This window comes from Chloroflexota bacterium (genome assembly GCA_016197225.1).
Taxonomy (GTDB): Bacteria; Chloroflexota; Anaerolineae; order Anaerolineales; family VGOW01; genus VGOW01.
The window spans coordinates 1-57,671 of record JACPWC010000064.1 but is presented as its reverse complement, the minus strand read 5'-3'; the positions used below and the strand labels follow the sequence as shown (position 1 = coordinate 57,671).

The following is a 57,671-nucleotide window of genomic DNA, read 5'->3' as shown; positions in this document are numbered from 1 at the left end:
CACCTCTACTTCCGGTTGCTTTTGCTCGTAACGGATCTTTACAACAGCGCGTGTCACCTCGCGAGTTTGACCCACAATAGATGGCACAGCTACAACCGGCCAATCATTTTTCTTATCCAAACGGTAAAAAGCTATTTCAACCAACCTCAGTGTGAACTCCAGGTTGGGGGCAGTGCCCATAATTTCCGAAAGCATAACAACTTCAGGGCGAATCCGATCGCCCACTATCAGTAGCAGAAAGTTGCCCGTTGATAACGAGCGTCGTAAGCCTTCTTCAAAGGCTACGCTATCAAATTCGGACTTGGGGGATTTGGCTGATACAATCTTGAGAAGGTCCTTGGGACGGCCATCCCTAGTAGCTATCGCCTCAACTTTTGCTTTAAAGTCTGGGTAATTCATGTTGGTTAGATGTCTGGCGTAACCTAGAATTTGTGCCAGAACTGTGCGATGTGCTTCCGGGTTTCGCCAGAGTTTAGTTTCGACCAAACACAGCGCGCCACGCGAGGTGACATAGAGCACGTCTATCAAACCAACCGTGACCGGAAACTCTCGTGCCAAAGGAATCAACTTGTCAAAAGCCGGGTCAATATCTCTTGTCGGGAGAAGATCAGGCTGCACAAATAAGAGTTTCTGAAGCCAATCTTCATCGAACTGGCGCAAGTCCGACCTAACAGGATGAAGATCGGAGATGCTTTCTAAATCCTTATCACCGATGATTAAGGGCGGCGACGAGTTCATGATCTACCTCACTTTTGGTATGCACTGCATGGTCGAGTGTAGCGCCCTGAGCGAAGTGGCAGTGTAGTTCTGCCACGAAGTCGAAGGGCGCGGCCCCTTACGGCAAGGTTGTTCCTTACCAAACCCGCACCCTTCGACTTCGTTCCGCTTCGCTTCACTCCGCTCAGGGTGCTTGCCTGCTTTTAGATGAAACAGCATCCTGAGCTATTCTCCTTCGTCCAGAACCTCAAAGTTCCCCGACTGCGCCAGGTTTGAGTTGACGTATATTTCGACGGTGTACAGGCCGGGGGTGAGCACCTGGGTGTTGCTGTAGGCAAAACTCAGAGACTTGTCCGCCGAGCCAGAGAGGCCGAGCGACCACGGCTCGACAAATCGCCACGAGGGGTCTTCTTCGCCGTCCACGTAAACTTTGAATACCACCTCCTGCCCGTCCTGCATCTCTTCGTAGTCAAAGAGGATGGAAACTTCGTCAGTGCCGTAGGCGAAGGCGTCAGCCGGTTCGTAATCCACCACGTTGCCGTCGTCGTCAAACAGGGGCTGGGCAAAGATGAAGGGGCTGATGATGGCTGTCAACTCGCCCTGCGGCGGCTGGCCGGTGTATTCCAGCGCCACCGACAAACCCTTGAGCCGGCTGGACATCTCAAAGGCGGCTTCACCGATGGCGTCCGGGGCGGCCAGAGAATTGCGCGGCGGACTGCCCTCACCCAAGTCAATCGTGTCAATCAGTTCATCAAGGCCGAGGGCGGCATCTTCCAGCCCCCACCACAGGAACGAGGGCGGCTCGGCCCCGGCGGCTTTGGCCTCGGCCACTTGTTGGGCGGCCAGGTCCATCCCTACCTTGTATTCGGCGCGGGCCTCGTCAAGCCTGTTGGCGGCCATCAGGCTGAGGGCCAGATCATATTGAATCCACAATTCGCCGGGGCCGGCCTTGAGGGCCAGGCGATTCATGTCGGCGGCTTCGTTGAAGCGGCCAAGCAGGTAGTAGACCCAGGCCAGGTTTCCGGCGACGTTGGCGCTGGCGTCGCCGGCGGCGCGGGCTTTTTCGTAGTCGGCGGCGGCAATGCCGTAATTGCCCAGCGCAGTGTTGGCGTCGCCGCGTTCGACGAGAGCATTGATGTAGTTCGGCTCGCAGGCCAGCGCCTTGTCGAACGAAGCGATGGCTTGCTCGTACTCGCCCTGATAAGCCAGGCCCACGCCCTGGGCGTAAGCATCAATGGCGTTAGCGCCGTCGGCAATTTTGCACTCGCGCAGGTCTTTGACCGGCTGAAGGAAGGTCGTCGCCGCCCAGCCGGTGGCAACCACTGCCACCCCCGTGCCGACAACGGCAAAAATCCAGCGCGTGAAGTTGCCGGAAATGGTGGCCGAGAGGCCGTAGAGAAAGAGGGCCACTGCCAGCAGAGTCAGGTGAACGATGTAGGTGTTCGACTTGGAGTCCCAGGCGTCTTTGACGGCAGAGGCGGCGGCAAAGCGTTCCTGCAGGGCGGTAATTTCAACCAGATAGGTGTCGGCTTCGTATTGGGCGACATTGAGATGGCCGGTGGCCGGATCAAAGTAGGGCGCTTGCAACATCGGGCTGAGGTTGAGCATCTCGTCGCGCAAGGCTTCGTAACGGCGGGCGGCGGCTTCGTCGTCTGCCGTCAGAGCCGCGGCGGCCAGCAAGTCGAGTTCGTAGTAGGCTTGATAGGCGCTGTTGTAATCGTAGTTCACGCGGGCGTCGCCGCTCACTTGCTTGCCAAACGCTTCCAGCGAGTAGCGTTTGGTGTCGCGGTTGGCGGCGTCGTCACGCGCTCCGGCGTCACTTTGTAAATAAGTAACGACGGCGATCAGCATCGTCACGACCGCAATCAATACGGCGGTTGTTTTTTTGAACCGTTCGTCGTTTTGGGTAGAAGGAGTGGCGTTCATGTTTTTGTCTCTATCGGGCGAATTCAATGATCACGGCGACGGCTGTGCCGGCAATTGAGAACAGCAGGCCCAGGCCAATCATCAGGTATTGCAGCCGTTTTCCGGCGGCCTCGACCAGAGTGAAAAACACCAGACCCACCGCCAGCGCCGAGAGCGTTGCCAACAGGCGGTTGGTTTTGGCCCGCAGTTTGTCGGCTTCGGCGTATTGCGGATCGGGGTTGAGGTCTTTCTCTTTGGAGGCGTCGGCCCAGGCTTCGCCCAGGTCGCGCCCCACGCTGTACGCGCCATCGCGGCTCAAAAAGCGGTTGGGGAATAAATCCTGGTTGGCGTCCGCCAGATCGTAAGCTTCGGCGCGCTGGCGATCCAGCAGGAAGGCCTCTTCTTCGGTCAGGCCGTCGGCCTGCCCCAGGTCGTCGGCAATCGCGTCGCCGAGCTTGTCGTAGCGGGCGTAGTTGGTGAACGCGCCGTAATGCTCGTAGGCGTTGACGAAGTTGAGGGCGCGCGTCTCTTCGGCGTTCAAGGAGGCCTTGAGGCCGGCAAAGTCGGCGTCGCCCGCGCCGTCGGCGGCCACCGAGGCCCGCCAGGCCACGACCGCGCCAATGACGGTGACCAGCGCGATGAGCAAGGCGACCACCGTTTCCAAACGGTTATCTTCTTTTTCAGCAGTGTTTGTTGTCACGTAATAATCCTCCTATTTGTTGGTTAGGGTTGCAATCACACCTCAGCCAACCAGCGCCGATAACTCTTGCCTTTAGCCGTTACCTCAATGCGATCAAAATACTTCTGGCCGTAGCCCACGTAATCAAATTCAATCTGCGAGACGTTGCACTGCACCATCGCCCACATCGCTTCGCGCATGTCACTCATAATCTTCATCAGTTTCAAGCGGGCATGTTGGGCCTGGGTCGGCGCCCCGAAATACTCACGGAGCAAGAGGTCATCCTGCTCATCGTCAAAGCCGTGCTGGGCCGAGAAGTTGCCCAGGTCGAAAAAGCGGTCGCCCATCCCGCCATACTCCCAATCCAAAATGCGGATGCCCGCGCCGTCATCCAAAAAATTGCCGTTGAGCAAATCGTTGTGGCACGGCGTTGGCCTGAAAGGATCGCGTAGCATCGCTGTTTCGATCTCAACTGAAGTGGCAAGGAACCAGTCTATGTTGTTGGGGAGCGGGGCTTTGTATTGGCGGGAAATGGGGAGATAAGACTCGACAACGCGAAACGGGGAGAACGATCCGGGGAAGCCGTCGAGGGCGTGGTAAGTTTTGATCGCGCCCACCACCCGCCGAATGTTCTCCGCCGAGCCAATCGTCTCGGCGGGAAGGCCGACGCCGCTGACGAAACGGGTGACCAGGTAACCTTCCGGTTCAAGGAAGGCTACCGGCTCAGGGGCCACGTCCACGCGGGAGGCGGCCAGGGTACAGCCGTATTCGACGAGGCGATCAATCCCCAGCAGGCCGGTGTCGTTTCCGCCCACCCGCAGAACGTATGCATGACCGTCGGCGGTTTCAATCTTATAATTGCGGTTGGTAATGCCGCCCGACAGTTCGGTGATTTTGAGATCGGGCTGGTTGGCAAAAAGGGGAACGCGGTTGAGAATGGGAGAGAGGGAATCGGACATAGAGACGGCCTCATGTGAGGAGGGGTGGGAAACGGCTATATTATAGGCGAAAGTCGCCGGGCTGAGACTGCCAGGCCGGATTTGGAAAATTGTCCTAAATTAAATTGACTTGTCAGGCATAGGAGGCTATACTCTGCAAAGTTAGCTTTGCTTAACACCCCTTTTACTCAAGTCTTGTAATAACAACCTATCATGCAAAATCGTCCACAATGGCAAGGATGGGAGGTGAGTCTATTTCGGAACCGATAACGCCGTAATCTGAAACGTATCCACACCGCTGTTTTTCAATATTCTAAGGAGAGAAGAAATGTTCAACAATAAAAAAGCGTTGTTGTTCAAACTGAGTGCATTGACCGTCATTCTGGCGCTGGCCGTCACGGCCTGCGGCGGCGGCGGCGGCGCGGCGAAGGACTTCAGCAAGGTGGTGTCTGCCGCCGACGGGGGCGGCATGGACGCCCTGGTGACCGCGGCCAAAGCTGAAGGTCAGTTGACAACCATTGCTCTGCCCCACGACTGGTGCAATTACGGTGAAGCCCTCGATGGCTTCAAGGCCAAGTATGGCCTGACCATCAACGAACTCAACCCCGACGGTGGTTCAGGTGACGAGATCGAAGCCATCAAGGCCAACAAGGACAACAAAGGCCCGCAAGCGCCGGACGTGATTGACGTCGGCTTCGCCTTCGGGGCCTCGTCCAAGGCCGATGGGCTGGTGTCGGCTTACAAAGTCTCCACCTGGGACACCATCCCCGCCGATGCCAAGGACGCGGAAGGCTTTTGGTATGGCGACTACTACGGGGTGTTGTCGTTCATGGTCAACACCGATGTGGTTAAGAATGTGCCGCAAGACTGGGCCGACCTCCTGAAGGAAGAATACAAGTCGCAAGTTGGCGTGTCGGGCGACCCGCGCACCTCCAACCAGGCTATCCAATCGGTGTTCGCCGCTACGCTGGCTAACGGCGGCACACTGGACAACGCTCAACCTGGCCTGGATTACTTTGCCAAGTTGAACCAGGTTGGCAACCTCGTGCCGGTCATCGCCAACAACACCCTGGTCGCCAAGGGCGAGACCCCCATCCGCATCACCTGGGACTACAACGCTCTGGCTGGCCGCGACTCGATGAATGGCAACCCCAACATCGAAGTCGTCGTCCCCAAGACTGGCCGCTTTGCCGGTGTGTACGTGCAGGCCATCAGCGCCTACGCCCCACACCCTGCCGCCGCCCGGTTGTGGATGGAATACCTGTACTCGGACGAAGGCCAGGTGCTCTGGCTCAAGGGATATTGCCACCCCATCCGCGAACCAGACCTGCGCAGCCGCAACGCCATCCCGGCTGACCTGCTGGCTAAACTGCCAGACATTTCCGGCGCCGTGTTCCCCAGCGTCAAGCAGTTGGACGACGCCAAGGCCCTGATCACCGGGAATTGGGACGCGGTGGTTGGCGCCAACGTTCAGGCGGCCCCGTAACCTGTTGATTAGCCGTTGACTCAAGCGAGACCCTGCCCTGCGGTGGGGTCTCGTTCTATCTGACATTTCAAACACCGAACCGGATTGTCTATTCCGAAAGGGAAATCCAATGGATAGAAGCTCTATTTCGGCGAGCGCGCCGCTTCAAAGTCAAACGTCGTCTCAGCCCGGGAGAAAGCCGCGCGTGCGGGGAGAGCTATTGGCCTGGGCCGGCGTCCTGCCGTTCTTTCTTTTCGCTTTTGCTTTTCTCTTCCTCCCCTCCAGTTCCCTCTTCATCGGCAGTTTCCAGAACTCAGAAGGCGGGTTCACCCTTCAAAACATCCTTGATCTTTCTCAACCCAAAATTCTTGATTCATATTTGCTAAGCATCAAGGTCAGCGCCGTCACGGCCATTGGCGGCGGCATCTTTGGCTTCCTGCTGGCCTACGCCGTCACCATCGGCGGCCTGCCCCGGTGGGTTCGTTCGACGATCACGACCTTCTCGGGTGTGGCTTCCAACTTCGCCGGCGTGCCGCTGGCCTTTGCCTTCATCGCCGTGCTGGGCCGCACCGGCTTCATCACCGGCGTTCTCAAGAGCCTTTTCAACATTGACGTTTATGAGGCCGGGTTCAACCTCTACAGCTTTTGGGGCCTGACCCTGACTTACATGTACTTCCAATTTCCGCTCATGGTGCTGGTCATGGCCCCGGCCCTGGACGGACTCAAGCGCGAGTGGCGCGAAGCCTGCGAGAATCTGGGCGCAACTTCTTTTGAATACTGGCGCTATGTAGCCATGCCGATCTTGTTGCCGTCTCTGCTGGGCACCATGATTCTGCTCTTTGGCAACGCCTTCGGCGCCTATGCCACCGCCTTCGCCCTCACCGGCGGAACGTTGAACCTGGTCACCATTCAGATCGGCGCTCAAATTCGCGGCGACGTCCTGCACAACCCCGGCCTGGGCCATGCCATGGCCTTCGGCATGGTGGTCATCATGACAATTTCCATTGCCGCCTACACCTGGCTGCAACGACAAACAGAAAGGTGGTTGCGATGAAACGCTTTCCACTTTGGAGTTGGTTTTGGATCTTGCTCGGCGCGCTTTATTTCATCCTGCCGCTTTACGGCGCCCTGGACTTTTCACTGCGGATCAAGCGCGACGTGTTGAGTCTGGACGCCTACAAGAACGCGCTGACCGATCCTGAATTTGTCAAGACGTTTCTTTTCTCCAACCAGATGGCGGTGATGACGATCATCGTCAGCATCCTGCTCATTGTGCCTACCGCTTATTGGGCCCATCTACGTTTGCCCCAGGTGCGCCCGGTGCTTGATTTTATTACCCTGGTGCCATTCGCGATCCCGGCCATCATTCTGGTCTTCGGCCTGATCAAGAGCTACAGCCGTCCGCTCACCGTCTTCGGCCTGCCCATCGTGCCGCCGCTCACCAACAGCGTCTTTAGCACCAACATCCTGCTCATCGCCGGTTACATCGTCCTCTGCCTGCCTTATATGTACCGCTCGGTGGACAACGGCTTGCGGGCGATGGATGTGCGCACCCTCACCGAAGCCGCCCAGATTCTGGGAGCAGGCTGGCCCACCATCCTCTTTCGGATCATCCTGCCCAACCTGCGCACCGCCTTGCTCAGCGGCGCGCTCCTCACCTTCTCCATTGTCGTCGGCGAACTGACCCTGGCCACCTTCCTGGCCCGCCCGGCCTTCGGCCCCTATCTGGCCTTGCTGGGCAATCACAAAGCCTACGAGCCGGCCGCGCTCTCTCTCATCAGCTTCCTTCTCACCTGGGTTGCGCTGGGCATCATCCAATTTGTCACCCGCGGCTCCAGCCAGAGTCAGATTGCCGGCGGTCGCTAATTCAATCCTACGCGAGGAAACCATGGCCTACCTAGAACTGGACAAAGTCCGCAAAGAGTTCAACAACAGCGTCGCCGTCGAAAACTTCAACCTCAATATCGAGCGCGGCGAATTCGTGTCCTTCCTCGGCCCCAGCGGCTGCGGCAAAACCACCACCCTGCGCATGGTAGCCGGCTTCGAATTGCCCACCTCAGGAACCATCACCATCAACGGCGTGGAAATGACCAACACCCCGCCCAACAAACGCAACGTGGGCATGGTGTTCCAGTCGTACGCGCTCTTCCCCAACATGACGGTGGGCGACAACATCGGCTTCGGCCTCAAGATCGCCAAGAGGCCGGCGGATGAGATCAAAAAGCGCGTGAAAGAAATGCTGGACCTGATTCATCTGCCGGTCAAAGGCGACAGCTACCCTTATCAACTCTCCGGCGGCCAGCAACAACGTGTGGCCCTGGCCCGCGCCCTGGCCTTTCAGCCCCAGGTGCTTCTGCTCGACGAGCCGCTCTCGGCCCTCGACGCCAAAATCCGCGTTGAACTGCGCACCGAGATTCGCCGTATCCAACAGCAACTCGGCATCACCACCATTTACGTCACCCACGATCAGGAAGAGGCCCTGTCCATCTCCGACCGCATCGTGGTCATGAGCGCCGGAAAAATGGAGCAGGTTGGCACGCCGTTTGAAATCTACAACTTCCCGCAAACCGCTTTCACTGCCTCCTTCGTCGGACAACTCAACCTTATCCCGGTCACCGTGGCCGACGCCGCCTCAGGCCGCTGCACCTTCAACGGCCAGAGCCTCAGCGTTGGGCGGGACATCAAACTCGCCAACGGCTCGGCGGGCCGCCTCGCTCTCCGCCCCGAAGAACTCAACCTCGGCGGCGCCAACGGCGACGGCAAAAAGAATCAACTCAGCGGCAGAGTGGAGAGCGTCACCTTCCTCGGCTCAGTCGTCCGCATTCGGGTGGACGTGGGCGGAGCCATCGTCTCGCTCGACCTGTTCAACGAGAGCCAGGTGGTTTTGCCCAAAGCCAACGAACAAATAACCGTCAACTTCCCCGTCGATTCCTGCTGGGTAATGGAATAAGACAATTTACAATTCACAATTCTCAATGCCGAATGCACATTGAGAATTGTGAATTGTGCATTCCTTCCTTCATGCCGCCCGCCATCTTCATAGACTTCGACGGCACCATCGTTCCCTACGACGTTGAATTTGAACTCTTTGCCCACCTCGACGGCCCGGGCCGGGCCGGGGATGTCGTGGCCCGGTGGGAACGGGGTGAACTGGACGTGCCGGAGCGACTCACCGCCGGATTCGCCGCCCTGCGGGACTCCGGTGTCACCGTCTCCCAGTTGGAAGCCTTCCTCGACGGTGTTCCTCTCGACCCCACTTTCCCCCATTTCCTTCGTTTCCTGGAATCTCGCCAGTGGCCCGCCGCCATCCTCTCCGACGGCCTCACCTGGTACATCGAAGGCGTGCTCAAGCGGCATGGCGTGACCAACATCCCGCCCATCATCGCCAACGAGATTGATTTTGAGCATGGCTGGCAATTGCATTTCCCCAACCGCAACGGCGACTGTTCACCCTGCCGCCAGTGCGCCGCTTGCAAACGGTATCCTGTCCGCGAGGCCAAGTCCTGGGCCGACCCGGTGGTGCTGATCACCGATGGCCGCGCCGACCGCTGGGCGGCCATTGAGTGTGACATCGTCTTTGCCAAAGAACCCCTGCTCTCCATCCTGAAGCTGTGGGGGAAGCCGAAGCGGCTCTTTCCCTTTGAGAATTTTGACGACGTGCGCCACGAACTGGAAAAGATAGGGTCAGCGGATTTACCGGATTGAACGGATTATCAAACGAAATCCGCTAAATCCGTTCAATCCGTTGACCCTGATATGCTATACTCTCCCTCATTCCACCCTCGGAGCCTCAGCCATGAATTTGTTCGGTAAAAAGTCTAAAAAGAAAGCCACCCGCATCTTTTTTGCCACCGACATTCACGGCTCCGAAGTCTCCTTCCGCAAATTCGTCAACGCCGGGAAGTTCTACGAAGCCGACGTGCTCATCCTCGGCGGCGACGTGGCCGGCAAGCTCCTCATCCCCATCGTCAAAGACGGTCACACCTGCCGCGCCAGCCTGCACGGTCAAAGCCACACCCTTGAGACTGAAACCGAACTGGCCGAGTTCAAACGCAAACTTGGCATTCTGGGATTCTATTCGGTGATGCTCTCGCCGGACGAATACACGGCCATGAAGGACGACACGGCGGCGCAGGACAAAGCATTTATGGGGGCCGCCCGCCAGCGTTTGGCCGACTGGATCAACCTAGCTGAGGAGCGTTTGAAAGACTCGGCTCTGCAATGCTACATCACCGGCGGCAACGACGACCCGTGGGAAGTGCTGGCGGCGCTGGAAGAGAACGCTCAGGAGCACGTGGTGCCGTGCGAGGGCCACACGGTGCAGATTGACGAAGACCACGCCATGGTGAGCCTGGGCTACAGCAACGAAACGCCCTGGAAGACCCCGCGCGAAATTTCCGAAGACGAACTGGCGCAGAAGATTGTCGAGGCCATTCACGGCGTGGGTGATTTTGGCCGGTGCATCTTCAACTTCCATTGCCCGCCCAAAGACAGCACCCTCGACACCTGCCCCATGCTCGACACCTCCACCGACCCGCCGACGGTGATCATGGAAGCCGGCAACCCGGTGCTGTTTGGCGCGGGCAGCACCTCGGTGCGGGCCGCCATTAATAAATATCAGCCGATGCTGGCCCTGCACGGCCACATTCATGAGTCGCGCGGCATTGCCCGGCTGGGCAAAACGGTGTGCATCAACCCTGGCAGTGAATACGGCGAAGGCATTTTGCATGGAGTGATTGTGAATATCTTGGACGGGAAGATTGAGGGGTATCAGTTGACTTCGGGGTAGGGAGGGAGTTAGAGTTAGAGCGAAGCGATATATAAGTCGAGCAACTTTTTCTACGGAAGCGAGACAATATGCCTCTGTTCGCCATTTCCAATCAGCGTTTATCTGCAATGGAGCAGGCCAATTTCACAGCAGAGAAGACCTTGCAGAATCTTATTGAGCAAAACTTGCGCATCGTTTTCAACTGTCGGCTCATTGCGTCGGAATTTCCGACAGGCCCGCAACACGCTGGCAGAATCGATACTTTAGCGCTCTCAGAAGACGACAACCCTGTAATTATCGAATACAAAAAGGTCGAATCATCCGAACTTATCAATCAAAGCCTGTATTACCTTTCGTGGATAAGTGACCATAGAGGCGACTTTGAAATTGCTACTCAGAAAGCTCTCGGTAATTCCGTGAAAGTTGACTGGTCAGATGTGCGCGTGATCTGCATCGCACCCAATTACAAAAAATACGACCTCTACGCCGCTCAGGTGATGGGGGCGAATATCGAACTTTGGACTTATCGCCTCTTCAAGAATCAGTTCTTGTATCTCGAAGAGGTTTTGCAAAAGTCATATTCGCCGCCGACTACGATGCCAGCAGGTAACAAGAATCCAGTTATGGTTGCCGCTGGAAAGAAAGCGGCTATTACTAGAGCGACAGCTACCTATACATTTGAGCAACATCTTGAAGGCAAGTCTGAAAAAGTAAAAGAGCTGGCATTAGCAATTCAAGAGTTCATTATGGGCCTTGACCCAGCGATGGAAGAAGCCCCCAAGAAGTTATACGTGGCTTACAAAATCTCGCAAAACATAGCCTGCATGGAAGTTCAGAATCAAAGGGTAATTGTGCTTTTGAAGTTGGACCCGAAAGACATAGCAAATCCCCCGAAAATCACCAGGGATGTATCGAACATAGGCCATTATGGCACAGGAGATTTTGAGGTAACCCTCAAATCAATTGATGATCTTGAAATTGCAAAACCCTATATTGAAATGGCATATCGTAAAGTTGGCGGGTAAATTTTGGATATGAACCCCAACCTCAACTCTCTCCTCACCCACACCGACGCCGTCATGGCCGGTCGCGCCAACGGCCACTATCGCGGCCCGGTTCACGTGGGCGTTGACCTGGGCACGGCTTACACCGTGCTGGCCGTGCTCGACGAGCACAAACAACCGATCGCCGGCGATTATCAGTTTGCTCAAGTAACTCGCGACGGGCTGGTAGTGGATTTTGTCGGCGCGGTGGATTTACTGCGCCAGATGAAGGCGCGGGTCGAAGAACGTCTCGGCTTCCCGCTCGAGTCGGCAGCCAGCGCCTACCCGCCCGGCGTGCCGCAGGCCGAAGTGCGGGCCACAGCCAACGTCCTCCGCGCCGCCGGCCTGGAATGCACCGGCCTGGTGGACGAGCCGACGGCGGCCAATAACGTGCTGGGAATCCGAGACGGGGCGATTGTAGACGTGGGCGGCGGCACCACCGGCGTGGCCGTGTTCAAAGACGGCGAAGTCGTTTATACTGCCGACGAGCCGACGGGCGGCACGCACTTCTCGCTCGTCATCGCCGGGGCGCTCAACATTTCGTTTGAAGAGGCCGAACGCTTGAAGACGACTCCTGCCGAGCAAGCGCGGCTGTTCCCCCTCATCCGGCCTGTGATGGAGAAAGTGGGGAACATTGTTCAGCGGCACATCGCCGGGCAAAACGTGGAGACGATTTATCTGGTGGGCGGCACGTGCGCCTACCCCGGCATGGATCGGGTGGTGGCCGAATACACAGGAATCAATACAATAGTGCCTGGCAAACCATTGTTTATCACGCCGCTGGGCATCGCAATGCACAATTAGCAATTCACAATTCTCAGTTGCGCATTGAGAATTGTGAATTGAGCTTTTAGGAGATTTTATGGCCGACGGTTTTCAATTACGATGTTATTCCTATCTTGATCGAATGCAACCGCAGTATGCCGCTTTCGTAGGCACGATCACTCAAGGCGACTTGCCCACCGAGGGCATGGCTTCGCTCTACATTGAAATGGCCCCCGGCAACGAAGCCTTCCGCATGGTGGATATTGCCGTGAAAGCCACCGAGGCCAAACCGGGCGCGCAGTTGGTCGAACGCGAGTTTGGCATGTTCGAGGTTCACTCCAGATCGCAATCCGAAGTGCTGGAGGCCGGGCGCATTGTTTTGCAAAGGCTGGGCCTGCAAGTCAAAGACCGGGTGAAGCCGGAGATTGCTTCGGTGCAGGTCATCACCAATGTAGACCCGTACCAGGCGCAATTGCTCAACCGCTTCCGGCGCGGCAGTATGCTGGTGCCGGGCGAGACGATGCTGGTGCTGGAGTGCGCCCCGGCGGCCTACATCAACTATGCCTGCAACGAGGCCGAGAAAGGCGCCAACATCAAAATCCTGCACGTCTCGTCGGTGGGCCGCTTTGGCCGCATGTGGCTCTCCGGCTCCGAGGCCGAAATTCTCACTGCCCGCAACGCGGCGGTGAAGGCGATTGAAGAGTTGGAAGGAACACCGGGAAGGTAATTCTCAATTCACAATTCATAATGCGCAATTCTTCGAGCGTTGTAAATTGAGCATTGAGAATTGTGCATTGGAGGCAGTATGCCCAAAACTTTTTACACCGAACACGACATCGAAGACCTGGCCGCTCGCGGGGTGACGGCTCTGGACGTGAACGACGATGTGGTGCTCACCGACCTGGCCCGCGAGAAGGCGCTCAACCTGGGCCTCAAGCTGGTGCGAAGCGCCGTGGCCGGGGCCACCGCCTCCCGGCCCGGTTCAGCGTCCACCTCTAAAGATGAAGTCGCCGCCAAAGTCAAAGCCGCCGTCATCGCCCGGTTGGGCAATGGCGTTGACCCAACCTTGCTTGACGCCGTCATCACCCGCGTCGTCGCGCAAATCAAATAGATTTTGGATTTTAGATTTTGGATTTTAGATTGCAGCGCCAGTCCACAATCCAAAATCGGCAATCTAAAATCTAAAATCATCAATGCTTCTGGGTCGCATCCTCGGTTCCGCCGTTTGCACCATCAAATACCCTGACCTCGACGGCGTGAAACTGCTCACCGTTCAACCCCTCAACAAAAAACTCGAGCCTCTGGGCCGGGTGCAGGTGGCCGCCGACGTTGTCCACGCCGGGCCGGGCGACCTGGTGGTGATGGTCCGCGCCCGCGAGGCATCGCTGGCCATGCACGACGTCAAGTTTGTCCCTGTTGACCTGGCAGTGGTCGGCGTAATAGATGAATTAGAAGTCCGTAAGGACGGATTCGATTTTGTGGCCGAGCTTCGCACCGTCGCCGAGATGACTCCCCAGCCCGGCGGCGGCACGCGGCTCGTTTATGATGTGTGGGCGCGCCCCCGGAATCTCTTCGGCCTCATCGCCATCCCGGCTCAAGTTGGCGTGTTGAGTTATTACGGCTCCGACAAAGTATTCCGCCGGTACGACCGCGAGGCCGCCAAAGTCAAACCTTCGGCTATCGAACTCCCGGCCAGCCGCGTCGAGTTTGCGCCCGGCGGGCGCGAGCGACTCGTCAAACTGCGCGAAGCCTTAATTAACAACGGCGCTTCGCGGGACATTGTGGACTTGTTGGTGGAGTTGATCGAGCAGGCCGACGACATGGCCCTGTTCCGAATCCGCCCCTACGCCCTGGCCGACTTTTGGGAGAAGCCCCGCCGTGACGTGCTCACCACCTGCTTGCAAGCGGTGCGCGCCGGGTTGCTGGATTTTCAATGGGATTTGCTCTGCCCGCTCTGCCGGGGGCCGAAGAACAGCAGTGACTCGCTTGGCGGCATCTCGCCCCAAGTGCATTGTGACAGTTGCAACATTGACTTCACCGCCAACTTTGATCGCTCGGTGGAATTGACCTTCCGCCCCAACCCGGCAGTGCGGCCCTGCGTCCCTTTCCAGTTTTGCGTGGGCGGGCCGCAGATCACGCCGCACATCGTGGCCCAACAACTGCTCGCGCCCGGCGAGCGCCGCGAATTATCACTGCCGCTCGACGAGGGCCGTTATCGTTTGCGCGCCCTCGAACTGCGCGGCGGTCAGTCACTCGCCGCCAACGCTCAAGGCCGGCCCGACGCCGCCTTTCAAGCCGCCGACTCCGGCTGGCCAGGCGACGAAGTTCTGCTCTCGCTCACGCCAACGATGAACCTTGAAAACGCGACGGACAAAGAGCAACTGTTCATCCTGGAGCGCACCGCCTGGAACGATCAGGCCGTGACCGCCGCCGAGGTGACGACCCTGCAAGTGTTCCGCGACTTGTTTGCCAATGAGGCCTTGCGCCCCGGTGAGAAAATTTCGGTGGGCAGTCTCACTGTGCTCTTCACCGACTTGCGCGGCTCCACTCGACTCTATCGTGAAGACGGCGACGCCGTGGCTTTTGGCCGGGTGATGGATCACTTCGACATACTCAAGCAGGCCATCGCCGCCGAGGACGGGGCCATTGTCAAAACCATCGGCGATGCAGTGATGGCCGCCTTTCGCCGCCCGGTGGCCGCCCTGCGCGCCGTCCTGCGCGCCCAAAAGACATTAGCCGACCCGAGGCCCGGCAGCTTCCCCCTCCAACTCAAGGCCGGAATTCACACCGGATCGTGTGTGGCTGTCACGCTAAATGATCGCCTCGACTACTTTGGTTCAACCGTCAACATCGCCGCCCGGCTCGAAGGTTTCTCCAGCGAACGCGATGGCGTGGTGATCTCTGCCGCCGTTCACGCCGACCCGGAAGTTCAGGCCTGGCTGGCAAGCGGCGATTTACACACCGAGCCGTTTGAAGCAGAGTTAAAAGGGTTTGAGGGAGAGATGTTTGAACTGTGGACGGTGAAAGAACCATGATCATCGGCAAAGTCGTCGGCACCGTCGTCACCACCATCAGCCACCCGCACTACAAGAACCGGCGGCTGCTGGTCGTTCAGCCGCTAGCCCTGCCCGGCCAGCCGGAAGACGGTGATTTTCTGGCTCTGGACAATTCTCACGCCGGAATTGGCGACACGGTGCTGGTGAACCGCGAAGGCAACGGCGCGCGCCAGGTCCTCAACAACCCCGACGCTTGCGTGATTTCAGTCATCGTAGGCATTGTGGATTCGACGATGGTGGAGTGACAGTCCCGGCAAAACCAAGCCCGTCCCTGAATCAGCGGAGGAGGGCGGATTAAAGGGTGGCCTGCCAGAACTTCACCCCAACTGGAATGCCCCTGCCTCCTGTCCCAGTTGTCTTTTCTGCCCACTCATTCTACAATCTGCGGCAACTCAATGGAGCTATTATGACTACAGAACGCGCGCGGGTTGTCCAACAAGTCAGTGGCGACTTTTTCACCCCAACTTACCGGATCACCGGTTCGCTCGGCGTGGGAGCCTCCGGGCTGAGCGGCCTGCTCAGCGACACCAGCCGGACGTTTGCCACGATTGAAAACGCCTATCTCTCGCGCATCCAGGAGCCGGGCACCATCATGGCCCATTTCGCCGCCATCCGCATTGCCAAAGTTTCGCTCGACTTCATCGCCCTGGCCAAACGCAACGTGACGGCCTCCACCACCCGCCCCGGCCTCACCCGAGTAGCCCACCATAACGTGCTCATCATCACCCGCGCCTTCGAGATGCGCGGTGTGCTGGAGCAGGCCGGCAAGCTTGACCCCGAATCCGTCCTGCTCGACGGCAACCCGCGCTTCTTCCCGATTTTCAGCGCCACCGCCAGCCTGTGCGTCCAACCGCAAGTTCAATTCTCAAGCGAAGCCATCTTAGTCAATCGCGTTCGCGTAGACTTGTTTTGCGGAGAAAACATCTAATGGCCCGAATCCTCATTGTTGACGACGACGACGGCCTGCGTACCATGATGCAGATCATGCTCAAGCGCAGTGGACACGAAGTGACGCTGGCCTCCAACGGCGCTGCCGGGCTGGAGTTGGCCGAAAAACAACCCTTTGATATTTTCCTGCTCGACGTGATGATGCCCGACATGAACGGCTACGAAGTGGCCCGCCGCCTGCGCGCCGCCCCGGCCACTCAGAACATCCCCATCATCGTCCTCACCGCCCGCGCCCAGCCCGTCGATCAAAAATCGGCCATCGTTGCCGGCGCCGACGCCTACTTCTCCAAACCGGTTGCCATTGAAGCCCTCAACGCCAAGATAGCCGAACTGCTCATCACCGGTTCCACTGCCGCTAAAGAAGGGGAAGCCGTCACCGCCTCGTCGGCGGCCCCGGCCACCTCCGCGCCGCCCCCGCGCGCGGGTCGGCTCATCTGCGTCGCCGGCTGGCGGGGCGGCGTTGGCTCCACCACCCTCGCCGTCAACATCGCCAGCGTCCTCACCAGCGCCGGCCGCCGGGTCTGCCTGGTCGATCTTTCGCCCACCTCCAGCCACGCCGCCCTCATGTTGCGCCTGCGGCCCAAGCCCTCGTGGGCCGACTTGCCGGCCAACCCGGCCCTGCCTACCGTTGGCGCGCTTCTGCTCAAACACAAATCGGGCCTGCACCTGCTGGCCTCGCCCGAAGCCCCGCCAACCGAAATCATCCCCGCCGATGCCTTCGCCAAAACGTTCCGCCTCCTGCTCGACGTGTTCGGCGATGTGGTGGTGGACGCCGCCCCCACGCCCGACGGCGCAACCCGCGCCGCGCTGGCTCTGGCGAACGACATCATCCTGCCCATCGCGCCTGAAGTCGCTTCCATCCAAACCCTCAACACTACCCTCGCCATCATGACTAATATGCAAATCTCGCCCAACACCTGGCGCGTGGTGATCAATCATCCCACGCCAAACGACCCAATGCTCCTGCCCGACCGGATTGAAAAGGCCCTCAACCGCCCGATTGACGCCACGTTGCCATACGACCACGCTCACATGGTCTCGCTCTTCCAGGGCGCGCCGCTGGCCTTCACCCAACCCAACTCGCCGTATGTTGCCGCGCTCGGCGCGCTCTTGCAAAAGTTATGACCAAACCCCGGATTCTGATTGTCGAAGACAATGTTGAAGTGGCCGAGATGCTCAACTTCTTTTTCTCGTCGCATGGCTACGATGTGCTGGTGGCTTACGACGGGGAAACGGCCATTCGCTCCTGCCGCACCGACCTGCCCAGCCTCGTCCTGCTCGACGTCGGCCTGCCCGACATTGACGGCTTCACCGTTTGCCGCACCTTGAGGCAGACGGCGCGGGGCCGTCACCTGCCCGTCATCTTCGCCACCAAGCGCGACCGCAAAGCCGACAAAATGGAAGGCCTGAGCCTGGGCGCGGACGACTTCATCGCCAAGCCGTTCGATCTTGAAGAACTTTTCCTGCGCGTGCAAAACGCCATCAGCCGCTCGGCCCGCAACAGCCTCACCGACCCGCGCACCGGCCTGCCGGCCCTCGAGGCCGTGCGCCAGGAAATGGCGCGCGTTGCCAACTTGCCCAACCGCAAAACCATCACCTTCCATCTCCACCACCTGGATCACTTCCGCGACTTGTACAGCTCGCTGGCCGTCACCGACGTCATTCGGGCCACCGCCCTTTTGCTCAACAGTGTCCTCAACGATCTGGGTCAGGCCGACGACTTTCTCGGCCAGTCGGGCGACGACACCTTTGTGATCATCTGCGCCGCCGGCCAGGCGAATGAAATCGTCGAAACCGTCGTCAAACAGTTCGACGAGCGCGCCCACCAGCACTACTCGTTCGGCCAGCGCGAGGGCGAGGCCGTTCGCGCCCACGACGCCAACAACAACGAGCGCACGCTCCCCATCCTCAAACTCGACGCTGAACTGTCCTGAATGCCTCAAATTAGCGAAACCGAACTTCGCCACGAAATCGTCCGCGTCGGCAAGCTGATGCACCAGTTTGAATTTGTGGACGGGGCCTCCGGCAACCTCTCGGCTCGCCTGGGGCCGGATCGGATTCTGGCAACGCCCTCCGGCCTGGCCAAGGGCTTCCTCTCACCCGATCAATTGATCGTGGTGGACTCGGACGGCAAGCTCGTGCCGCCAACCCCGCCCGGCCTCAAGCCCACCTCGGAACTGTTGATGCACCTTGAGGCCTATCGCCAGCGCCCGGACGTGAACGGCGTCATCCACGCCCACCCGATCACCTCCGTTGCCCTGAGCATCGTCGGCGTCCCTCTCACTGACTGCATCATCCCGGAATCGGTTCTGCTGTTCGGCGCGATCCCCACCACGCCTTACGCCAACCCGTCCTCGGCGGAGAACCAGCAAGCGATCTCGGAACTGGTGAAGACGCACGATGCGATCCTGCTGGCCTATCACGGCTCGCTCACGGTTGGGCCGACGGTGTGGGACGCTTACTTGAAGTTGGAGTCTCTGGAGCATACGGCGAAGATCATCGCCCAGGCGCGGATGTTGGGTGAGGTAAAGCCACTGCCGCCGGAGCAGGTGCAAAAGCTTATCGAAACGCGCCAACAATGGGGCCTGGCCCGCGCCACCGACGCCGACGAGTTCTGCCGCTACTGCGGCGTGCCGCACCCCTCGGGCCGGCATGTAGATGATGAGACTCTGATCAAAGCCATCGCCGCCGAAATCCAATCTCTAATCTCTAATTCTCCAATCTCTACCCTCTAACTTCCGCTCTCCATCCCTTGACCCTTCCGCAAGCCGCGTGATACAATCTCGCCCGCGCCACCAACGCCCCCATCGTCTAGTGGACCAGGACGCGGCCCTTTCAAGGCCTAAACCGGAGTTCGAATCTCCGTGGGGGCACACAAAAAAAACAGCGGCTGAGTCTTCAGCCGCTGTTTTTTTGATCTGACTAATCTGCTGGAAGCGGAAAATTCCCCAGCCAATGTACTACATATTCTTTCCCAGCCAGCATGCGCGCCAGTTTTTCGTCGGCGGTGATCAGGGGAAGTCCCAATTGCCCGGCCAAAGCCACATAGCAGGCATCATATGCAGTAATACCGTGTTTTACGGCGATGTCGAGCGCATCCACCATTAGTTGCGAAGTGGCTGTGTCGTGAATGGCCAATTTGCCAAGTCGCTCCAAATCCTGCCGGGCAAGTTTCGCCGAGTAATGCAGCCGTTGCACATACTTCCACAGGATGTTCGCGCATTCGATATAAAACAGATCGGGGACATGAAATTCAGCCGGCGGCTCGGTCGTCAGGCGCGCAAATAAAGCGTGCGCCTCTTCAGACAGATTTTCTTCCACAAAAAGCTTGATCCCGACGCTTGCATCCACTACATAGGCCAGCGAAACCTCGGTCACCGCCGCCGATCCTCGCGCAACAGAGTCAGGCTATTGGGCGCGCCTTTGGGGGGCCGAAAGCGTCGTCGGCGAATCTTGGCCAAGGTAAGGGCCTGTTGCTGACGCATGTCTTCGGCCTGCAAGGCTTTGTAGAGCAGGGTCACAACTTCAGCGCTCAACGAACGCTGTTTAGCCTGAGCCAGTCCTTGCAAACGGGCATAGAGATCATCGGGCACGGCACGGACGTGAAGGGTGGGCATAACCAAAACTCCTTTCGCCATCAGTCTAGCACGGGTGGTTGCACAATGCAACCATCAAGTACCTGGCAACTTGGACAAGTTCTCTACTTCCTCTTTCAACTCCTCCCTCGTCACCACCGCATTCCCCCAACGCCGCACCACCAGCCCGGCCGCCAGGTTGGCCAACTGGGCCGCTTCCACCGCGTCGGCGCCGCTGGCAAGAGCCAACGTTGCCACAGCAATGACGGTGTCTCCCGCCCCAGTCACGTCATAGACTTCAGTGGCGTTGGCCGCCGGAAGGTGAACGTGTCCCCGGCCTCTCAGGCCAAGCGACATGCCGCGCGCTCCGCGCGTGATCAGCATCACGTCCACGTTCAACTTCCCGTTTAGCTCGGCGAGCGTCCGCTCAAAGTCGCGCTCGTCGGCCAGCGGCTGGCCCAGGTAAGCTTCGGCTTCGGCTCGGTTGCACTTGAGCAGGGAGAAGCCGTGATATTTGTCCAGGCTCCCCTGTGTGTCGGCGGTGAGCAGGAGGCCGCGCTCGCCGGCGATGTTCCGGGCGGCGTCCAGCAGGGCAGGCGCGATCAGCCCGGCGCGATAGTCGGAGAACAGAATGGCGGCAGGGTCGCGAGTCGCCGCCAGGCGCTCCAGTTCGGCGACGAGGCGGGCTTGCAGAGAATCGGCCAGCGGCTCGCGGCTTTGGCGGTCAATGCGGGCCAGTTGTTGCGGAAAGCGCAGTTCGCCTTCGGCCATGACGCGGAGTTTGGTGATGGTAGGCCGCGAACTGTCGGTGATCACGCCGCCGGCATCCACCCCGGCGGCGGCAAATAGCTGGCGCAGGGTTTCGCCCTCGGCGTCGTCGCCCACCATGCCAATCTGGCAGACGGCGGCCCCCAGGGCGGCCAGGTTCATGGCCGGGTTGGCCCCGCCGCCCGGAACCTGCCGCCGGGCGCGGAAGTCCAGCACCGGAACCGGGGCTTCCCGCGAGAGGCGCTCGGCCCGGCCCACCAGGTAGTCGTCCAGAAAAATGTCGCCCACGACCAGGATCGTCCGGCGTGTCAAAGTGTCTACAACGAGATTTGAGTTCATGGGAAGTTTCACGTTTTCTTCACCGGCATGCTTCGCTTCGGTAGTATACTCACATTGCTGAAAACAAAAAACTCTGACACCAAGCAAAATATTTCCTGAACAGCCATGACAACGCGGGGAGCGTTTTTCTTTGTCTTGTCGTCTTTATCGCCTCATTCTTGTTGTGGGATTATGCGTCGCCTGTAACTCGCGCCCGGTCACACCGTCGGTTATGCCCACGCCTCCACCCACCCTGAACACCAGTTTGTGGGTGGACTTTCCGGTTGCGTCAGCCACTTACCCGCAAGCCGCCAACGTTGTCGTCAACGACGTCACCGGCCAGCCAGTGGCCGGGGCGGTGGTGCAGGGCGTTTATCACACACCAGACGGTGATGTCACCGTTTACTTCCCCAACACCGATGCCGACGGACGCACGCGCGTTCCTCTTGAGTTGCCCACCATCAGCGCCACCCAAACTGTCACCCTCACCGTTTATGCCGTTGAAGGGGGCAAGTGGGGGCAGGGTGTCACATCCTTCGAAGTCAGGCCATAATTAAGGCGATGTACTTTGCCGTCGCCCGCCTGTCGTTCCAACGCCAATTGGCGTATCGCACCGCAAATATCGCCGGGCTTGTCACCAACCTGTTCTTCGGCGCGCTCCGGGCCTACGTGCTTATTGCCCTGTTCGGGGCGCGGAGCCACGTGGCCGGATATTCCATTCAGGCCGCCGTCACCTACACCGGCCTCACCCAGGCCCTGCTGGCCTCCATCGCCATCTTCGGTTGGTGGGAGTTGATTAAGACGATCCGATCCGGCGACGTAGCCTCCGACCTCTCCCGCCCGCTGGACTATTTTTGGTACTGGTGCGCTCAGGACCTCGGACGGGCAACCGGCCACCTCGTGTTTCGCGGCCTGCCACTCATGGCCCTCTACGCCCTGGTTTACCGGATCGCTCTGCCGCCCACCCTCTTTCATGCCCTGGCCTTCGCGGCTTCCGTCCTGCTCGCCCTCCTCATCAGCTTTGCCTACCGCTTCATCGTCAACCTGGCCGCCTTTTGGACTCAAGACGCCGTCGGCATCGGGCGGCTGGCCTACAACTTCAGCATCTTCCTCTCCGGGCTTCTCATGCCTGTCGCCTTCTTTCCATCCTGGGCCGTCAAACTCATCTCCCTCATGCCGTTTCCGTATCAACTCAACGCCCCGGTTGAAATTTATCTTGGCCTGGTCTCCGGCCCGGCCCTGCTCGGCGTGCTTGGAACGCAACTACTTTGGTTCGTCGGCCTCTACGCTGTGGCCCGCATTCTTCTCTCAGCAGGTGTGAGGAAATTAGTGATTCAAGGCGGGTAAGAAAAATCCCAAAACCCCAAGGCCCAAAATCCCAAAGTGGAGCGGCAAACCAGTTTGGGGTTTTGGGCTTTTGGAAGTTGGGATTTCCTTCGACATGTTGCTCTATCTCCGCCTCATCTCTGTCCGCATCCGCTCGCAGATGCAATACCGGCTGTCGTTTGTTCTCGATGCGCTGGGAAGCATGTTGGGCACGCTTGTCGAGTTCATTACCCTGGCCGCCGTGTTCACCCGATTCGGAAACATCGGCGGCTGGACGCTGGGCGAAGTGGCCTTCCTCTACGGCCTGGCCGAAATGTCCTTTGCCACCATGGACATGATCTTCAGCGGCTTCGACCCCGACTACTTCTCGCAACAGATCCAGCGCGGCGCTTTCGACCAGATGTTGCTCCGCCCGCTCGGCCTGCCCTTGCAAGTGTTCAGCTCCGAGTTTATCATCCGCCGCCTGGGCCGCATTGCCAACGGCGTCGCCATCTTTGCCCTCAGCCTGTCTTTCGTCCACGTTCACTGGACGGCAGGCAAACTGCTGTACCTGCCGGTTGTCTACCTCAGCGGTGTCGCCTTCTTTGGTGGGCTGTTTGTGGTCGGGGCGGCCATTTGCTTCTGGACAGTGCAATCCATCGAAGCCATCAACATCTTCACCTACGGCGGCGTCACCATGCTGTCCTATCCCATGCACATTTACGCCGAATGGATGCGCCGCCTCTTCACCTTCGTCATCCCGGCGGCGCTCATCATCTATTATCCGGCGCTCTACTTTTTGGACAAACCCGACCCGCTGGGCCTGCCGCCGGTGACGCCGTTTCTGGCCCCCCTGGCCGGGTTCGCCGTGTTGGCCGCCGCCTTCGCCTTCTGGCGTTTCGGCGTGCAAAAGTACACCTCCACTGGAACATAATCGTGCCTCCCATCATCTCCGTCGCCGACCTTCACAAAGACTTCAAAGTATTTCGCCATCATCAGGGCGCGCTTGGCGCAATTCGCAACCTGCTCACCCGCGAACACCGGCTGGTCAAAGCAGTGGACGGCATCACCTTCACCATCCAGCCCGGCGAGTTGGTGGGCTACCTGGGGCCGAACGGCGCCGGCAAATCCACCACCCTCAAAATACTTACCGGCATTCTGGCGCCAAGCTCGGGTGAGGTGCGCGTGAGTGGCCGGGTTCCCTGGCGCGAACGGCGGGCGCACGTGGCCCGCATCGGCGCCGTGTTCGGCCAGCGCAACACGCTGTGGTGGGATTTGCCCGTCGTCGAGTCGCTCGACCTGCTCCGGCACATCTATCGCATTCCCGCCGATCGCTACCGGCAAAATCTGTCCACGTTCTGCGACCTGCTAGGCCTCGACGAATTTCTGCTCACGCCCGTGCGGTCGCTCTCGCTGGGCCAGCTCATGCGGGCCAACCTGGCCGCCGCCCTCCTGCACGACCCGGACATTCTCTTCCTCGATGAGCCGACGATTGGGTTGGACGTGGTGGCCAAAGACCGGATCAGGCAATTCATTCAACGGGTGAACCGCCAGCGCGGCGCGACCGTAATTCTTACCACCCACGATCTCTCGGACGTGGAAAAGCTGTGCGAGCGGGTGATGATCATCGATCACGGCAAGCTGTTGTTCGACGGCCAACTGGAAACCCTGCGCCAGCGTTTCGGCGGCGATCGGGCGTTGGTGGTGGACTTTGCCGAAGATTATGAAGAGGTTCCGGTGGAGGGGTGCGCAAGTGGCCGGGCGCGAAGGGCGGCAGGTCACTTACCATTTCAGCCGGGGTGATATGACGGCGTCCACGTTGATCGGGCGGCTGTCGGCCCGCTATCGCATTCTCGATCTCTCGGTGCGCGAGCCGGAGATCGAAGCCACCGTGCGGCGAATTTACGAGGAGCGTCTGTTGGAGAGGCCGTGATCAAAAACTCCCCGAAAGCATCGGGGAGTTTTTGATGGGTGAGAAATCAGACCTCACGCCGCCGTCGGCGGATGAAGAGCCAAGCGGCCAATGGGGTCAGGGCCGCCAGGATGACCAGCCCGACCGTCGTCAACATTTCCAGCGGGCCGGGGCCAATGCCGGTGACCGGTATTTCATCGGGGACGATTGTCACCGCATCGCTGGCTTCGCCTCTGTAATGTCGATCCGGTCGGTCGGCGTCAACGATGACCACATTACGCACGGTCTCGGGCGGGCGGGCGTTGTTGTTCACCCGAGTCTGAATGGTGATGGTAACAACTTGCAACGGCGCCAACTGGCCCAAATTGCAATTCACGGCGCGAGCGGCAGAGTCAAAGGCGCACGACCCAAACGTGGCGGACACGCTGATGAAGTCCAGTTGAACCGGAATCGGGTCGTTGACCACAACGTTAGTCACCGGAACCGAATTGGGGTTAGTGACCCTGAGAGTGAATGTTACCGCATCGCCGATTCGGGCCACGTCCACGCTGGCTTCCTTCGTAATCACCGGGTCAACCAGAATTGGGCCGGGGGTCGAAGTGGGCGAAGTGCCACAGCCAGCACAACCGCCGCCCGGCGTGGAGGTTGCGCCACCGGTCGGCGTAGAGGTTGGCGCGCCGCCGGGCGGCACGTCCGTGTCGGTGCCGCAGTTGTTGCCAGGAGTCGGGTCGGTGACGCCGCCTGGGGCGGTGACACAGGCCGTGTTGGTCAGGTTGCCGGTCGCCGCCGCAGAGATGTTGGCCACAACGGTGAAGGTGGCCGAACCGCCGTTCAGCAGATCAACGGTGGTGTTGATGTTGCCCACGCCCGCCGCCGCGCCGCAGGCCGAGCCAGCCGAAGCCGCACACGTCCAGGTGGCGCTGGTGATGGCCGCCGGTAAATTATCCACGACGGTTGCCCCGGTGACGTCGCTGGGGCCGTTGTTGACGGCGGTGACAGTGTAAGTGGTGGTTCCGCCCGGCGTATAGGTGGTTGTGCCGTCGTCTTTGGTGAGAGCCAGGTCGGCTGAAATGATGATATTGAGGACAGTGAGTGTTGTATTGCTGGGGTAGAACGTCCACAGGTCGAGGCCCTTCACGTCACCAAATGAACCGGTGCATTGTGCGCCAGTGTTGCCACCCGCCGCCGCTCCGAACGCGCGCTGGCTGGGGTTGGTGGCGCTGTTAAAACCGGTGAAAGGATCGCTCCGGCTAACCGCTGGAGGGTTGTTGCCGCACAACAAGGTATTCACTGCCGTGCCGACAAGCGTGCCGCCAACCGTGAGGTAACCACGATCATCATAGAACGCGCCGCTACACCCGCCAGTGAAGGGCGGGCAAGCGCCGCCCGGCGGATTTAACAAGGTAAAAGCCGGGCCGCCATTGACGCTATTTTCAGCATCCATCAACGGGAAGTGGTATTCGCCAGCGCGGATCTCCGCCCGGACTTGATAGTTGTTGCCAACCGGAAAGGGGTTGTTGTCATTGGCCAGGCCGTTCCAGAGCACGGATTGCGCGCCAGCGGCAATGACGCCGCGCAAAACTCTGTTCAACGGGTTGGTCGGGTCAAAGTCTATGCCATCACGGCTGATCACCAGTTGGTAAACCGAAGCGACATTTGAATTGAAGGTGAACGTGCCGCCGGTGCTGAACAAGCTGTTGTTGCCGCCAGCCGTGCCAGTGAAGGCCAGGTTGCTAATCACCGGCGCTACCGGATTGAGGGTAATGCCCAGAGCAGTGATAGTGGCGGCGGCGGGCGTGTTGAAGAAGAGCGGGTAACTGGGCAGGGCAATCGTCACCCCGCCATCAACGACGTTAAGTTGATTATCATTTCCAAATGCATCTCGGAGCAGAGGCGTTGTCCCGTCGCTGTCGTAATAACCGACCTGGTTGCCATACAGCACAAAACCATTCGGGTCAACGCCGCGCAGGTCAATCTGGTACCGGTAGCCATCGGTCGTCACTGCAAACATGACCGAGTTGACGTTGCGGCCATTGCCGCCGGTGAAGGCCGTCAGGTAGTAAGTGAACAACCGGCCATCAACGTTGACAGCGGAAGCCAGGTTGGCGCGAACGGTGACGTCCCAGGCCGCAACCGCCGTGCTCTGGGTGGCGTCAAAGTTGGCCGCGCCGGCCAGTGTTACGTCACCGGTCACCGTGCCCTGAGCATTGGAGTTGTTGCCTACCGGGCCGTAGAAGACGACACTGTAAATGCCCGTGACCGGAGCAGTGTAGGTGCAAGGCGTGTAACCGCCGGGAACGCCACCAGCCGGGACGGTGTCCGGCCCGGCCAGTTCCTCGGCCCGACTATTGATCTGGCCCTGGTCGGCGATGCCACTCGCTGTCCGTTGCGCCACGCAACTGAAATCGGCGGCGCCAGGGATGGTTTCGTTGCCAACCGGCCCGGTGACCGTGCCGGGGTTGTAAACGAGAACATCGCCATTGGTGACCCCGACCGCTGTTGAACCAAGCAAAATAACTTCATTCTGGTTGGCGAACACCTTGAACAACGTGCGCCGCAACAGCAAACCGCCGCCATAGGCGCTGTTGCGCCATTCAATATTGGTGCGGTTGCCCGAAGGCGGGTCGGGGAACATATCGCGGCTGCCTTCGGCGCGGGCCGGGTGAACGGCAAAAATTAAAGCAAATGCCAATAGCAAGGCTATTGGCAAGACGCGCCGCAAAAAAGAACGAAATAAAAGTGATGTTATTAAAGTGGTCATTGACTGGATTCCCTCCGCCCCTGTGAGTTTGGCATTTCTCTCAATGCCCAATGAAAGAGTAAAAATCCGTGATAAACGGCCTATGTTCAACGCCCCCCAAGCGCATGATACTGCGAAGCGAAGTCCCGCGCAAGGCAGGTAAAACGTCCTGACTGAACAGCAGTTCAATCATGTCCCAGCCGGCCGTTCAACACCCCCACCCTTACATTTCGAAACCGGGCCGGGGAAGCGCCGTGGCCGGTATGGGCTACCTGCTGAGGCTGGCCCTTGCCACAGTTGGGCGTGCCCCACATCACCCAATGCTCTTTATTACAAACAGCATCGCACGCATTCCAGAGCTCCGGCGTGATGCCGGTGTAGGTGCAATTCTTGAGCAATCGTCCCAACTTGCCATTCTTGATCTCGTAGCCGATCTCAGTGCCAAACTGGAAATTCAATCGCTTGTCGTCAATGCTCCACGAGCGATTCGTCTCCATGTAAATCCCGTCATCGGTGTCGGCGAGCAAATCGTCCAGCGACCAGGTTCCCGGCTCCAGACTTACGTTTGTCATGCGAATGAGCGGAACCCGGTTCCAGCCCATCGCCCGCATACAACCGTTGGACGTTAGCCCCAGCCGGGGCGCGGTCTCGCGCGACATGAGGTAACCCACAAACAGGCCGTCCTGCACAATCGGCGTCGAGCCGGCGGCCACCCCTTCGTCATCCCAGCCAAACGTGCCCAGGCCGTGTTGCCTCACCGAATCGGCGGTCAGGTTCACAAATTCTGAACCATAGCGAAAAGTATTGAGCTTGTCGGTGGTAAGAAACGACGTTCCGGCATAAGCCGCCTCAGCGCCAAACACCCGATCCAGCTCTGCCGGGTGGCCGCACGACTCGTGAACCTGAAGCGCCATCTGCGAACCGTCCAGAATGACAGTCGTTTGAATATCCGCCGGGCAGTGATCTGCCGTGAGCAGGGCGGCGGCCTCTGAAGCCACCCGCTCGGCATTGCCCGACAGGTCCATCGCCAAAATGTATTCCCAGCCGGCGCAACCCTGTTGCCCGCCCGAATTGGGGTACGAGCGCCGCTGAACTTCGTCCTCATCCACAGCCGTCGCCGCAATTCCCCCGCCCGCTTCGTAAATTGTCTGTGTCGTCTGCGCGCCTTCGCTGTTGGCAAATTGCTTCTCTTCACGAATAAAGGTCAGGTGGCCCTGCCGCACGGTGGCGTCTTTGACCCGGGCCATGTTGCGGTCGGCTTCGAGGAGCAGGTTGACTTTATCGGAAGCAGGGATCGCAAACGGATCAATTTGGATGGGCGTGGTGTATTCGCCCCGGCTTGTCACTGCCGGGCCAAGATTAACGGTCTGGCCGTCAACCAGCGCCGAGGCCTCTGCGATCTTCACCGCCAGAGCGGCGACGCGATCCACTTCGGCGTTGGAAAGCTCATGCGACGAAGCAAACCCCCACGCGCCGCCCGCCAGAACCCGCACGCCCAGCCCAAGCGACTCGGCGAAACTCAGCGACTCCACTATTCCGTTTTTCACACTCAGCGATTGCTCCGCCGTCTGCACCACCCGGACATCGGCGTACTGCGCGCCTTTGCGCGTTGCCCGATCAAGCGCCCGCAACATCAAGTCGTTCAAGCCTCACTCCTGCCAGTTGATAGTCTCTTAACTTAATCGTTGTAACCCGCCAGATTCCTTCGCCCGGCATATCTCTATAAAAAAGCCCTGCTCAACGCGCAGGGCCTTGTCTGAAGCAAGCTTATCACATATCTGCCGCTTTTTCCTTGGGCGGCATCACCGCCAGAAAGTCGTGGCCGAATCGCTCGGCATAGTTGTTCAACAAAGACTCGACTCGCGCCGCGTCGGGCGACGACACGATCAGCCCGGCATGATATTTCTTGTTCAGCCGCCAGACGATCTCCGGGTCGCTGTAATCGGAAAGGTCGGGCCACTCTTGCCGGGCCAGGCAGTTGATCACGCCGGCGTAGCCGGCATGGGTTTGAGGCAACTGGTACTTCTCGCCGCGCAAGTTGGCAATCTCGATCCGCGCCCACTCGGCCCACAGGTTGACGCCGGTGGCATGTTCAACACACTCGGCGATGTTGGCCCCGCCCACGCGGGCGGCGTTTTCCAGGAAGTACAAGCGCCCGTCGGCGTGAGCGCGAATGTACTCTGAGTGCGTCGCCCCGCGCACCAGGCCTAGAGCCTTCAATACTTGCTTATTGAAGGCCACCAGCGCCTTCGATTCTTCCGAGTCGCGATCCAGCGAGCGGGTGATGAACACCCCACCGCCCGCATAAACCGACAGAGGCGGCTTGCCGTATTTGTGGGCTATCGAAAACAGCACCTCGCCGCCATCCACCAGCCCGTCCACGTGATACACGTCGCCCGGCACGAACTGCTCCAGCACAAAGAATGACTGCTGATCGCCCAGCGAGTCCAGAATCGGCCACAACGCGTCGGGGTTGTTGATCTTCTTGATGCCCATCGAACTGGCTTCGGAGCGCGGCTTGAGGAGCCAGGGCGGCGGCACGCGACCCATGAACTCGCGCAAACGATCATGGTTGAACACGCCCGTAAACTCCGGCACGAGCAGACCGGCGTTGCGGGCTGTCGTTCGCATCGCCAACTTGTCGCGGAAGTTGCGGGCCAGAGTGTCGCCCATGCCCGGCAGGCGAAAATGCTCGCGGAGGTGGGCGGCGGTCTCCACGTCGAAATCGTCGAGGGCGACCATCAAATCAATCTGGCGGCTTCGGGCCAGGAAGCTCACGGCATGAGTGATGTCGGGCCGCTTGCCGAGTTCCGGCATGTGAAAGAACTCGTCAATACTCTCACGCGGCCAGGCTTCATCTTTCATCTTATCAACGGTGACCAAAATGACGTTCAGGCCCGCCTGTTTACACGCCTGCAAAAACGCGCCGCCTTTGAAGTAGCTGGCGAGGCAGAGGATGGTTTGGGGGTGAGAGTCGGCCATGTGAGTTGCTCCCAACAAAATTGGAGATTGGAGAATTAGAGAATTGAGGTTGTCCAATCTCTAATCCTCCAATTCTCTAATATCAAAGCACGCCTTCTTCCGTTTCTGCAATCAACTGATCCACCACCGCCTGCAAACTGCCGGTGCGCTCAAAGGTGGCAAGCTGGCGGTCGGCGCTGGTACCTCCTTCGAGGATGCGGTAAGCATATTCCACTTCCTTGCGGCTACCCAGTTCGTCCACCACGTCATCCACAAACCAGCCCACCAGTTCACGGCACAAGTCTTTAGCCGGCAGTTCTTCCTGCTTGCCGAAATCAATCATCTTGCCGTTCAACCCGTAACGCACTGCCCGCCATTTGTTCTCCTCAACCAGGGCCGAAGGATAAACACGGAAAGTCATGTTGTCGCGCCGCAATTTCCAGATCTTGTAGATGATGGCCTGGTACAGGGCCGCAATGCAAACGGCCTCGTCCACGCGGGTGCAAACGTCACAAATGCGAATCTCCAACGTCGGGTAATTCCAGTTGGGGCGGATGTCCCACCAAATCTTGGAGCCGTCGGGAATACAGCGGGTCTTCATCAGAGTATCCACGATCTCGGAGAAGTCGTTCCACGAGCGGAACTCGCGCGGGATGCCGGTGCGCGGAAAATTGCGAAAGATGATGCTTCGATAAGACATCAAGCCGGTGTTGCGGCCCATCCAGAACGGCGAACTGGTGGAGAGGCACAGCAGGTGCGGCAGAAAATAGCGGGCCACATTCATCGCGTCAATCATAAACTCACGATCTTCAATGCCAATGTGGACGTGCGTGCCGAAGATCAACAGCCGCTGGGCCAGCTCTTGCATGTCCTGCTTCACACCCGCGTAACGCTCGAAGGGCGTGATCTCCTGTTCCTTCCACGACGAGATGGGGTGAGTTCCGGCGGCGGCGATCTTCAATCCCTTGCGGGCCGCCAGTTCCATCACGCCCCGGCGCAGGCGCACCAGTTCGTCGCGGGCCTCGGCTGGCGTGCGACACACTTTGGTGCCAATTTCCACGATGGACTGGTGCAGTTCAGCCTTCACCTGCTCGCGCAGAGTCATCTTGCCTGCCTCGAGCAGTTCGGTGATATACGATTTCAATTCCCGAGTCTCTGGATCGACAATCTGGTATTCCTCTTCAATGCCGATGCTGAACGATGGTTTCTCAGGCATGGGTCACTCCCTCTTATCAACCACAAACGTAGCCACGGTCGAGCCGCCGCCGGCGGTGACGTTGAGCAAGGCCGCCGTCGAGAGGCGGGTCAAACATCCGTCCACGTAACCGCCATACCAAATGTAAGGATTGGTATCAATCATCCGGTCGTAGATTTCGACCTTGCCGTCCACCCAACTGGCGTAAGGAAATTTGGGGAGCGGCACGCGCGTTTGCACGATGGACGGCTCGTCAACCGCGGCTCTGAGGGCGGCATCCCACTCGGTGGAGGCCGCCTCCCACCCCAGAACCACGCCCTTGCCGCCGTACTCGTCGTTGGGCTTGATCACAAAGTCATCCTTGTGATCCACCAAAAACGACAACAAGTCTATGCGCTGGCCCTTGTAAGTGGTGTGGCGCGCTTCGACCAGGCGCGTCCACGGAATGTACTTCGCAATCGCGGCTCGCTCGTCGGCGGTGAAGAGATGAGCGTTGGCCTCGTCGCTCAACACGGCCAGGCTAGCCTTCTTGTGCAGAATCTTGCACCGGAAGGGGTTGACCATGCACACCGCCCGATCACGCACTGCCCGCACCACCGGATGATCCAGCCCGCCCCGCTCCACCAATTCGCTGATTAGCACCCGCTTGTAGATGATATGAATCTGTTCGCCGTCGGCTATCAACCGTCCGTTATCGTAAGTCACATCGCGCGGGTCGGCGATGACGCACTCGTAGCCATGCGACTCGAAGTAATCGTGGAAGAGGACGAACTCGCTGTAGGTCGGCACTTCACGCCAGTCGAGGATGGCGATGCGGGGCTTGTCCTTGCCGCCCCACTGCTTGTACGAGTCGAGCAGGGCGTGAAGCATGAGGTGGCGGGCGACGAGCGGGCGCACTTCGTAGTGCTTGCTGAACTCGCGCATGACCGGCAGACCGTAATAGACTTCGGAGAGCACGTCGTTGTAAGCCACGGCGGCGGGCGTCTCGGCGTTGTACTCGGTGAGCCAGAGGGTGCCCGCTTCATCGAAGAAGGTGTCCATGCGAGCCGTCGGGCTGGGGGCGCGGAAGCCGGGGTCGGCCATCACCAGTTCCTCTTCCCAAGCATTGAGGCGGAACTGAGCGCGAAAGTTGGCATCGGCCATTGCCGCCTCATGCGCTTTCTGAAAGGCGGGCATGATCACACGAATGGCTGTTTTCAGAGCCGAGTATTGGCCGGGATGGATGAAGCGCGGGCGGAGGACGGTGCTGAGAGGCCGCTCGCCAAAAAAGAGTCCGCGCCGCCGGAGTTGCTCAGTCAACTGCTCGTGCGTCTCGCGGGCCGTCTCCGGGTCGAGCAGGGAGTGATAGTGGTCAATCGTCTCGCGCAGGTTCGTCATGCGGGCGCTCCTCTCGCTTTGACGTTTGTCGTTTGACGCTTGAGGGGAATATCAAACGTCATTCGTCAAACGACAAATCATCCATTGAACATGGTTGACCACTTCACCTCAGCCACCTGCGGCTTCGGGTTCTTGGCCAGCCGGATGCTCAGGTCGGCCATTTTCTCCACGCACCAGCGGTGGTATTCAATGCCGGTCGAGTTGATGTCCATGTCGGGCGCGGGGTTCATGAAGTCAATCGCGTAAGGCACACCGTCGCGCACCGCCCACTCAATGGTGTTCATGTCGTAACCCAAAGCGCGGACAATCTTGAGCGAGTCGGCCACCACCCGATCATACAGGTCGGGCGGGATGTCGGGCGGCAGGTAACGGCGGTTGTCGGGGTCGTACTTCATCACTTTGATGTCCTGCTGGCCGAGGCACATGCAACGCAAATACTGGCCCTCATCCCACCTGATAAATTCCTGCAAGACCATCGTTAGCAGGCCGGACTGGTTGTAGGCATTCCAGAGCGCCTCCATCGAGCGGCAAATGTGGACTTGCTTCCAGCCGCCGCCGTGCGCGTCTTTGAGCACCACCGGGAAGCCGCCGAGGTACTCGACATGCTCCTCCCAGGGCGTGGGATACATCAAGTTGCGGAGACTCTCGTCGTGGACGATGCCGGGGACGTACTCTTTGTTGGGGAGGGCGACGGTCTTGGGGCTGGCGACGCCAAGTTTGGTGATGAGCGACGCGCCAAAAAATTTGTCATCCGCCGTCCACATGAAGGGGTTGTTGATGACGTAAGCGCCTTGAAGCATTGCGTTCTTGAGATAAGAGCGATAGTACGGCACCTCGTGCGAGATGCGATCCACCAGCACTGCATACTCGCTCGGCTCGTTCATCCGCGTGCCGCCGAGTTTGGCGAACTCGGCGATCACGCCCTCGTTCCGCCTGTTTACTTCTTCGATAAAAGCTGGCGGCCACGACCACTCACGGCCGACGATGACACCGATTTTGAGCATATGCCCTCCAAACAAAACAAGTTCTAAACAGGCAATGGATATTTCTTGCTTACGTAAATGCGGCTCATATCACCGCCTGCTCGTTTAATCAGCCTGACTGTCTGATGCCATTTCTTCAAAGGTTGTCCGAAAGGCCAACATCGTACAAGTATGTCAAGAAACCTTCCATCTCCACTCAAGACAATACGTTTTACTTCAGGGAAATACCTATCATGGTATCTGGCCATTAACTCTTCGAGCACCATTGTTGCCAGAGATTCTCGAACGTGACGGCTTGCGTGCGATCCATACTTCAACACAAACGGCCAAATTTTCTCAGGGTATTTGTCAAGAAATTGCTGGAATATTCCAAGTGCCTCGTGTCTGACTTTGTTGTTCAAAACTAATCGATCGGCAATCGTAAGCACAAACTTCCGATTTCGTTGAATTCTCAAACTAGCTTCAAGGTAGCGAATACAGAGTTTGCAATCTCGCAAACGGGAACTTTCGGCTAGCTTTTCAAGATAAGCTCTTTCCTCAGTGTTGAAAGCAATATCGAGTATATCTGATGGAGAAATGTCTTTCAAACGATTCATTTTCAACCTTGCTTATAAACTGAAATTAATCCGTACCATATACTCCCATCGCCCGCCGCGTCAGCCCGCTAGGCGGCACATCTTTGCCATTGTGCCGTATAATTGGCGTCAAGGAGTTGCAACTATGACACTCATTACAATTTCGGCTGACGACAAGCTTGTCGAAGCGCTCCGCCTTATCGCCCAAAAGCGTTCAACATCTCTGGATGCTGTGGCGCGTGAGGCCCTAACCCATTACGTTCGCTCGCACCCCATTCCCAAACGACGCTATTCGTTTGTCGGAATCGGGCGAAGCGGCAAACGCGATTTGTCGCAACAGGTCGAGGCGACGCTCGCGCAAGCCGCCAATCGCCGCGAGGGGTGGAGCCTGAAATAATGGCCGCCCTGATTGACACCGGCTTTTTGCTAGCCGTGCTCGATGCGGACGACGATTTGCATGAAGCCTGTGTTGCCGCGCTGGAGGCAGAGCCTGAACCGATATTGCCCGACGTTGTTCTGCCAGAACTTGCCTACATGGTAATGCGCGAACTTGGGACAACTCCACTTGCCGCCTTTCTAAACACGGTTGCCGACGGCGAACTGGTCATCGCTTACATTACTGCTGAAGACCTTGCACGGTCGGCGGACTTGATCGTGCAATATGCCGACAACAAAATTGATTTTGTGGACTGCGCAATCGCCGCTCTCGCCGAGCGCCTGAATATCCAAAACATCCTGACAGTTGATCGCCGTCACTTCGGCGTATTACGCCCCAAACACTGCGACGCCTTTGTTTTGGCTCCCTGACGCCACGCTACCGTCAGAACGTTTCCCCCACATAATACTTTATCATCGCCCGCCAGGTCGGCCAGTCGTGCGGCATGTCGTAGCCCCACAGGTCAAGATTGTGCGGGATGCCTTTGCTGGCCAGGATTCCGGCCAACTGCCGCGAGCCTTCCGGATTTTCGTATGAGCCTTGCCCGGAGAGAATGTGAATGTGCTGTTTCTGGCGCAGAAGCGACAAGTAATGGTCGTCGTTCAGGTTGGGCATGTAGGCCAGTGGGTCGTTGAAGTACACATCGTCATCGTAATAGCCGTCGGTGAAGTTGCGGATGTTGTAGTTGCCGCTCATGGCGATCATGCCGTCGAACAAGTCCGGGCGGCGGAAAAGCTGGTTGGCGCAATGGTAAGCCCCCAAGCTGGCCCCGCAGGTGATGACGCCGATTTTACCCTGACAACTGTTCCAGATGTAAGGCACCACTTCATCCGTCACGTAGTAGTTATATTGAACCTGACGGAGGGCGCGGTCGCGCGGGTGCAGGCCCCGGTTCATCCAGCTTTCGCGGTTGATGCTGTTGATGGAGAAGACTTTGACCTTGCCGCCGTCAATATACTCGCCGATGGAGTCGATAACGTGGAAGCGCTCGTACTCCAGATAATCGGCGGCGGCGGTGGGGAACAGGAGCAAGGGGAAACCGTAGTGGCCGTAGGTGACGATTTCCATGTGCTGGCTGAGGCTGGGGCTGTGCCAGCCGTCAATAAAACGTTGCATGGTTGCTCCTTGTTGGCCGGTAAGCTGTGCCAGTGGTGGTGTTCGCGATGCACTTGGCGTATTGCGTATCGCGTAAAAATCTTACAGAATACGGAATACGATCAGTCAATTGTTATCAGCGAGTTAAACCCCCCAAACCCATCTTCGACACGCGCCGGGTTTTCGGGGTCGTTCACCCAGCGCACGCGGTCAATTATGAATTTATAAGGATGTGTGCCACGCGGAATCGTGGTCAGGGTGATTTGCCATAAACCGGGCCGGGTCTGGCGCATCTCGCCGTCTTTTGTTTGCCAGCCGTTGAAGCTCCCCACCAGCGCCACTTCCCGCGCACCCGGATCATAATAGTAAAACGTGATTGTGTGGGAGGCAATGTGGGGCGAGATCGGTGCCCCGCGCAGAACCCCGCCGCCGGCGCGCAAGGCGGCGGCCACGGCCCGCCCGGCGTTGATCGCGCCCGCGCCCTGTCTCTCCGCCGGGGCATCGTTCAACGGATCCGCCGTCGCCATCAAAATCTCTTTGACCTGGGCCGGCGTGAGCGACGAGTTGGCTTCGAGCATCTGGGCCACGACCCCGCTGACGATGGGCGTTGCCATTGAGGTGCCGTCCACGTGCTGGTAGTGCGGGTGAATGAACTTTTGCTCGTTGAGGTGCTCCTGGATGGCGCGATGAATTTCGGGGAGGGGCAAACTTAGTGTTCTTTTGCTGAAGCGAGTCTGCGCGTAGTTCGACTCCAACAGTCTGCTCAACTCGGCGTCGCTGGCGTGCGCCAGCCGCCAGAAGTAGAGCGCGTCGTGGTGGGCGCGCGTGCCGGGCAACATGGGCGCGGCCAGCCACAGCGCGGGCGCGACGATCTCCGGCTTGCGCAGGCCATTGATGCCCCGGCCATAACTCGACCAGTACAGGCGATGATAGCGCAGGTCGAGATGATTCTGATCGTCGAGGCCGCCGACGGTGATGGCCGATGGGGCGCTGGCCGGTGGGATGACGATGCGGCGGCCACTGTTTCCGGCGGCGACCACTACGACCATGCCGCGTGAAACCGCCTCTTCCACAAGTTCGTCCAACTCGGTGAATTTGCCCGTCGTCGGAGTGTCGCCGCCGAGCGAGATGTTGACGACGCGAATGTGGAAGGGCTGCTGATTCGCCAGCACCCAACTCAGGGCGCGGGCAATGTCGCGATCTCGAATACCGCGCCCGCGCGGGTTGCCGGTCTTGACCAGCACCAACTGCGCCCCCTCGGCGGGGCCGCGATAGAGGCGGTTGGACATGAAGCCGTTGCCGAAGCCGATGCACGAAGTCATCAGACCGTGCCAGCTTGTGGCGTGTTGCTTTTTGAAGTTTGGCTTCTCAATCGGCGCCTGGCCGGTGGCATCCACGTAACACAGGATGCGGTTCCTGGGCCGGATGAGATCGGGATGCGGGTAGAAGCCGGAGTCGAGGAAGGCGACGGTGACACCGCGCCCGGTGAAGTTCGGGTTGGCGTGGACGCGGACGGGCGTGGGCAGGAGCCGCTTTTCGTCGCGCACGTAAACCGGAAACGGCGTGAGCAGTTCCTGCTGGAGCGATGCCGGGCTGCGCGCCTCGCGCGCTTTCTCGACAGCACCGTAAACGCAATCGGGGCAAACGCCGTCGTCGTGCTTCCAGCCCGCATTGTTCTCGCGCAGAATGCGGGCGATGTGGTCTTCGAGTTTGGGTTGGATTTCTATGAGGGCCGGGTCGAGAGGGCGGCGGCAGAGGGGACAAGATTTAATAGGCATTAGCTTTTTCAGCGACTCGCCTGATCCGGGTGGAACAGGAAGACTGCGTTGCCCTCACGCCAGACGCGAAGCGGGCAATCCGCCACGAGCAGTTCGGTCGGTAATTATAGTATGATGTTTACATGCCTGACACCCTCGACAAACCTGGCAAAAAAGATAAGCCCCCAGCCGCCGCCCGCTTTGATTTTCGATCTCGTCAAACGCGGGCGGCTTTCGTTCTTCTGGCCTGGGTTGTTTACGGGGCTGCGTTCAGCCTGCTCTTCCGCATTGCGGGGCCTGAGATCGCGGCGCTCTCCATATTGCCGGTAGCGGCGGCCGGGTGGTTCTTCGGCGCGTGGGCCGGCCTGCTCACCGGCTTGCTGGCTTTTCCATTAAACATTCTGTTGATCACATTGGCCGGAGATTCAGGCTGGGAGATTATGACTCGAGGGGCGGCCGGCTCGCTTGCCCTGGTGCTGGTCGGCCTTGTGATCGGGCGGTTGCGCGACCTGGGCGAGCGGGCAAAGTGGGAACTTGCCCAGCGTATGCGGGCGGAAGCGGCATTGCAACAGAGCGGCACGCTCATCACTGCCCTGAGCCGGGTAGCCACGCGCTTGCAGATCAGCCTTGACCCCGACCAGGTCATGGAAACCATGGGGACGGAACTCAAGCAACTGGGCGTAACCTGCCTCGTCACGCTGTTGGACTCAGACGACCAGACGCTGGTGATTCGTTATGGTTCCATTGAGTCAACTGCGCTGACCCTCGCCGAAAAACTGACCGGGCACAAGTTGCGCGGCTTCCGTATGCCCCCCCAAAGCTGGCTCTACTACGCCGAAGTTGTCGAGCAAAGGCGCGCCCTCTTTTTGCCCGATGTGTTGTTGCCTTCTACTACCCTGTTGCCCGAATTCCCGCGGCCGGTTGTCGAGAATATTCTTCACATGGTCGGCCTGTCCTCTCGCGCCCATTCAATCGTCGTTCCTTTAGTCGTCGAAGAGCGGACGTTGGGGGTGTTGATGATGTGGGGTGAGGATCTACAGGAAGGCGACATCCCGGCAGTGTCGGTCTTTGCCGGGCAAATGGCTGGCGCGCTGTACACCGCCCGCCTTTATCGCGCGGCGCAAAACCGCATCCACCGCCTGAATGCCCTCAACACCATCGCTTCGGCGCTCAACAACACCATGAGCCTGGACGAGGCTCTGCGCGTGGCGCTGGCCGAGACGCTCGCGACGCTGGACTTGCCCGCAGGTTGGATCAGCCTGCACCAGGGCGGCAAGTTCCGGCTCGCCGCTCACCAGAACCTGCCGCCCGCGTTGGCCGACGACGACTGCGCCGTGATGCGCCGACAGCCCTGTAATTGCCAGCGCAAAATATTGGCCGGTGAACTGCCGGAAGCGGTCAATATCCTGAATTGCCAGAGACTCCTCGAATGGGCAACGGGCGATACCGGCGGGTTGACCCTTCATGCCAGCATTCCTATTCGCATGGGGCGCGACGTGTTTGGCATGCTTAACCTGGCCACTCCGCCCGGCGGCCCGCACTTCGACGAGGACGATTTGGCCGCCCTCTCGGCAATCGGCCATCAACTGGCCGTCGCCCTCGCCCGCGCCCGCTTTCACGCCGAAACAGTCGAGAACCTGGCCCGCGAGCAGCGCCTCAACGAGATGGCGCAGACCTTGAGCAGCACCCTTGACCTGCCAATAATTTTGCAGAATGTGGCGCGGCTGGCCGCCGAACTGGCCGGGGCAGATGCGGGCGCAATTGCCCTCGTTGCGCCCGACGGCCAGACCATTAGTTATCCCTATCTCTTCAAGCTCCCCAAATCATTGAGCCTGCGGCCCTCACCAAAAGGTAAAGGCGTGGCCTGGGGCATTGTCGAGAGCGGCGAGCCGCTGTTGCTGCCCGACTACGGCGCGCATCCGAATGCACTGCCGGAGTGGATAGACTCTGGCGTGCGCGGGTTTATCGGTGTCCCCATCGCCGCCGGCGAGGGGCGCCTGGGCGCAATAGGCTTGTTCATCCTAAACCCTGAAAAGCGTTTCACTCAGCGCGACCTAGCGCTGGCCGAGTCAGTCGGGCGGCAGGCCGGGGTGGCGATTCAGAATGCGCGGCTGTTTGAGGAAACACAGCGGCAGGCGCAGGAAGCCGAAACCCTGCGGCAGGCCGGGGCGGTGGTGGCCGCCACCCTGCGAGCGGAAGAGGCCATCGAGCGCATCTTGCAAGAGTTGGCGCATGTGGTGCCATACGACAGCGGCTCGGTGCAATTGCTGAAAGAAGATTATCTGGAAATCGTCGGCGGGCGCGGCTGGCCCGACCCGAAAGCCGTCATCGGCCTGCGCTTTCCAGTGCCCGGCAACAACCCCAACACGACTGTGATTCAACAGCGGGCGCCCCACATCGTGGCGAACGCGCCCGCCGCCCATGCGCCTTTTCAGCAAGAACCCCACAGCCACATTCAGTCGTGGCTCGGCGTGCCGCTGATTATCGGCGACCGGGTGATTGGCATGTTGGCGGTGGACAGTGTTCAGCCGAACTATTTTACGCCGCACCACGCCCGGCTGGTGGCCGCCTTTGCCGACCAGGTGGCTGTGGCCATCGAAAACGCCCGGCTGTTTGAGGCCTTGCAACACAGCGAAGCCTATTTCCGCGCCATCATCGAAAACGCCTGGGACGGCGTGTTGATTATGAACAGCCAGGGGGTCCTCCGCTACGCCAGCCCGTCCGCCGAACGCATCATCGGCTACCAGCAAGAAGAGTTGGTTGGACGGGATGCCTTCGGGTTTTTGCACCCGGACGACGTGCCGGCGGCGGCCCAGACCTTTGAAGCCATCCGCGACCTGGGCCAGGTCTCCACCGTGGAAGCCCGGTTCCGGCACCACGACGGGTCGTGGCGCATCCTCGAAGGCACGGGCCGCAACCTCCTGAGCGATCCCCGCCTCAGTGGCATCGTCGTGAATTACCACGACATCACCGAACGCAAGCAGGCCGAACAATCCCTGCGCCGCCGGGCCGCCGAGCTTGAAAGCCTGTCCCAGGTCTCCTCGGCGATGCGCGCCGCCCGCAACATTGAGGAGATGATCCCCTTGCTGATCCAGAAAGCGGCCGAGGTCGTCGGCGGCGACGCCAGTTCGATCTTTCTGCGGGAGCCTGAAACCGGTGAGTGGGTGTCTCGCGGCTGGCTCTCGGCCGGCAACGGGTGGCAATTCACAAACGACGCCTTGTCTGCTCCCCGCCTGCGCTACCGTCTGGGGGAAGGCATCACCGGCTACGTGGCCGCCAGCGGCGAGATTTACATCACCAACGACCTGCCGCACGACCCGGTGGCCGTTATTCTTCCCGCCGAGGCCGAACGGCTAAGCGCCTTAAGCAGTGGCATCAGCCTGCCGTTGCTCGCTCAAGAACACATTATCGGCGTGATCCATATCTGGATGCGCGAGCAACGCGACTTCACCGAAAGGGAAGTCCGTCTGCTCATCGCCATCGCCGAGATGGCCGGCAACGCCATCCACCGCGCAACCCTGTACGAGCAGACCGAGCAACGCCTGCAACGCCTGACTGCCCTGCACGCCATTGACCTGGCCATCAGTGCCAGCCTCGACCTGCACCTCACCCTCAACGTTCTACTCAATCAGATTACGGCCCAGGTGGGTATGAAGGCCGCCGCAGTGTTATTGTTCAATCCGTACACGCAGACCCTCGAATACGCCGCCCGGCACGGCTTCCGTACCGGCGTTCTCCGCCCTCCCGTCTGGCGTTTGGGCGAAGGCTACGTGGGCCGCGCCGCGCTCGAACGGTGCATTCTCTCCATCCCTGATGTCTCAGCGGCCCCGGCAGACCTGGAGCAATCTGAAATCCAAATGCTGGCGAGCGAGGGCTTCCTCGCTTATTACGCTGTGCCGCTGGTGACCAAAGGGCAGGTGAAAGGCGTGCTGGAAATTTTCCACCACTCCCCGCTCGCTTCCGATGCCGAGTGGTTGGACTTCCTGGAAACACTCGCCGGTCAGGCCGCCATTGCCATAGATAACATTGTCTTGTTCAACGACCTCCAGCGCTCCAATGTGGAGTTGGCCCAGGCCTACGACTCCACCCTGGAAGGCTGGGCGCGCGCGCTGGAACTGCGCGACAAGGAAACCGAAGGCCACACCCGGCGCGTCACCGAACTCACCCTGCGCCTGGCCCTGGCCATGGGTTTGCCCGATGCCGAACTGGTTCATGTCCGCCGCGGCGCGCTCCTGCACGATATTGGCAAGATGGGCATCCCCGACAGCATTCTGCTCAAACCCGGCCCGCTCACTGGTGTGGAGTGGGGGATCATGCGTCGGCATCCAACCTATGCCTACGAAATGCTCTCCCCCATCGCCTACTTGCGCCCGGCGCTTGACATCCCCTATTGCCATCACGAGAAATGGGACGGCGCCGGCTACCCGCGCGGGCTGAAGGGCGAACAAATTCCGCTGGCGGCGCGCATCTTCGCAGTGGTGGATGTGTGGGACGCCTTATGCTCCGACCGGCCTTACCGCAAAGCCTGGCCGCTGGAGCAAGTGCGCGAACACATTCGCTCTCTGACCGGCGCGCACTTCGACCCGCAGGTGGCGCAAGTGTTCCTGGGAATCATAGCGGCGGATCACCCGGAACTGGCCGCTGACCGCTAGAGCACTTTCTTTGCAGAACAAAATCGCCGGATTAGAGATGCTGACACAGTCGAGGAGCGATGGCAGAGGGGGCAGTGAGAGGCTGAGGGCACAAAGGCGGCCCTTATTCCCCCACCGCGTAAAGACGCGCCGCGTTGCCGTGCAAAATTTGATGAGCGGCAGTCAGAGCTTCGTCGCGAGTGAACGCGCCCAACTCGATCAATTCATCCAGCACTTTACCCAGTCCCCACCGCCCCCAGCGCGCCGCAAGCCAATAGATGTCAGGGATGCTATAGGCGTCGGTTGAAAATAGAATTTTGCTGGTGGCAGTCAGAGCCAGCGTTTGCCGCCAGAGCGCCGGGATGTCTATCGTGACGAACGGGACGGCCAGGCCCACGTCCATCCATACATTTGAGTAGAGTGAGGCCAGATAGCCTAATTCACGAGCGTAAGGATAACTGGCATGTAATAATACAAACGGCACTCGCTTGTGCCTGCCGCTCTCAAACAACGGGCGCATGTGCAGAGGGTTGGCGAACAGCATATCCAGATCATTATCGCCCAGGCCGGTGTGAAACTGCACCGACATCTCCTGCTTCTCGGCAATGTCCAGCGCCCGCAGGACGAGATAATCGTTGAGCGGTTTATCGGCCAGCCGGACTTTGCCTTCGCGCCGGGCGCGTTCCTTCGCGCCCGTGAACGCCTCCACTACCTGGCTCTTGCTTGTCTCGCGGATCGCCAGCCCGGTGCGATAGGCGATGATGCTCTTCAGCCCCACGTGGCCCGCCGCGCGCGCGCCCTCCACCGTCGTCACATAGGCATCCATAAATTGATCGAACGTCTCCTGTTGCAGAATCAAGTCCTGGGCCATCGTCTCCAGGCGCAGGATGGGTTCGATGCGGCACGCCGGGAGGCAGGCTTTCATGTCGCTAATTGTCATGCGATCTGTGCCCGCTAGACCATAGTCAATCAACAAAGTTGAGATGTTGGCGTCGCGCAACATATGTCCGGCCAACTCGGCGAGCGGCATGGCCGCCCGCGCCGCCGTGACGGCCTCGGTCGTCGGGGCGCAACCCAGAAAGTTCGCCAGTTCTTTGATCGCCCAGAGGAAGAAGACGGTGTTGGGCGTATGCTCGGCGACAGTGGCGTTATCCCCGCCTTCGCTGAAGAAGCCCTGAAACTCCAACGCCGTATACGGCGTTTCACGGCGCAGGAAGGCGTGACAGTGGTGGTCGAGAATAGGAATAGAGGCGAGATCGAGGGACATGAATCAGAACTTCCAGAAATGATGCTTGACTTCAAAGGCTACGTCTTCTTTGCTGAACGACTCCCATTCGAGACGTTTGACCGCCAGGAATGAACGGGACAACAATGGGCCGAGGGCGTCTATCAACACCTGATCCTTTTCGAGGTTGTCGAGCGCCTCGTTGAGGCTGGTGGGGAAGCGTTTGATACCGCGTGCGGCGCGTTCATCGTCGGTGAAGTTGCCGGGGTCAATCAATACCGGCTCGCCCGGCATCAGTTTGCGTTTCACGCCATCCAACCCGGCGGCCAGCACCCCGCCCAAAGACAAATAGGGATTGGATGAAGAGTCAGACGATTTCAGTTCGGCGTTGGCAGACCCGGAAGGATCGGACTTGTATTTGGATGGCACGCGGACGGCGGCCTCGCGGTTGTCCGGCCCCCAGACGGTGAAGGCCGAACTCCAGAAATGCGGTTGCAAGCGGCGGTATGAATTGAAAGACGGGCAAGTGAGGGCGAGCAGAGCCGGTAAATGCGCCAGCACCCCGGCGATAAAGTAGTAGCCAAGCTGACTGATTCCATAGTTGTCGTTCGGGTCGTACATCAGGTTGCGCTTGCCAGCTTTGTCCCACAAGCTGAAGTGAATGTGCGCGCCATTGCCGGCTTGATCGGGGAAAGGTTTGGGTGCCAGCGACGCATACAGGCCATGATTGTAGGCGACATTGCGCACCGTCTCACGATAGAACACCTGCCGGTCGGCGGCGGCCAGGGCCGCCGCGTGGCGGATGGGCAGTTCCTGCTGGCCGTGACCGAGTTCAGGATAATACTGATCCACTTGCATCCCTTGCGCTTCAAAGGCGGCGATGATGTCGTCCATCACTTTCGCCGACATCGTCATTCCGGTCGTGGAAAAACACAAAGTCTCGTCGAAAGGGGCAAAAGCGCCGTCGGAATTTCGGGTTGCCAGAGTGAACTCGATCTCAAAAGCGGCCTGCACACTGAAGCCTTCGGCGGCGCAATCAGCGATCTGTCGTTTGAGGAACGAGCGCGGGCAGGCCGCCCACGGCGTCCCGTCGTGGTTGAGCATGTCCACTGTCATGGCCGCCACATGCGGCGCGTAGGGCAGGATACGGAACGTATCGGGATCAGGAACGAGGCGGATTTCGCCGACCGGCCCCAGGCCCTCCACGGCGGCCAATTGATCGAGCATGTTCATCGCCTGCATCGCCATCGTCAAACCGATCCCGTCGCCGATCCGGTTTCGCAGGAACTCAATGTGCGTCGCCTTGCCCCGGGTAACGCCGCCGTTGTCGGTGTACAAAAAACGCACCAGACGCACCCCAGCCTTGCGGGCGGCCTCGGTCACGCGGTCAGCAGGTGTAGTATTGCGAGCGGTTCGTTTAGCAGGCATCATGGCTCCCGAAAGGTTGCTTCTTATAGAAACTCAAAGTATTCGCTCCGCTCCCATTCATGCACGGTGTTGTTGAAGTCGGGCGAGTCGTAGTCGGGGATGGCGGCTTTGGCTTTGGCGATCTCGTGGCGCTTGACGGCGACGAAGAGTTTGACGAACTCCTCGCCGAGCGCGGCGCGCAAAGGAGAGTCGGCTTCAAGAGCATCAAGCGACTTTTCGAGTCGCGTCGGCAAATCGGTCACGCCGGTGAGGCCGTAAGCAATGCCCGAGGTCTCGGCTGGCGGTTCGGTCTTGTTCTGCAAACCATCCAGCCCGGCGGCCAACACCCCGGCCATGACCAGGTATGGATTCGAAGCGCCGCCTGGCAAACGGTTTTCGATGTGGGCGCTCTCGCCCCCGAGGTTTTTCATGCGAAAGCCGACTGAACGATTCTCGTTACCCCAGGTCGCGTTGGTGGGCGCGAACGACCACAGCTTGTAGCGCTTGTAGCAGTTCACGGTGGGCGCGGCGAGGGCCGTCAACGCCGTCGCGTGAGCGATCTGCCCCCCCAGCCACCAGCGGGCAACATCGGTGAGTTTGCCATCCTTGCGGCTGTTGAAGGAGTTGCGACCCGTCTTCGCCTCGAGCAGGCTGTGATGATAATGACAGCCGTTGGCCGATTGATCGCCATAAGGTTTGGTCATGAACGAGGCCATATATCCGTTGCGCTGGGCGATTTCTTTGACGCCGTTCTTGAAGGTGAAGGCCTGGTCGGCCGCGGCGATACCACTCGCGGGCGCAAAGTTGATCTCCATCTGCCCCGGCCCGTATTCGGCGTTGGAGGTGATGATGTCCACGCCAATGGCGCTCATGCCGCGCAGGATTTGATAGACGAGCGACTCGTCGAAGTTGTTGCGGAGGGTGGCGAAAATTTGGATACCGGGGAACGGCGGCTGGCGCGTCTCGCGGTTGACGAGGTAGAACTCGTACTCGAAACCCGAAAACAACCGATACCCCCACCCCTCCAGTTCACCCAGAAGTTTACGAGCTACGGCGCGAGGCGCGGCCATCGCCGGGCGGCCATCCTGAAAGTGCGGCTCGCACAATATGCGCGCCGTCTTATCAGCCCAGGGCAAAACGGTATAAGTGCTGAGATCGGGGAAGATGCGCGAGTCGGGGAAGCCCAGGTCTTCGAGATAGCCGGTGCCCAGGGCGACGCCAGCCTGAGCGTCGAAGCCCAGTTGGCCGAGCAAAAAGTTCAAGCCGCCTTCGGCGAAACGGCGCACGTGGCGGGCCGGGATCGTCTTCGAGCGGCTGATGCCATGTGTATCGGTTTGCTCGAAGCGGACGAATTCAATGCCGTCGGCGCTGAGGCGTTTTTCGAGCGCGGTCAATGGATCAGTCTTGCGAGTCTGGCGAGCAGGCATATGATCTCCTAAAATCCCAAACCCCAATTCCCAAATTCCAACACGCAAGTTGAGATTTGGTCATTGGGATTTGGGGCTTGCGCGAAGCGCGATTATGGCGCTGGCACTTTCTCCGGCACGACTTCCGCGCCGAGGGTAAACTTGCCGCCCTCAATCTTGATCAGCGTCACGCCCTTCTGCGGCACGTGGGAGTCGGCGAAGGTGATGGCGCCGGTGATGCCGGGATAGTTCTTCGTCTCGGCGATGGCTTTGGTGATGGCCGCCGCGTCGGTGGAACCGGCGCGTTTGATGGCGTCGGCCATCAGATACATCGTATCGTAGCCGAGCGCGGCAAAGGCGTTCTCCGGATCGTGGCCGTATTCTTTGTTATAGGCGGCGATGAACTTCTTGATGCCGTCAGTGCCGCCGCTGGAGTCCATCAGGGCGTGGGTGGAGAACCACACCCCGTTGGCGGCGTCGCCGGCCACGCTAAGGATGTCGGGCGTGTCATAGCCGTCGCCGCCGACGATGGGGCCGGTCAACCCGGCGTCGCGGAATTGTTTGACGACCGGGCCGACGTTGTAAGGCATGGCGGAGATGTAATAGAAGTCAGGTTGCTGAGGCAGGGCCTTCACTTTAGCGATCTGCGCCGAGAAATCGGTGGCGGCGTCTTCATAAGAGTCTTCGAGGACAATCGTGCCGCCCATCCCGGTGAAGCTGGCCTTGAAGTAACCGCCAAGCAGGGTGGTGTACTCCACGCCTTTGTCCCAGAGCAGGTAAGCGTTCTTACCGAAGTTCTTGAACGAATACTCTGCGCCCGCCGCCGCCTGGACGTTATCGCCGAAGCAGGCCAGGAACATCTTATCGCCCACTTGAGAGGGTATCTTGGGCGACGTAGCCCCAGCGGTGATGAACGGCAACCCGGCGGCCTGGATGGTCGGCCCGGCGGCCAACACCGAGTCGGTGTCGGTGAAGCCGATCACGGCGACCACTTTGTCCTGCTCGACAAACTGTTTGGCGACTTGAGCCGTCACGTCCATCTTGTATTGGCTGTCGTGGACGATGAGATTGATCTGGCGGCCCAGCACGCCGCCCGCGGCGTTGATCTCTTTGGCGGCCAGTTGTGCGCCGTTAGCCGCCGGCAAGTCGAGTGAAGACTCGGCCCCGGTGAGGGCGAAGCCGCCGCCGATGTTGATGGGGCCGGATGCGCCCCCGCCCCCGCCGCCGCAGGCGGCCAGCACCAGACTGGCGACGATGGCGAATGTCACAAATGACAGAATTCTCTTTTTCATGATGGTATCTCCTCCAAGTTCAATATTGGACTCTACCGGAATTGATAGTTGACCATTTTCTTTGCCACGAATTACGCGAATTCACACGAATCATTTTTAGGCTATTCGCGATCATTGGCGAAATTCGCGGCTAAAATTTATTTCCGATAGCTCAATTGAATACCGGCACAGTGACGACGCGCGACAGGTACGAGGCGATAGGCTACCTCCTTTCAAACCACCGGTCGAGGGCGATCTCGCGTTGGCCTAGCAGACCTTCACGCCGGAAGATGATGATGAAGATGAAGATCGTTGCCAGAATGATCTGGCTGATGCCATAGAGCAAAGTTGCATCTTCGATGCGGCGCAGAAGCTCGGCCAGCCCAACTACCAAAACCACGCCGATCACCGACCCGCTCACCGAGCCCATGCCGCCGACCACGAGCATAGTGATCACCCGGAACGTCAGGTCGAAGTAGAAGACGGTCGGCGAGAAGGAAGTGATGAAGTGAGCATACAACGATCCGGCGACGGCAGTGAAGAAGGCGCTGATGACGAAGGCTAACAGTCGTGGCGGCATCACCGCAATGCCGATGGACTGCGCCGCCCAGCGATCTTCCCGCTGGGCCAGCATCGCCCGCCCGAACGACGATCGTTTGATCCGCCACACGATATATAACACCAGCAGCGCCCAGGCCCAGACCCACCACAGGTTCGTGTACGGGGTGACGTTGGAGAAGGTGCGCGAGCCGCGGGTGAAGTTGTCGGCGTTGAAGAGGACGACGCGGACGATGACCAGGAAGCCGAGCGTGGCCACGGCCACGAAATGCCCGGAGAGCCGCATCAACACCAAACCGACCAACAGGGCAATGAGGGACACGAAGACGGCGGCGATGAGGGTGGCGGCTAGAAAGCCGGACGGGAAGGGGCCGAGATAAAAGTCGAAATGCAGGCCGGCCAGCCACCCCGGCAGGTTCGGCAGATAGTCGTGCTTTTCGCGCAGAGGCAACGTCAAGACGGCTGAGGCATATGCGCCCAGGGCCATAAAACCGATATGCCCCAGCGAGAACACGCCGGTGAACCCGTTGGAGAGATTCAGACTCAGGACCAGGATCAAAAAGATGCCGAGGTTGACGAACAGGCCCTGCCAGAAAGCCAGCCCCGAGGCTTGCAGGATCGTCAGCACGACCGACAACATAAAGATTGCCGCCAGCGGGCCACCGGCCCGACGCCACGACGCTGCCATCTCTAACTTCCAACCTCCAGCTTCCATCCTCCAACCTCCAACATCTATTGCATCTCCTCCCGCTCACGGCGGCCCACAATGCCGCCGGGCCGGAAGAGCAACATAAGGATGAGGGCGACGAAGACGAAGGCATCACGATAACTGGTCAGCGACCCCGGCAACCAGGTTTTGAGGAAGGTTTGCACGGCGGGCGAGACCAGGCCCGGCGGCAGGATGTCGCCGATGCCGGGAATGGCGGTGAGGAACACTTCCAGCGCCCCCAACGCATAGCCGCCGACGACGGCTCCGGCAATCGTGCCAAAGCCGCCGATGACGGCGGCGATGAAGGCTTTGAGCACCGGGGTGAATCCCATGTAGGGCGTCAACTGCCCGGCCTGCACCGCATACAATAACGCCGCCACCGCCGCCAACCCCGATCCGATGGCGAAGGCGGTGGCGATCACCCGGTTGATGTCAATCCCCATCAGTTGCGCCGCGTGCAGGTCTTCGGCGGCGGCGCGCATCGAAAGGCCGAGGTTGGAACGGGTGACGAAGAGCGACAGCAGCACCAACAGGATGATACCGGCGATCAGGCTGACGACGTTCACCCGCGGCACGGTGATCGGGCCGAAAGCGAACACGCCGCTCAGGAGTCCGATCACCGGAAAAGCGAGCGGGCTGGGCTTTTGCAATAAGCGGGTGATCAACAACGTGCCATTCTGCAAAATTTGTCCGACGGCGAATGAGGTGAGCAGGGCGGCCACATCGGGCGCGCCGCGGATGGGCCGATAGGCCACGCGCTCCATGATCAAGCCGACGAGGATCGTGCCGACGATCATGATCCCGATCGCCAGCGGCAGAGGTAACTTGGCCAGCAGGGCGAAGGCGGCGAAGTAAGCGGCGATCATCATCAAATCGCCGTGAGCGAAATTGATCAGCCGCAGAATGCCGAACACCATCGCCAGCCCCACCGCCATCAATGCGTACAGACTGCCGATGCTCAGGGCGTTGACAAGTTGCTGGAGGGCGTAATAGACCAGAGTCATAAAATACCAAATCTCAAATTCAAAATCCCAAATGTTGACTGTCAGGTTCCGAGATAGGTGTGCTCCACTTGCGGGTTGTGCTTCAGTTCCACCGCCGGGCCGTCGAGGGTAATGCGCCCCGTTTCCATGACGTAAGCCCGGTCGGCCACGTCGAGGGCCAGCCGCGCGTTCTGTTCCACCAGCAGGATCGTCGTCTTCTCGTCTTTCAATTGCCGGATGGTGTTGAAGATCGTCTCCACCAACAGCGGCGCCAGGCCGAGCGACGGCTCGTCGAGCAACAACAACTTGGGCCGGCTCATGAGCGCCCGGCTGATGGCCAGCATTTGTTGTTCGCCGCCGGAGAGCGTGGCCCCGGACTGTTGGCGGCGTTGTTTGAGAATCGGAAAGAGACCATAGACGCGCTCGAGGTCGGCCTTCACACCATCGCCGTCGCGCCGCTGCACCGCCCCCAGCCGCAGATTCTCTTCCACCGTCAACTGACCAAAGATGTGGCGGCCTTCGGGGCAATGCGACACCCCCAACCCGACAATATGATGCGGCGAAGTTCCATCAATGCGCTGGCCGTCGTAGAGAATGGCCCCGGTCTTTGGCCGCAACAAGCCGGAGATCGTCTTCAGGGTTGTGGACTTGCCCGCCCCGTTCGAGCCGATCAGCGTCACCAGTTCGCCATCGGCAATCGTCAACGAGACGCCTTTGAGGGCGCGGATACCGCCGTAATAGACTTCGACCTCGCGCAGTTCAAGCATCGCGCCCCGTGTGGTCTCCACCCAGGTAAGCGGCGATCACTTGCGGGTCGGATCGCACCTCTTCGGGTTTGCCCTGGGCGATGATCTTGCCATAGTTCAGCACCACGATGCGCTCGCACAAATTCATCACCAGGCGCATGTCGTGTTCGACCAGGAGGATAGTCAACTTGAAACGGGCGCGCAAGTCGAGGATCAATTGATGCAGGGCGTCGCTCTCGGCCGGGTTCATGCCCGCCGCCGGTTCATCCAGCAACAGGATGGCCGGGCGGGTGGCCAGGGCACGGGCGATCTCGACCCGGCGCTGATAACCATAGGGCAGGCTGGCTGCTGACTGATCGGCGTAGGGCGCGAGATCGAGCAGATCGAGCAAGTCGCGGGTGCGGGCCTTCGTCTCTCCTTCCTGGCGATGAAAGCCGGGGGCGCTGAGCAACGTCTCCCACAGGGAGGCCGCCGCCCGGAGTTGGGCCGCCGCCTGCACATTCTCTAACACCGAGAGCGAACCGAAGAGGCGAATATTCTGAAACGTGCGGGCGATGCCCAGCCGGGCGATGCGGGCCGGGGGCAGGCCGGTAATGTCTTGATTCTGAAAGTGGATGCGGCCAGCGGTTGGGATCAGAAATCCGGTGAGCAGGTTGAAGCAGGTGGTCTTGCCCGCGCCGTTTGGCCCGATGAGGCCCACGATCTCGTCGGGCTGGATCGCCAGCGACACGTCCTGCAAGGCTTGCAAGCCCAAAAAAGATTTAGCCAGCCCGTGTGCCTGAAGGACAGGCGCCAGCGAATCCATTGACATGAGTTGGGTGCGATTAAATTGAGATGGTGAAGACTGAGCGCTCGTTTGCTAAAGTCTACTCGTTGCTCGGATTGAGTCAAGTGCCGGGCAAGTCAAGATATAGGCGTTGTGGCTTTCGAGTTTCGGTTGGATTTCTATGAGGGCCGGGTCGAGAGGGCGGCGGCAGAGGGGGCAGAGTTGGGAGGAAGGCACTGAAGTCAATCTCTCCTATTTCGACGGTAAGATGCTCTTCTTTCCAATAGCTGTAACTGTTCCTCTGCGGGCTGCGCCCTGTCGCCGTTTCCATTGGCCCTCTTTTCCGTCATCCCCGTTGTTCGGGCGGCGGCTGTTACTTCGCCCCAACTCACAAAGTATTTGTCGTAATACTCAATAGAGTATTTGCCATACTTTATCAATTCATCGCGTGAGGGAATATGGCCAATTTGCTTTGCAACCCTCCGAACTTCCAATTGGAGAGTCTTCTTGGGGACCTTATACACTTGCTTCGCCAAACGGGGCACAGGGCTATTCTTACTGGTCAAGACTCGTTCTTCCTTGCGGAATGGGTCCAGGCCATTGAGTATTTCCAAATGCCTTTCTTCAGCCATCTTGCAATACTTTTCGGACGAGTCAACGCCAACGTATTTTCGGCCTAGTTGATGTGCTGTCAGCGTAGTAGTGCCCGCACCGTTAAAGCAGTCAAGGATTGACTCTCCGGGCCTGGTAAAAATCGAAATGAGGCGATACATGAGATGAGGCGGCAGTTGGCAAGGGTGGTCAACCCTTCGGCTGTTGTGCTTTAGCCTGTGAATGTCGCCCCAAAGGTCAGTCAGCGGCGTTCGGTCATTGATACGCGTTGCGATTCGAGTATCCACACAATCAGCTCTTAGGCAGTAGCCGTCCGCCAAAGGTTCGAGGGCATTAAAGGTCTTGGGGGCGCTTGAAACTCTAATATGCTTTGACTCGCCGGTAAGCCCCGGTAATTCACGAGACTCTCCTTTGCTGAAACAGAGGATTGTGTAATGGGCAGGCATTATCAGGCGCACAGGGAAAGCGAGAGCGTCCCATGCAATCCAATTCTGGAACTTGAGAACCGTTTGCATATACAAGAAATGACGGACGGCCCAAAGTGGAATGTTCAAAAGGGCAAGCGTACGGCCTGGCTTTAGAATGCGGGTCAGTTCTCCAATCCATTCATCACACCATTTGAAGTAATCTTGAATCTCTAAGTCGTCGGTGTAGCCGAGGTACTTTTTGCCCAAATTGTAAGGAGGGTCAGTAAAGACAAAGTCAATTGAATTGCTCGGTATGCGTCTAAGTTCTTCTAAGCAATCGCCGTTTAGGATGTGGTCGGTCAAGTCATCTGGTAATTTCTCTTCCTCAAATTCAACGTGCATGAGTTGGGCCGGTAAGCGTTGAAGGTTTAGCGGCCTGCAATCAAAAACGGTTAACTCTTTATGCGGTTCTAGGCCGAATAGGTCTGCGAAGCGGTCAACAACGGGGCTTATATCGCCGCCCAGGTCACAAGAAATATCCCGCCAAACGTCAGATATGAGGGTTCCGGCTTCATGGTAAGTGTGTTTCTTCCCGCCATAGTCTTTCGTAGTCTTGTCGCAAACCGGGCAATAGGTGTACTTGATTCTCGTCTTTGTATGGCGCAAAGACGGTGTATATCGAGTATAGACTAATGCGCCAAAGTGCTGATGGGGTAGTTGCCGCTTGTCTATGATTTGTGACGTAGTGCGGTTTACGGCTATCCAATGCTGATAACGCACTGAAGCAGGCATTTGTGCCTGTACCTGCACGAGGTCTATCACTTCGCCCAAGACCACCAGCGTTGCTGACGGCCCCAAGTTGTCGTCAACTCTGGCCACAAGTTCACCAACCGAGTTTAGGGGGCGGTTATATTCGCTCGCTGTGTTGCAGGCGGGTAATCTCACGATGCAAACGTCAGTCAAACCTTTTGAAGCCGCGAGTAATTCTTCGCGGCTCTGGACGGCAATCTGTCTGACTCGCAGGGGGTGGCTATTCTCTGAAATGTGAGTCATTGTCATTCCATCTTGGAGAAGTATTGTCGAACGAACTGACACAAAATATCTAACTCGCTACGAGAAAAGGCCACAGTGCAATGACTGTACGAGCAAATGACCCTCAATGCACTTTCTCTTTCAAAATTGCCTGCTCCATCTATTACATATGCGATCTTGTGACCCGCCTGCTCCACTTGCTCATAGCGGGATTTAGCCTGACCCGCCTTGCGCTCTATAGTGCTATTTGTTGTCACTTGGAAGCTCACTTCAATTGCCAAGTACTTGGCTGCCTTTGTTACTACTATATCAAAGGCCGTCAACCGTCCTGTCTCGGGATCTGTATGTGTGACACCTGGCAAGCGGCCACCTATCTTAATGTCCGTTCCTGACAGGCCCAACTGCTCTTTGAGATACCGAGCTACAAACTGTTGAGCTATTTGCCCCAAAGAGTTGGCCTTAGCGCCCTTCGTAATTTGACTCACCCAAATGTATCTTTGCTTAATGAAGTCTGTTAGTTGCGCAGGTTTGCCCAAGTGTTCGCCAATTTCGCATTTTGCTAATGTGTTGGCAATTTCCTCATTGTCCCCGCTGTATGCACTACCAAACAAAAGTAGGGCTATCGCATCTTCCTGTAAGTCGCTGAGGGGGTGCTTTTTGAGTAGTTCTTTACCGTCGATTTTAAGTGGCTGATTCCCAAATTTCCTCTTTGGAACAACTTTGAAGGTGTATGTGCGCTGATTGCCCTTCCATCGGTAATGCAACTTCCCATCTGGAAACAACATGCCAAATTCATTGCTGACCTTTCGCAACATCTCTCCGCCGACATCAGCCAAGATGGCTAAATGCTTGAGGAAGAGGTTGGGAGGCAAACTTGAGACCCCGATTATGCTGAACAGATCCTCCAAGTCATTTGTGTCAACGCTAATGATGCTGGTGAACTGGTCTTGTGTTTTGAGCAGTAACGGAATAACGCTCAGTTTGGCTTCCATCTCCGAAAGTTCGGAGGGCCAAAACTTGGATGCTACTTTCTCAAGTTCTTCAAATGTCTTTCGATACTTTGTAAGTTTAGCCATCAGCCCTCTACAGCATTGTTAAGTGTACATATGATGAGCACAAAGTTTAGCACAGATGCTTATCATCGTTGAAGGTGATGACCGTTTTCAATGATGAAATAGAAAGGGCATGGAATGGGCTAATAAGCACTCAGCCGCCCAATTGGGCGGCTGAGAGAAGTCAGATGAACAGCGAGAGCAAAGCCCGTTCGGCCATTTCCATCACCGGGCGGGGGACGATGCCCAGCAGGAAGGTGGCGATGGCGGTGACGCCGACCACGAAGCCCAGCGCGCGGGGCAGGGTCGCCGCCCCCTCCCCTGGCCTCATCCACATCACCATGATCACCCGCAAGTAGTAGAAGGCCGAGATCAGGCTGGTGATTACACCGACGAGGGCCAGCCACATGTAACCGGCGTCAATCGCCGCCCGGAAGACGTAGAACTTGCCAATGAAGCCGACGGTGGGAGGCAGGCCGGTGAGCGAGAGCATGAAGACGGCCATCGCCAGGGCCAGGCCCGGGCGGGTCGCGCCCAGCCCGGCAAAGTCTTCAATGCGGTTGCCTTCACCCTCGCGCTTCTCGACAGCGATGACGACGGCCCACGCACCCAGATTCATCAACGCGTAAGCCATGAGGTAGAAGAGCGCGGCGCTGGCCGCAAACGCCGAGAGGCGGCCCTGCCCACCGGCGACGGCGGCCATGAGAATGTATCCCGCGTGAGCGATAGACGAGTAGGCCAACATGCGTTTGATCGAGCTTTGGGCAATGGCCACCACGTTGCCAAGCGTCATTGTCAGCGCCGAGACAATGGCGACGACGGGAACCCAATCAGCCGAGAGAGCGGGAAAGGCGGTGAAGAAGACTCGCAGGAGCGCGGCGAAGCCGCCAGCCTTGGCCCCAACCGACATGAAAGCCGTCACTACGGTGGGAGCGCCTTCGTACACGTCCGGCGTCCACATGTGAAACGGGACAGCCGCCACTTTGAACGACAGGCCGACGAGGATCAGAGCCGCGCCCGCCAGCAACAACGGATCAGTGGCGGACGCCGAAGTGATGGCCGCCACCACGCCCTGAAGGTTGGTCGTTTGAGTAGCGCCGTAAGTGAGGGCCACACCATACACAAAGAAGCCCGAAGCGAACGCGCCGAGCAGGAAGTATTTCATGGCCGACTCTTCGGAGTCGGCGCGCGGGCGGGCGAACCCGGCTAAAACGTAGAGCGGGATCGAGAGCAGTTCGAGGGCGAGGAAGACGATGATCAGATCGCTGGCCGAGGCCATCATCATCATGCCGGTGATGGCAAACAGCAGGAGCGGGTAGAACTCGCCGCGCTCGATGTTGTTCTTCTTGAGGTAGTCGAGGGCCATCAGGATTCCGGCGGCCCCGGTGAACAACACAATCAAGTTGAGCAGGTTGGCAAAGCCGTCAAACGTCACCATGCCGTTGAAGGCGACGATGGGCAGGCCGAGCCGGGATACCAAAAGGCCAACCCCAAAAGTGACGGCCAAACCGAGCAAGGCCAGCCAACCGGTGATCGCCTTGCGCGTCTTGGGAATCCACAAGTCGGCCAGCAGAAGCAGGCACGCCCACCCGGCCAGGGTGAACATGGGGAGGATGGCGTTGAAGTCGGAAGTTGTCATATTGAATACTCAATACCGAATACTCAGTACCCAATATTGGGTATTGAGTATTGCGTATTCTGTATTTATCGCAAAGCCACCGCCGCGCCATTCAGCACCTGCACCAGTTGGTTGACAGCAGGGCTCATCAGGTTGAAGAACGGGGCCGGGTAGAGGCCGATCCAGAAGATCATGATCAGCAGAGGGACCATCACCGCCACTTCGCGCCAGTTGAGGTCGGCCAGGCCTTCGTTGGCCGGGTTCTCCACCTTGCCCAGGAACATCTTCTGGAACATCCACAACATGTAGACGGCGGCCAGGATGACGCCGAGCGAGGCGAGGGCGGCGTAAATGTAAGAACCAAACGGCCCACCGGGTTGGCCGGCGCCCCACGCGCCAAGCAAAATGGCAAACTCGCCGACGAAGCCGTTGAGTCCGGGCAATCCCATTGACGACAGAGAGACGATCAACATGATCGTGCCGTAAAGCGGCATGACTTTCCACAAGCCGCCGAACTGGGCCAGCTCACGGGTGTGCCGCCGCTCGTAAATCATGCCGACGAGGAGGAACAACGCCCCCGTCGAGAGGCCGTGGTTGATCATTTGCAGAACCGCGCCCTGGATGCCCTGGGCGTTGAGGGCGAAGAGGCCGAGCATCACAAAACCCAGGTGGCTCACCGACGAATAGGCGACCAGCTTCTTCACGTCCTTTTGTGGGTACGACACAATCGCGCCGTAGATGATGCCGATGACGGCCAGCACGGCGATGGCCGGCGCGTATTGCCGGGCGGCTTCGGGGAAGAGGCCGAGGTTGAAGCGCAGGAAGCCGTAGGTGCCAAGCTTCAGCAGGACGCCCGCCAGGATGACCGACCCGGCGGTGGGCGCTTCAACGTGGGCGTCGGGCAGCCACGAGTGGAGCGGCCAGACCGGCACTTTGATGGCGAAGGCCGCCGCGAAGGCCAGGAAGAGCAAGCCCTGCGCCGCCGCCGGAACTTTGCCGAGCATGTCGGTGTAGGAGAACGTGCCGACGTTGATGCCCAGCCACAGAATAGCCAGCAACATCAAAATGGAACCGGCCATCGTGTAAAGGAAGAATTTGATGGCGGCGTACATCCGGTTGGAGCCGCCCCAGATGCCGACCAACAAATACATCGGCACCAGGCTGAATTCCCAGAAGACGTAGAACAGGAAGAGATCAAGGGCGACGAACACGCCGACCATGCCCACTTCGAGCAGGAGGAAGAAGATCATATATTCCTTCACCCGCTCCTCCACTGCCGTCCACGAGGAGAAGATGGCGATGGGCGTGAGGAAGGTGGTGAGCAGAACCAGCAGGAGGCTCGCGCCGTCAATGCCCAGGTGGAATTCCATGTTCCAGTTCGAGCCGATCTGAATCCACGGGGCGCGTACCACCAACTGCATCCCAGGATCGTTGGGGTTGAACTGGATGAGCATCACCAGCGATAGCAGGAAGGTGATGAGCGACGCGCCCACCGCGATCCAGCGGATGGTATCCTTCTGCTCTTTGGGCGTGAAGAGCAGGACGATCACGCCGAGCACAGGAAAGAAGGTGACAACAGTCAGAGTAGCAAACAACACATCCATAGAATGATCTCCAACCTTTTCACCGCGAAGGCACGAAGTTCGCAAAGATTTTTATGATTTTCTTTGCGTCCTTTGCGTCTTAGCGGTTCAGTTTTATCTTGTGAACAAGAAGAAGCTCAATATTGCCAGCACGCCGACCAGCACGGCCAGCGCGTAATTGCGAACGTAGCCGGTTTGCAATCTGCGCCAGACATCCGCCGTCTCGCGCACCCAACCAGCCAGCCCGTCGAAGAACCGGTCTACGATGCCCTTGTCCACAAAGCCGGACGTGAATCCGGCCAGCCAGCGGAAGCCGCCCGCCAGGATATTGTCGTGGAAGATGTCGTGCCACAAATCCCAGTCCAAAGCAAAGGCGGTGAAACT

At 59.0% G+C, this 57,671-nt stretch carries 51 protein-coding genes, 1 tRNA gene and 1 pseudogene (1 of these 53 running past the window's edge); 24 read left to right on the top strand and 29 right to left on the bottom strand.

The window, feature by feature from the left end:
* From HYZ49_11560 to HYZ49_11545, 4 genes are all read right to left on the bottom strand, one after another.
* A protein-coding gene (locus HYZ49_11560; protein MBI3242919.1) for a hypothetical protein crosses the window boundary here: on the bottom strand, positions 1-738 show its 5' portion. 444 nt of this gene lie to the left of the window's left edge; the window shows 738 of its 1,182 coding nt (coding positions 1-738); the start codon lies at positions 736-738; the stop codon falls past the left edge of the window.
* Between the two features lie 204 nt (positions 739-942).
* A complete protein-coding gene (locus tag HYZ49_11555; protein ID MBI3242918.1) occupies positions 943-2,643 on the bottom strand; it encodes a tetratricopeptide repeat protein in 1,701 nt (566 codons plus the stop codon).
* Positions 2,644-2,653: 10 nt separating this feature from the next.
* On the bottom strand, positions 2,654-3,322 hold the full coding sequence (locus tag HYZ49_11550) for a hypothetical protein (GenBank protein ID MBI3242917.1): 669 nt from the start codon (positions 3,320-3,322) through the stop codon (positions 2,654-2,656).
* A 35-nt stretch (positions 3,323-3,357) separates the two neighbouring features.
* Positions 3,358-4,260 (bottom strand): phosphotransferase, encoded by a 903-nt coding sequence (locus HYZ49_11545; GenBank protein MBI3242916.1) that lies wholly within the window; start codon positions 4,258-4,260, stop codon positions 3,358-3,360.
* Between the two features lie 307 nt (positions 4,261-4,567).
* On the opposite strand from HYZ49_11545, the gene HYZ49_11540 reads away from it, so the two are divergent.
* From HYZ49_11540 to HYZ49_11460, 17 genes are all read left to right on the top strand, one after another.
* A complete protein-coding gene (locus HYZ49_11540) occupies positions 4,568-5,725 on the top strand; it encodes an extracellular solute-binding protein (protein ID MBI3242915.1) in 1,158 nt (385 codons plus the stop codon).
* Positions 5,726-5,834: 109 nt separating this feature from the next.
* Positions 5,835-6,758 (top strand): ABC transporter permease subunit, encoded by a 924-nt coding sequence (locus HYZ49_11535; GenBank protein MBI3242914.1) that lies wholly within the window; start codon positions 5,835-5,837, stop codon positions 6,756-6,758.
* Complete coding sequence (locus HYZ49_11530; protein MBI3242913.1) at positions 6,755-7,570, top strand: ABC transporter permease subunit; 816 nt, start codon at positions 6,755-6,757, stop codon at positions 7,568-7,570. Before HYZ49_11535 ends, HYZ49_11530 begins: the two co-directional genes overlap by 4 nt.
* A 22-nt stretch (positions 7,571-7,592) precedes the next feature.
* Entirely contained in the window at positions 7,593-8,654 is a 1,062-nt protein-coding gene (locus tag HYZ49_11525) for an ABC transporter ATP-binding protein (GenBank protein MBI3242912.1), read from the top strand.
* A gap of 53 nt (positions 8,655-8,707) precedes the next feature.
* Positions 8,708-9,409 (top strand): HAD-IB family phosphatase, encoded by a 702-nt coding sequence (locus tag HYZ49_11520; protein ID MBI3242911.1) that lies wholly within the window; start codon positions 8,708-8,710, stop codon positions 9,407-9,409.
* A 91-nt stretch (positions 9,410-9,500) separates the two neighbouring features.
* Positions 9,501-10,493 carry a metallophosphoesterase gene (locus HYZ49_11515; protein MBI3242910.1) on the top strand — a complete coding sequence of 331 codons (993 nt, stop codon included), beginning with the start codon at positions 9,501-9,503 and terminating at the stop codon, positions 10,491-10,493.
* Positions 10,494-10,561: 68 nt separating this feature from the next.
* Positions 10,562-11,497 (top strand): hypothetical protein, encoded by a 936-nt coding sequence (locus HYZ49_11510; GenBank protein MBI3242909.1) that lies wholly within the window; start codon positions 10,562-10,564, stop codon positions 11,495-11,497.
* Positions 11,498-11,506: 9 nt separating this feature from the next.
* On the top strand, positions 11,507-12,319 hold the full coding sequence (gene eutJ, locus HYZ49_11505) for an ethanolamine utilization protein EutJ (protein MBI3242908.1): 813 nt from the start codon (positions 11,507-11,509) through the stop codon (positions 12,317-12,319).
* Positions 12,320-12,377: 58 nt separating this feature from the next.
* On the top strand, positions 12,378-13,007 hold the full coding sequence (locus HYZ49_11500) for a hypothetical protein (GenBank protein MBI3242907.1): 630 nt from the start codon (positions 12,378-12,380) through the stop codon (positions 13,005-13,007).
* A gap of 78 nt (positions 13,008-13,085) precedes the next feature.
* Complete coding sequence (locus HYZ49_11495; GenBank protein MBI3242906.1) at positions 13,086-13,391, top strand: hypothetical protein; 306 nt, start codon at positions 13,086-13,088, stop codon at positions 13,389-13,391.
* An 82-nt stretch (positions 13,392-13,473) separates the two neighbouring features.
* On the top strand, positions 13,474-15,315 hold the full coding sequence (locus HYZ49_11490; protein MBI3242905.1) for a hypothetical protein: 1,842 nt from the start codon (positions 13,474-13,476) through the stop codon (positions 15,313-15,315).
* Complete coding sequence (locus HYZ49_11485) at positions 15,312-15,581, top strand: EutN/CcmL family microcompartment protein (GenBank protein ID MBI3242904.1); 270 nt, start codon at positions 15,312-15,314, stop codon at positions 15,579-15,581. The genes HYZ49_11490 and HYZ49_11485 overlap by 4 nt, the downstream gene beginning before the upstream one ends.
* 161 nt (positions 15,582-15,742) lie before the next feature.
* Positions 15,743-16,264, top strand: a complete 522-nt coding sequence (locus HYZ49_11480; protein MBI3242903.1) for a hypothetical protein — start codon at positions 15,743-15,745, stop codon at positions 16,262-16,264.
* Entirely contained in the window at positions 16,264-17,409 is a 1,146-nt protein-coding gene (locus tag HYZ49_11475; GenBank protein ID MBI3242902.1) for a response regulator, read from the top strand. The genes HYZ49_11480 and HYZ49_11475 overlap by 1 nt, the downstream gene beginning before the upstream one ends.
* Complete coding sequence (locus HYZ49_11470; protein MBI3242901.1) at positions 17,406-18,218, top strand: response regulator; 813 nt, start codon at positions 17,406-17,408, stop codon at positions 18,216-18,218. The genes HYZ49_11475 and HYZ49_11470 overlap by 4 nt, the downstream gene beginning before the upstream one ends.
* The gene (locus tag HYZ49_11465; protein ID MBI3242900.1) at positions 18,219-19,019 is read left to right on the top strand and encodes a class II aldolase/adducin family protein; all 801 of its coding nucleotides are present in this window, start codon (positions 18,219-18,221) and stop codon (positions 19,017-19,019) included.
* 65 nt (positions 19,020-19,084) lie between these two features.
* Positions 19,085-19,157 (top strand) — tRNA-Glu (locus HYZ49_11460).
* Between the two features lie 49 nt (positions 19,158-19,206).
* Here HYZ49_11460 and HYZ49_11455 read toward each other — a convergent pair.
* Genes HYZ49_11455 through HYZ49_11445 form a run of 3 tightly spaced genes read right to left on the bottom strand, consistent with a single transcriptional unit; the run spans position 19,207 to position 20,966 of the window.
* On the bottom strand, positions 19,207-19,647 hold the full coding sequence (locus HYZ49_11455) for a type II toxin-antitoxin system VapC family toxin (protein MBI3242899.1): 441 nt from the start codon (positions 19,645-19,647) through the stop codon (positions 19,207-19,209).
* An 11-nt stretch (positions 19,648-19,658) separates the two neighbouring features.
* Positions 19,659-19,901: a hypothetical protein gene (locus tag HYZ49_11450; protein MBI3242898.1), complete on the bottom strand. Its 243-nt coding sequence runs from the start codon at positions 19,899-19,901 to the stop codon at positions 19,659-19,661.
* Positions 19,902-19,955: 54 nt separating this feature from the next.
* Positions 19,956-20,966 carry a hypothetical protein gene (locus HYZ49_11445; GenBank protein MBI3242897.1) on the bottom strand — a complete coding sequence of 337 codons (1,011 nt, stop codon included), beginning with the start codon at positions 20,964-20,966 and terminating at the stop codon, positions 19,956-19,958.
* 211 nt (positions 20,967-21,177) lie between these two features.
* On the opposite strand from HYZ49_11445, the gene HYZ49_11440 reads away from it, so the two are divergent.
* From HYZ49_11440 to HYZ49_11425, 4 genes and pseudogenes are all read left to right on the top strand, one after another.
* The gene (locus HYZ49_11440; GenBank protein MBI3242896.1) at positions 21,178-21,498 is read left to right on the top strand and encodes a hypothetical protein; all 321 of its coding nucleotides are present in this window, start codon (positions 21,178-21,180) and stop codon (positions 21,496-21,498) included.
* An 8-nt stretch (positions 21,499-21,506) separates the two neighbouring features.
* Positions 21,507-22,292, top strand: coding sequence for an ABC-2 family transporter protein (locus HYZ49_11435; protein ID MBI3242895.1), 786 nt, complete (start codon positions 21,507-21,509; stop codon positions 22,290-22,292).
* 94 nt (positions 22,293-22,386) lie between these two features.
* Positions 22,387-23,184, top strand: coding sequence for an ABC-2 family transporter protein (locus tag HYZ49_11430; protein ID MBI3242894.1), 798 nt, complete (start codon positions 22,387-22,389; stop codon positions 23,182-23,184).
* A gap of 2 nt (positions 23,185-23,186) precedes the next feature.
* A pseudogene (locus tag HYZ49_11425) lies at positions 23,187-24,183 on the top strand (ATP-binding cassette domain-containing protein).
* Between the two features lie 46 nt (positions 24,184-24,229).
* Here the strand turns inward: HYZ49_11425 and HYZ49_11420 are convergent.
* The 7 genes from HYZ49_11420 to HYZ49_11390 form a co-directional block, all read right to left on the bottom strand.
* A complete protein-coding gene (locus HYZ49_11420; protein MBI3242893.1) occupies positions 24,230-26,923 on the bottom strand; it encodes a DUF11 domain-containing protein in 2,694 nt (897 codons plus the stop codon).
* 164 nt (positions 26,924-27,087) lie between these two features.
* On the bottom strand, positions 27,088-28,536 hold the full coding sequence (locus HYZ49_11415) for a TldD/PmbA family protein (protein MBI3242892.1): 1,449 nt from the start codon (positions 28,534-28,536) through the stop codon (positions 27,088-27,090).
* 136 nt (positions 28,537-28,672) lie between these two features.
* On the bottom strand, positions 28,673-29,884 hold the full coding sequence (locus tag HYZ49_11410) for an ATP-grasp domain-containing protein (protein ID MBI3242891.1): 1,212 nt from the start codon (positions 29,882-29,884) through the stop codon (positions 28,673-28,675).
* A gap of 82 nt (positions 29,885-29,966) precedes the next feature.
* Positions 29,967-31,079 carry a carboxylate-amine ligase gene (locus HYZ49_11405; GenBank protein ID MBI3242890.1) on the bottom strand — a complete coding sequence of 371 codons (1,113 nt, stop codon included), beginning with the start codon at positions 31,077-31,079 and terminating at the stop codon, positions 29,967-29,969.
* Between the two features lie 3 nt (positions 31,080-31,082).
* A complete protein-coding gene (locus HYZ49_11400) occupies positions 31,083-32,435 on the bottom strand; it encodes a circularly permuted type 2 ATP-grasp protein (GenBank protein MBI3242889.1) in 1,353 nt (450 codons plus the stop codon).
* A 77-nt stretch (positions 32,436-32,512) separates the two neighbouring features.
* Positions 32,513-33,439 carry a hypothetical protein gene (locus HYZ49_11395; GenBank protein ID MBI3242888.1) on the bottom strand — a complete coding sequence of 309 codons (927 nt, stop codon included), beginning with the start codon at positions 33,437-33,439 and terminating at the stop codon, positions 32,513-32,515.
* Positions 33,440-33,462: 23 nt separating this feature from the next.
* Positions 33,463-34,014, bottom strand: coding sequence for a hypothetical protein (locus HYZ49_11390; GenBank protein ID MBI3242887.1), 552 nt, complete (start codon positions 34,012-34,014; stop codon positions 33,463-33,465).
* A gap of 124 nt (positions 34,015-34,138) precedes the next feature.
* Between HYZ49_11390 and HYZ49_11385 the strand changes: the two genes are divergently transcribed.
* Together HYZ49_11385 and HYZ49_11380 are read left to right on the top strand one after the other, a co-directional pair.
* A complete protein-coding gene (locus HYZ49_11385) occupies positions 34,139-34,390 on the top strand; it encodes a ribbon-helix-helix protein, CopG family (GenBank protein MBI3242886.1) in 252 nt (83 codons plus the stop codon).
* Entirely contained in the window at positions 34,390-34,800 is a 411-nt protein-coding gene (locus HYZ49_11380) for a type II toxin-antitoxin system VapC family toxin (GenBank protein ID MBI3242885.1), read from the top strand. The genes HYZ49_11385 and HYZ49_11380 overlap by 1 nt, the downstream gene beginning before the upstream one ends.
* 13 nt (positions 34,801-34,813) lie before the next feature.
* On the opposite strand, the gene HYZ49_11375 is transcribed toward HYZ49_11380, so the two are convergent.
* Together HYZ49_11375 and HYZ49_11370 are read right to left on the bottom strand one after the other, a co-directional pair.
* Positions 34,814-35,545 (bottom strand): esterase, encoded by a 732-nt coding sequence (locus HYZ49_11375; protein MBI3242884.1) that lies wholly within the window; start codon positions 35,543-35,545, stop codon positions 34,814-34,816.
* A gap of 101 nt (positions 35,546-35,646) precedes the next feature.
* On the bottom strand, positions 35,647-37,302 hold the full coding sequence (locus tag HYZ49_11370) for a S8 family serine peptidase (GenBank protein ID MBI3242883.1): 1,656 nt from the start codon (positions 37,300-37,302) through the stop codon (positions 35,647-35,649).
* A gap of 122 nt (positions 37,303-37,424) precedes the next feature.
* Here HYZ49_11370 and HYZ49_11365 point away from each other — a divergent pair, with 122 nt between their 5' ends.
* Positions 37,425-41,933: a GAF domain-containing protein gene (locus HYZ49_11365; GenBank protein MBI3242882.1), complete on the top strand. Its 4,509-nt coding sequence runs from the start codon at positions 37,425-37,427 to the stop codon at positions 41,931-41,933.
* 103 nt (positions 41,934-42,036) lie between these two features.
* On the opposite strand, the gene HYZ49_11360 is transcribed toward HYZ49_11365, so the two are convergent.
* The 13 genes from HYZ49_11360 to HYZ49_11300 all read right to left on the bottom strand — a co-directional run.
* The gene (locus HYZ49_11360; protein MBI3242881.1) at positions 42,037-43,179 is read right to left on the bottom strand and encodes an amidohydrolase family protein; all 1,143 of its coding nucleotides are present in this window, start codon (positions 43,177-43,179) and stop codon (positions 42,037-42,039) included.
* Between the two features lie 3 nt (positions 43,180-43,182).
* Complete coding sequence (locus HYZ49_11355; GenBank protein MBI3242880.1) at positions 43,183-44,565, bottom strand: glutamine synthetase; 1,383 nt, start codon at positions 44,563-44,565, stop codon at positions 43,183-43,185.
* 23 nt (positions 44,566-44,588) lie between these two features.
* The gene (locus HYZ49_11350; protein ID MBI3242879.1) at positions 44,589-45,971 is read right to left on the bottom strand and encodes a glutamine synthetase; all 1,383 of its coding nucleotides are present in this window, start codon (positions 45,969-45,971) and stop codon (positions 44,589-44,591) included.
* A 92-nt stretch (positions 45,972-46,063) separates the two neighbouring features.
* A complete protein-coding gene (locus tag HYZ49_11345) occupies positions 46,064-47,242 on the bottom strand; it encodes an ABC transporter substrate-binding protein (GenBank protein ID MBI3242878.1) in 1,179 nt (392 codons plus the stop codon).
* A 202-nt stretch (positions 47,243-47,444) separates the two neighbouring features.
* On the bottom strand, positions 47,445-48,467 hold the full coding sequence (locus tag HYZ49_11340) for a branched-chain amino acid ABC transporter permease (protein MBI3242877.1): 1,023 nt from the start codon (positions 48,465-48,467) through the stop codon (positions 47,445-47,447).
* 44 nt (positions 48,468-48,511) lie between these two features.
* Positions 48,512-49,492 carry a branched-chain amino acid ABC transporter permease gene (locus HYZ49_11335; GenBank protein ID MBI3242876.1) on the bottom strand — a complete coding sequence of 327 codons (981 nt, stop codon included), beginning with the start codon at positions 49,490-49,492 and terminating at the stop codon, positions 48,512-48,514.
* Positions 49,493-49,533: 41 nt separating this feature from the next.
* The gene (locus HYZ49_11330) at positions 49,534-50,238 is read right to left on the bottom strand and encodes an ABC transporter ATP-binding protein (protein MBI3242875.1); all 705 of its coding nucleotides are present in this window, start codon (positions 50,236-50,238) and stop codon (positions 49,534-49,536) included.
* Positions 50,231-51,013, bottom strand: coding sequence for an ABC transporter ATP-binding protein (locus HYZ49_11325; protein ID MBI3242874.1), 783 nt, complete (start codon positions 51,011-51,013; stop codon positions 50,231-50,233). The genes HYZ49_11330 and HYZ49_11325 overlap by 8 nt, the downstream gene beginning before the upstream one ends.
* A 212-nt stretch (positions 51,014-51,225) precedes the next feature.
* The gene (locus tag HYZ49_11320) at positions 51,226-53,055 is read right to left on the bottom strand and encodes a site-specific DNA-methyltransferase (protein ID MBI3242873.1); all 1,830 of its coding nucleotides are present in this window, start codon (positions 53,053-53,055) and stop codon (positions 51,226-51,228) included.
* Positions 53,056-53,057: 2 nt separating this feature from the next.
* A complete protein-coding gene (locus HYZ49_11315; GenBank protein MBI3242872.1) occupies positions 53,058-54,110 on the bottom strand; it encodes a restriction endonuclease in 1,053 nt (350 codons plus the stop codon).
* Positions 54,111-54,270: 160 nt separating this feature from the next.
* Positions 54,271-55,725 carry an NADH-quinone oxidoreductase subunit N gene (locus HYZ49_11310; GenBank protein MBI3242871.1) on the bottom strand — a complete coding sequence of 485 codons (1,455 nt, stop codon included), beginning with the start codon at positions 55,723-55,725 and terminating at the stop codon, positions 54,271-54,273.
* A 65-nt stretch (positions 55,726-55,790) separates the two neighbouring features.
* Positions 55,791-57,308: an NADH-quinone oxidoreductase subunit M gene (locus tag HYZ49_11305; GenBank protein ID MBI3242870.1), complete on the bottom strand. Its 1,518-nt coding sequence runs from the start codon at positions 57,306-57,308 to the stop codon at positions 55,791-55,793.
* Positions 57,309-57,401: 93 nt separating this feature from the next.
* Positions 57,402-57,671: NADH-quinone oxidoreductase subunit L (locus HYZ49_11300; protein MBI3242869.1), on the bottom strand; the 270-nt coding region annotated here is incomplete at its 5' end.

Coding starts and splice junctions, on each gene's coding strand:
- HYZ49_11555 (MBI3242918.1), bottom strand. CDS start 2,643: ATGAACGCCACTCCTTCTACCCAAAACGACGAACGGTTCAAAAAAACA.
- HYZ49_11395 (MBI3242888.1), bottom strand. CDS start 33,439: ATGCTCAAAATCGGTGTCATCGTCGGCCGTGAGTGGTCGTGGCCGCCA.
- HYZ49_11385 (MBI3242886.1), top strand. CDS start 34,139: ATGACACTCATTACAATTTCGGCTGACGACAAGCTTGTCGAAGCGCTC.
- HYZ49_11540 (MBI3242915.1), top strand. CDS start 4,568: ATGTTCAACAATAAAAAAGCGTTGTTGTTCAAACTGAGTGCATTGACC.
- HYZ49_11420 (MBI3242893.1), bottom strand. CDS start 26,923: ATGACCACTTTAATAACATCACTTTTATTTCGTTCTTTTTTGCGGCGC.
- HYZ49_11510 (MBI3242909.1), top strand. CDS start 10,562: ATGCCTCTGTTCGCCATTTCCAATCAGCGTTTATCTGCAATGGAGCAG.
- HYZ49_11380 (MBI3242885.1), top strand. CDS start 34,390: ATGGCCGCCCTGATTGACACCGGCTTTTTGCTAGCCGTGCTCGATGCG.
- HYZ49_11470 (MBI3242901.1), top strand. CDS start 17,406: ATGACCAAACCCCGGATTCTGATTGTCGAAGACAATGTTGAAGTGGCC.
- HYZ49_11435 (MBI3242895.1), top strand. CDS start 21,507: ATGTACTTTGCCGTCGCCCGCCTGTCGTTCCAACGCCAATTGGCGTAT.
- HYZ49_11450 (MBI3242898.1), bottom strand. CDS start 19,901: ATGCCCACCCTTCACGTCCGTGCCGTGCCCGATGATCTCTATGCCCGT.
- HYZ49_11350 (MBI3242879.1), bottom strand. CDS start 45,971: ATGCCTGCTCGCCAGACTCGCAAGACTGATCCATTGACCGCGCTCGAA.
- HYZ49_11480 (MBI3242903.1), top strand. CDS start 15,743: ATGACTACAGAACGCGCGCGGGTTGTCCAACAAGTCAGTGGCGACTTT.
- HYZ49_11530 (MBI3242913.1), top strand. CDS start 6,755: ATGAAACGCTTTCCACTTTGGAGTTGGTTTTGGATCTTGCTCGGCGCG.
- HYZ49_11535 (MBI3242914.1), top strand. CDS start 5,835: ATGGATAGAAGCTCTATTTCGGCGAGCGCGCCGCTTCAAAGTCAAACG.
- HYZ49_11310 (MBI3242871.1), bottom strand. CDS start 55,725: ATGACAACTTCCGACTTCAACGCCATCCTCCCCATGTTCACCCTGGCC.
- HYZ49_11465 (MBI3242900.1), top strand. CDS start 18,219: ATGCCTCAAATTAGCGAAACCGAACTTCGCCACGAAATCGTCCGCGTC.
- HYZ49_11475 (MBI3242902.1), top strand. CDS start 16,264: ATGGCCCGAATCCTCATTGTTGACGACGACGACGGCCTGCGTACCATG.
- HYZ49_11400 (MBI3242889.1), bottom strand. CDS start 32,435: ATGACGAACCTGCGCGAGACGATTGACCACTATCACTCCCTGCTCGAC.
- HYZ49_11525 (MBI3242912.1), top strand. CDS start 7,593: ATGGCCTACCTAGAACTGGACAAAGTCCGCAAAGAGTTCAACAACAGC.
- HYZ49_11375 (MBI3242884.1), bottom strand. CDS start 35,545: ATGCAACGTTTTATTGACGGCTGGCACAGCCCCAGCCTCAGCCAGCAC.
- HYZ49_11345 (MBI3242878.1), bottom strand. CDS start 47,242: ATGAAAAAGAGAATTCTGTCATTTGTGACATTCGCCATCGTCGCCAGT.
- HYZ49_11430 (MBI3242894.1), top strand. CDS start 22,387: ATGTTGCTCTATCTCCGCCTCATCTCTGTCCGCATCCGCTCGCAGATG.
- HYZ49_11305 (MBI3242870.1), bottom strand. CDS start 57,308: ATGGATGTGTTGTTTGCTACTCTGACTGTTGTCACCTTCTTTCCTGTG.
- HYZ49_11365 (MBI3242882.1), top strand. CDS start 37,425: ATGCCTGACACCCTCGACAAACCTGGCAAAAAAGATAAGCCCCCAGCC.
- HYZ49_11330 (MBI3242875.1), bottom strand. CDS start 50,238: ATGCTTGAACTGCGCGAGGTCGAAGTCTATTACGGCGGTATCCGCGCC.
- HYZ49_11415 (MBI3242892.1), bottom strand. CDS start 28,536: ATGTTGCGGGCGCTTGATCGGGCAACGCGCAAAGGCGCGCAGTACGCC.
- HYZ49_11545 (MBI3242916.1), bottom strand. CDS start 4,260: ATGTCCGATTCCCTCTCTCCCATTCTCAACCGCGTTCCCCTTTTTGCC.
- HYZ49_11410 (MBI3242891.1), bottom strand. CDS start 29,884: ATGGCCGACTCTCACCCCCAAACCATCCTCTGCCTCGCCAGCTACTTC.
- HYZ49_11440 (MBI3242896.1), top strand. CDS start 21,178: ATGCCCACGCCTCCACCCACCCTGAACACCAGTTTGTGGGTGGACTTT.
- HYZ49_11390 (MBI3242887.1), bottom strand. CDS start 34,014: ATGAATCGTTTGAAAGACATTTCTCCATCAGATATACTCGATATTGCT.
- HYZ49_11360 (MBI3242881.1), bottom strand. CDS start 43,179: ATGTCCCTCGATCTCGCCTCTATTCCTATTCTCGACCACCACTGTCAC.
- HYZ49_11335 (MBI3242876.1), bottom strand. CDS start 49,492: ATGACTCTGGTCTATTACGCCCTCCAGCAACTTGTCAACGCCCTGAGC.
- HYZ49_11315 (MBI3242872.1), bottom strand. CDS start 54,110: ATGGCTAAACTTACAAAGTATCGAAAGACATTTGAAGAACTTGAGAAA.
- HYZ49_11405 (MBI3242890.1), bottom strand. CDS start 31,079: ATGCCTGAGAAACCATCGTTCAGCATCGGCATTGAAGAGGAATACCAG.
- HYZ49_11320 (MBI3242873.1), bottom strand. CDS start 53,055: ATGACTCACATTTCAGAGAATAGCCACCCCCTGCGAGTCAGACAGATT.
- HYZ49_11500 (MBI3242907.1), top strand. CDS start 12,378: ATGGCCGACGGTTTTCAATTACGATGTTATTCCTATCTTGATCGAATG.
- HYZ49_11515 (MBI3242910.1), top strand. CDS start 9,501: ATGAATTTGTTCGGTAAAAAGTCTAAAAAGAAAGCCACCCGCATCTTT.
- HYZ49_11495 (MBI3242906.1), top strand. CDS start 13,086: ATGCCCAAAACTTTTTACACCGAACACGACATCGAAGACCTGGCCGCT.
- HYZ49_11490 (MBI3242905.1), top strand. CDS start 13,474: ATGCTTCTGGGTCGCATCCTCGGTTCCGCCGTTTGCACCATCAAATAC.
- HYZ49_11355 (MBI3242880.1), bottom strand. CDS start 44,565: ATGCCTGCTAAACGAACCGCTCGCAATACTACACCTGCTGACCGCGTG.
- HYZ49_11485 (MBI3242904.1), top strand. CDS start 15,312: ATGATCATCGGCAAAGTCGTCGGCACCGTCGTCACCACCATCAGCCAC.
- HYZ49_11340 (MBI3242877.1), bottom strand. CDS start 48,467: ATGGCAGCGTCGTGGCGTCGGGCCGGTGGCCCGCTGGCGGCAATCTTT.
- HYZ49_11445 (MBI3242897.1), bottom strand. CDS start 20,966: ATGAACTCAAATCTCGTTGTAGACACTTTGACACGCCGGACGATCCTG.
- eutJ (MBI3242908.1), top strand. CDS start 11,507: ATGAACCCCAACCTCAACTCTCTCCTCACCCACACCGACGCCGTCATG.
- HYZ49_11370 (MBI3242883.1), bottom strand. CDS start 37,302: ATGCCTATTAAATCTTGTCCCCTCTGCCGCCGCCCTCTCGACCCGGCC.